This is a genomic window from Pseudarthrobacter sp. AB1 (assembly GCF_014926485.1).
Lineage (GTDB): Bacteria > Actinomycetota > Actinomycetes > Actinomycetales > Micrococcaceae > Arthrobacter.
On record NZ_PZKO01000069.1, the window covers coordinates 1 to 57,158 of the forward strand.

54 protein-coding genes and 2 pseudogenes are annotated in these 57,158 nt (G+C 64.2%); 24 read left to right on the top strand and 32 right to left on the bottom strand.

Translation table 11 applies throughout. The annotated features are described in order from the left end of the window. Both DAD99_RS19535 and pgl read left to right on the top strand, forming a co-directional pair. The coding region (locus DAD99_RS19535) for a glucose-6-phosphate dehydrogenase assembly protein OpcA (protein WP_193342868.1) at window positions 1-586 on the top strand (586 nt) is incomplete at its 5' end. A gap of 37 nt (window positions 587-623) precedes the next feature. Beyond that, window positions 624-1,394, top strand: coding sequence for a 6-phosphogluconolactonase (gene pgl / locus DAD99_RS19540; protein WP_375372279.1), 771 nt, complete (start codon window positions 624-626; stop codon window positions 1,392-1,394). Here pgl and DAD99_RS19545 read toward each other — a convergent pair. The 17 genes from DAD99_RS19545 to DAD99_RS19625 form a co-directional block, all read right to left on the bottom strand. Continuing rightward, entirely contained in the window at window positions 1,347-1,742 is a 396-nt protein-coding gene (locus tag DAD99_RS19545; RefSeq protein ID WP_193342870.1) for an RNA polymerase-binding protein RbpA, read from the bottom strand. The two genes, pgl and DAD99_RS19545, sit on opposite strands and share 48 nt — an antisense overlap. 133 nt (window positions 1,743-1,875) lie before the next feature. Beyond that, a complete protein-coding gene (gene secG, locus DAD99_RS19550) occupies window positions 1,876-2,133 on the bottom strand; it encodes a preprotein translocase subunit SecG (RefSeq protein WP_193342871.1) in 258 nt (85 codons plus the stop codon). 51 nt (window positions 2,134-2,184) lie between these two features. Next, window positions 2,185-3,000: a triose-phosphate isomerase gene (tpiA, locus tag DAD99_RS19555; RefSeq protein WP_193342872.1), complete on the bottom strand. Its 816-nt coding sequence runs from the start codon at window positions 2,998-3,000 to the stop codon at window positions 2,185-2,187. 87 nt (window positions 3,001-3,087) lie between these two features. Further along, window positions 3,088-4,314 (bottom strand): phosphoglycerate kinase, encoded by a 1,227-nt coding sequence (locus tag DAD99_RS19560; protein WP_193342873.1) that lies wholly within the window; start codon window positions 4,312-4,314, stop codon window positions 3,088-3,090. Between the two features lie 10 nt (window positions 4,315-4,324). After that, on the bottom strand, window positions 4,325-5,335 hold the full coding sequence (gene gap, locus DAD99_RS19565) for a type I glyceraldehyde-3-phosphate dehydrogenase (RefSeq protein ID WP_193342874.1): 1,011 nt from the start codon (window positions 5,333-5,335) through the stop codon (window positions 4,325-4,327). A 264-nt stretch (window positions 5,336-5,599) separates the two neighbouring features. Then, window positions 5,600-6,226 carry a superoxide dismutase gene (locus DAD99_RS19570; protein WP_185263578.1) on the bottom strand — a complete coding sequence of 209 codons (627 nt, stop codon included), beginning with the start codon at window positions 6,224-6,226 and terminating at the stop codon, window positions 5,600-5,602. Window positions 6,227-6,337: 111 nt separating this feature from the next. Beyond that, window positions 6,338-7,318 carry a DNA-binding protein WhiA gene (whiA, locus tag DAD99_RS19575; protein WP_056339766.1) on the bottom strand — a complete coding sequence of 327 codons (981 nt, stop codon included), beginning with the start codon at window positions 7,316-7,318 and terminating at the stop codon, window positions 6,338-6,340. Window positions 7,319-7,327: 9 nt separating this feature from the next. After that, complete coding sequence (gene yvcK, locus DAD99_RS19580; protein ID WP_193342875.1) at window positions 7,328-8,347, bottom strand: uridine diphosphate-N-acetylglucosamine-binding protein YvcK; 1,020 nt, start codon at window positions 8,345-8,347, stop codon at window positions 7,328-7,330. Next, window positions 8,347-9,270, bottom strand: coding sequence for an RNase adapter RapZ (rapZ, locus tag DAD99_RS19585; protein WP_185263576.1), 924 nt, complete (start codon window positions 9,268-9,270; stop codon window positions 8,347-8,349). Before rapZ ends, yvcK begins: the two co-directional genes overlap by 1 nt. Window positions 9,271-9,342: 72 nt before the next feature. Then, the gene (gene uvrC, locus DAD99_RS19590) at window positions 9,343-11,349 is read right to left on the bottom strand and encodes an excinuclease ABC subunit UvrC (protein WP_193342876.1); all 2,007 of its coding nucleotides are present in this window, start codon (window positions 11,347-11,349) and stop codon (window positions 9,343-9,345) included. A 12-nt stretch (window positions 11,350-11,361) separates the two neighbouring features. After that, window positions 11,362-12,030 (bottom strand): 1-acyl-sn-glycerol-3-phosphate acyltransferase, encoded by a 669-nt coding sequence (locus tag DAD99_RS19595; RefSeq protein WP_193342877.1) that lies wholly within the window; start codon window positions 12,028-12,030, stop codon window positions 11,362-11,364. Beyond that, window positions 12,017-12,730, bottom strand: a complete 714-nt coding sequence (locus DAD99_RS19600) for an HAD hydrolase-like protein (RefSeq protein ID WP_193342878.1) — start codon at window positions 12,728-12,730, stop codon at window positions 12,017-12,019. Before DAD99_RS19600 ends, DAD99_RS19595 begins: the two co-directional genes overlap by 14 nt. A 78-nt stretch (window positions 12,731-12,808) precedes the next feature. After that, the gene (gene uvrA / locus DAD99_RS19605) at window positions 12,809-15,736 is read right to left on the bottom strand and encodes an excinuclease ABC subunit UvrA (protein ID WP_193342879.1); all 2,928 of its coding nucleotides are present in this window, start codon (window positions 15,734-15,736) and stop codon (window positions 12,809-12,811) included. Window positions 15,737-15,783: 47 nt separating this feature from the next. Next, the gene (locus DAD99_RS19610; RefSeq protein ID WP_193342880.1) at window positions 15,784-16,164 is read right to left on the bottom strand and encodes a GntR family transcriptional regulator; all 381 of its coding nucleotides are present in this window, start codon (window positions 16,162-16,164) and stop codon (window positions 15,784-15,786) included. Then, window positions 16,161-17,975 carry an ABC transporter ATP-binding protein gene (locus DAD99_RS19615; protein ID WP_193342881.1) on the bottom strand — a complete coding sequence of 605 codons (1,815 nt, stop codon included), beginning with the start codon at window positions 17,973-17,975 and terminating at the stop codon, window positions 16,161-16,163. Before DAD99_RS19615 ends, DAD99_RS19610 begins: the two co-directional genes overlap by 4 nt. Then, entirely contained in the window at window positions 17,972-19,717 is a 1,746-nt protein-coding gene (locus tag DAD99_RS19620) for an ABC transporter ATP-binding protein (protein WP_193342882.1), read from the bottom strand. The genes DAD99_RS19615 and DAD99_RS19620 overlap by 4 nt, the downstream gene beginning before the upstream one ends. Window positions 19,718-19,867: 150 nt before the next feature. Then, on the bottom strand, window positions 19,868-20,653 hold the full coding sequence (locus DAD99_RS19625; RefSeq protein WP_193342883.1) for a trans-aconitate 2-methyltransferase: 786 nt from the start codon (window positions 20,651-20,653) through the stop codon (window positions 19,868-19,870). Window positions 20,654-20,750: 97 nt separating this feature from the next. Between DAD99_RS19625 and DAD99_RS19630 the strand changes: the two genes are divergently transcribed. The 6 genes from DAD99_RS19630 to DAD99_RS19655 all read left to right on the top strand — a co-directional run bounded on the left by DAD99_RS19630 (window position 20,751) and on the right by DAD99_RS19655 (window position 27,728). Next, complete coding sequence (locus tag DAD99_RS19630) at window positions 20,751-23,297, top strand: RNA helicase (protein ID WP_193342884.1); 2,547 nt, start codon at window positions 20,751-20,753, stop codon at window positions 23,295-23,297. Between the two features lie 11 nt (window positions 23,298-23,308). Beyond that, complete coding sequence (locus DAD99_RS19635; RefSeq protein WP_193342914.1) at window positions 23,309-23,482, top strand: hypothetical protein; 174 nt, start codon at window positions 23,309-23,311, stop codon at window positions 23,480-23,482. A 46-nt stretch (window positions 23,483-23,528) separates the two neighbouring features. Continuing rightward, a complete protein-coding gene (locus DAD99_RS19640) occupies window positions 23,529-24,611 on the top strand; it encodes an IS630 family transposase (protein WP_193342885.1) in 1,083 nt (360 codons plus the stop codon). A gap of 5 nt (window positions 24,612-24,616) precedes the next feature. Beyond that, on the top strand, window positions 24,617-25,813 hold the full coding sequence (locus DAD99_RS19645) for a CoA transferase (protein WP_193342886.1): 1,197 nt from the start codon (window positions 24,617-24,619) through the stop codon (window positions 25,811-25,813). A 30-nt stretch (window positions 25,814-25,843) separates the two neighbouring features. Then, complete coding sequence (locus tag DAD99_RS19650; protein ID WP_193342887.1) at window positions 25,844-26,344, top strand: GNAT family N-acetyltransferase; 501 nt, start codon at window positions 25,844-25,846, stop codon at window positions 26,342-26,344. Between the two features lie 79 nt (window positions 26,345-26,423). Further along, window positions 26,424-27,728 (top strand): alpha/beta fold hydrolase, encoded by a 1,305-nt coding sequence (locus DAD99_RS19655; protein WP_193342912.1) that lies wholly within the window; start codon window positions 26,424-26,426, stop codon window positions 27,726-27,728. On the opposite strand, the gene DAD99_RS19660 is transcribed toward DAD99_RS19655, so the two are convergent. From DAD99_RS19660 to coaE, 4 genes are all read right to left on the bottom strand, one after another. Further along, on the bottom strand, window positions 27,702-29,117 hold the full coding sequence (locus DAD99_RS19660; protein ID WP_193342888.1) for an MFS transporter: 1,416 nt from the start codon (window positions 29,115-29,117) through the stop codon (window positions 27,702-27,704). The two genes, DAD99_RS19655 and DAD99_RS19660, sit on opposite strands and share 27 nt — an antisense overlap. A 120-nt stretch (window positions 29,118-29,237) precedes the next feature. Next, the gene (locus tag DAD99_RS19665) at window positions 29,238-30,266 is read right to left on the bottom strand and encodes a TerC family protein (RefSeq protein ID WP_193342889.1); all 1,029 of its coding nucleotides are present in this window, start codon (window positions 30,264-30,266) and stop codon (window positions 29,238-29,240) included. 227 nt (window positions 30,267-30,493) lie between these two features. Next, complete coding sequence (gene uvrB, locus DAD99_RS19670) at window positions 30,494-32,593, bottom strand: excinuclease ABC subunit UvrB (protein ID WP_193342890.1); 2,100 nt, start codon at window positions 32,591-32,593, stop codon at window positions 30,494-30,496. An 80-nt stretch (window positions 32,594-32,673) separates the two neighbouring features. Then, window positions 32,674-33,888, bottom strand: coding sequence for a dephospho-CoA kinase (gene coaE, locus DAD99_RS19675; RefSeq protein ID WP_193342891.1), 1,215 nt, complete (start codon window positions 33,886-33,888; stop codon window positions 32,674-32,676). Between the two features lie 58 nt (window positions 33,889-33,946). Here coaE and DAD99_RS19680 point away from each other — a divergent pair, with 58 nt between their 5' ends. Further along, window positions 33,947-34,636: a YigZ family protein gene (locus DAD99_RS19680; protein ID WP_193342892.1), complete on the top strand. Its 690-nt coding sequence runs from the start codon at window positions 33,947-33,949 to the stop codon at window positions 34,634-34,636. Next, complete coding sequence (locus tag DAD99_RS19685; protein ID WP_193342893.1) at window positions 34,620-35,144, top strand: GNAT family N-acetyltransferase; 525 nt, start codon at window positions 34,620-34,622, stop codon at window positions 35,142-35,144. The genes DAD99_RS19680 and DAD99_RS19685 overlap by 17 nt, the downstream gene beginning before the upstream one ends. Window positions 35,145-35,264: 120 nt before the next feature. On the opposite strand, the gene rpsA is transcribed toward DAD99_RS19685, so the two are convergent. From rpsA to DAD99_RS19705, 4 genes are all read right to left on the bottom strand, one after another. Next, complete coding sequence (rpsA, locus tag DAD99_RS19690; RefSeq protein WP_185263559.1) at window positions 35,265-36,743, bottom strand: 30S ribosomal protein S1; 1,479 nt, start codon at window positions 36,741-36,743, stop codon at window positions 35,265-35,267. A gap of 182 nt (window positions 36,744-36,925) precedes the next feature. After that, complete coding sequence (locus tag DAD99_RS19695; RefSeq protein ID WP_193342894.1) at window positions 36,926-37,882, bottom strand: polysaccharide deacetylase family protein; 957 nt, start codon at window positions 37,880-37,882, stop codon at window positions 36,926-36,928. A gap of 30 nt (window positions 37,883-37,912) precedes the next feature. After that, window positions 37,913-39,202, bottom strand: coding sequence for a GNAT family N-acetyltransferase (locus tag DAD99_RS19700; protein WP_227008304.1), 1,290 nt, complete (start codon window positions 39,200-39,202; stop codon window positions 37,913-37,915). Next, entirely contained in the window at window positions 39,199-39,672 is a 474-nt protein-coding gene (locus tag DAD99_RS19705) for a hypothetical protein (RefSeq protein ID WP_193342896.1), read from the bottom strand. The genes DAD99_RS19700 and DAD99_RS19705 overlap by 4 nt, the downstream gene beginning before the upstream one ends. Before the next feature lie 645 nt (window positions 39,673-40,317). Here DAD99_RS19705 and DAD99_RS19710 point away from each other — a divergent pair. The 7 genes from DAD99_RS19710 to DAD99_RS19740 all read left to right on the top strand — a co-directional run bounded on the left by DAD99_RS19710 (window position 40,318) and on the right by DAD99_RS19740 (window position 43,188). Continuing rightward, on the top strand, window positions 40,318-40,776 hold the full coding sequence (locus tag DAD99_RS19710; RefSeq protein ID WP_185263748.1) for an Asp23/Gls24 family envelope stress response protein: 459 nt from the start codon (window positions 40,318-40,320) through the stop codon (window positions 40,774-40,776). Then, the gene (locus DAD99_RS19715; RefSeq protein WP_185263555.1) at window positions 40,773-40,964 is read left to right on the top strand and encodes a DUF2273 domain-containing protein; all 192 of its coding nucleotides are present in this window, start codon (window positions 40,773-40,775) and stop codon (window positions 40,962-40,964) included. The genes DAD99_RS19710 and DAD99_RS19715 overlap by 4 nt, the downstream gene beginning before the upstream one ends. Continuing rightward, window positions 40,961-41,359: a hypothetical protein gene (locus tag DAD99_RS19720; protein ID WP_193342897.1), complete on the top strand. Its 399-nt coding sequence runs from the start codon at window positions 40,961-40,963 to the stop codon at window positions 41,357-41,359. Before DAD99_RS19715 ends, DAD99_RS19720 begins: the two co-directional genes overlap by 4 nt. Continuing rightward, window positions 41,356-41,937 (top strand): hypothetical protein, encoded by a 582-nt coding sequence (locus tag DAD99_RS19725; RefSeq protein ID WP_193342898.1) that lies wholly within the window; start codon window positions 41,356-41,358, stop codon window positions 41,935-41,937. Before DAD99_RS19720 ends, DAD99_RS19725 begins: the two co-directional genes overlap by 4 nt. 16 nt (window positions 41,938-41,953) lie before the next feature. Continuing rightward, window positions 41,954-42,559: a hypothetical protein gene (locus DAD99_RS19730; RefSeq protein ID WP_193342899.1), complete on the top strand. Its 606-nt coding sequence runs from the start codon at window positions 41,954-41,956 to the stop codon at window positions 42,557-42,559. Between the two features lie 81 nt (window positions 42,560-42,640). Beyond that, window positions 42,641-42,871, top strand: a complete 231-nt coding sequence (locus DAD99_RS19735; protein WP_193342900.1) for a CsbD family protein — start codon at window positions 42,641-42,643, stop codon at window positions 42,869-42,871. 44 nt (window positions 42,872-42,915) lie between these two features. Then, window positions 42,916-43,188 (top strand): GlsB/YeaQ/YmgE family stress response membrane protein, encoded by a 273-nt coding sequence (locus tag DAD99_RS19740; RefSeq protein ID WP_193342901.1) that lies wholly within the window; start codon window positions 42,916-42,918, stop codon window positions 43,186-43,188. Window positions 43,189-43,564: 376 nt separating this feature from the next. Here the strand turns inward: DAD99_RS19740 and DAD99_RS19745 are convergent, their stop codons facing one another. Continuing rightward, entirely contained in the window at window positions 43,565-44,713 is a 1,149-nt protein-coding gene (locus DAD99_RS19745; protein WP_193342902.1) for a hypothetical protein, read from the bottom strand. Between the two features lie 66 nt (window positions 44,714-44,779). Then, on the bottom strand, window positions 44,780-45,130 hold the full coding sequence (locus DAD99_RS19750) for an HPF/RaiA family ribosome-associated protein (RefSeq protein ID WP_193342903.1): 351 nt from the start codon (window positions 45,128-45,130) through the stop codon (window positions 44,780-44,782). A 541-nt stretch (window positions 45,131-45,671) separates the two neighbouring features. Between DAD99_RS19750 and DAD99_RS19755 the strand changes: the two genes are divergently transcribed. The 5 genes from DAD99_RS19755 (at window position 45,672) to DAD99_RS22360 (ending at window position 50,365) form a co-directional block, all read left to right on the top strand. After that, window positions 45,672-46,241 carry an RNA polymerase sigma factor gene (locus tag DAD99_RS19755; protein WP_193342904.1) on the top strand — a complete coding sequence of 190 codons (570 nt, stop codon included), beginning with the start codon at window positions 45,672-45,674 and terminating at the stop codon, window positions 46,239-46,241. Then, complete coding sequence (locus tag DAD99_RS19760; protein ID WP_193342905.1) at window positions 46,238-46,831, top strand: Asp23/Gls24 family envelope stress response protein; 594 nt, start codon at window positions 46,238-46,240, stop codon at window positions 46,829-46,831. Before DAD99_RS19755 ends, DAD99_RS19760 begins: the two co-directional genes overlap by 4 nt. After that, complete coding sequence (locus DAD99_RS19765; protein ID WP_193342906.1) at window positions 46,828-47,208, top strand: hypothetical protein; 381 nt, start codon at window positions 46,828-46,830, stop codon at window positions 47,206-47,208. The genes DAD99_RS19760 and DAD99_RS19765 overlap by 4 nt, the downstream gene beginning before the upstream one ends. Before the next feature lie 740 nt (window positions 47,209-47,948). Then, window positions 47,949-48,752 (top strand): hypothetical protein, encoded by an 804-nt coding sequence (locus DAD99_RS19770; RefSeq protein ID WP_227008294.1) that lies wholly within the window; start codon window positions 47,949-47,951, stop codon window positions 48,750-48,752. A 1,286-nt stretch (window positions 48,753-50,038) separates the two neighbouring features. After that, window positions 50,039-50,365, top strand: a complete 327-nt coding sequence (locus tag DAD99_RS22360) for a DUF3040 domain-containing protein (RefSeq protein WP_193342907.1) — start codon at window positions 50,039-50,041, stop codon at window positions 50,363-50,365. A 297-nt stretch (window positions 50,366-50,662) separates the two neighbouring features. Here the strand turns inward: DAD99_RS22360 and DAD99_RS19780 are convergent, their stop codons facing one another. Both DAD99_RS19780 and DAD99_RS19785 read right to left on the bottom strand, forming a co-directional pair. Continuing rightward, entirely contained in the window at window positions 50,663-50,887 is a 225-nt protein-coding gene (locus DAD99_RS19780; RefSeq protein ID WP_185263544.1) for a hypothetical protein, read from the bottom strand. A 544-nt stretch (window positions 50,888-51,431) separates the two neighbouring features. Next, window positions 51,432-51,851: a PRC-barrel domain-containing protein gene (locus DAD99_RS19785; protein WP_309233424.1), complete on the bottom strand. Its 420-nt coding sequence runs from the start codon at window positions 51,849-51,851 to the stop codon at window positions 51,432-51,434. Window positions 51,852-52,268: 417 nt separating this feature from the next. Between DAD99_RS19785 and DAD99_RS19790 the strand changes: the two genes are divergently transcribed. Further along, window positions 52,269-53,597: a DUF2254 domain-containing protein gene (locus DAD99_RS19790; protein WP_193342909.1), complete on the top strand. Its 1,329-nt coding sequence runs from the start codon at window positions 52,269-52,271 to the stop codon at window positions 53,595-53,597. A gap of 662 nt (window positions 53,598-54,259) precedes the next feature. On the opposite strand, the gene DAD99_RS19795 is transcribed toward DAD99_RS19790, so the two are convergent. The 3 genes and pseudogenes from DAD99_RS19795 to DAD99_RS19805 all read right to left on the bottom strand — a co-directional run bounded on the left by DAD99_RS19795 (window position 54,260) and on the right by DAD99_RS19805 (window position 55,743). After that, entirely contained in the window at window positions 54,260-54,448 is a 189-nt protein-coding gene (locus DAD99_RS19795) for a hypothetical protein (protein WP_193342910.1), read from the bottom strand. Window positions 54,449-54,495: 47 nt separating this feature from the next. Next, a pseudogene (locus tag DAD99_RS19800) lies at window positions 54,496-54,897 on the bottom strand (Na+/H+ antiporter NhaA); the annotation flags it as partial. 507 nt (window positions 54,898-55,404) lie between these two features. Beyond that, window positions 55,405-55,743: a hypothetical protein gene (locus DAD99_RS19805; RefSeq protein WP_193342911.1), complete on the bottom strand. Its 339-nt coding sequence runs from the start codon at window positions 55,741-55,743 to the stop codon at window positions 55,405-55,407. 1,241 nt (window positions 55,744-56,984) lie between these two features. On the opposite strand from DAD99_RS19805, the pseudogene DAD99_RS19810 reads away from it, so the two are divergent. Beyond that, window positions 56,985-57,158: pseudogene (locus DAD99_RS19810) on the top strand (IS1380 family transposase); the annotation flags it as partial.

Below are 57,158 nucleotides of genomic sequence, written 5' to 3' on the forward strand. Positions count from 1 at the left end.
GGCCTGGTGGCCGCACGGGGCACCGGCGAACGCCTGCGAAACCTCCGTGGGCCGGATCGCGCACCGCCGGATCACCGACTCCGCGAACGAAACAGACCCTCAACTGGCGCTGGAAAACATCCGGGCCACCTATAAGGCCGGGGACACCGACCTCGCCTGGACCCGGCTGACGAACTGGCGGATCCAGCTCGCGGCGGTCCTGGACCAGGTGGACTCCTCACCCGTCACCGCCGTCGCCGTCGAAGGCGCCTCCGACTCCCCGTCCACGATCCTGCTCGCGGCCTGGCTGACCCTGGCCCTGGACGCGCCCGTGACGATCGTCGCGGACCCCGCCGGGACCGGCATCCGCCGCGTCCGCCTCACCCGCCACACCGGCGACGTGCAGCTCTTCCGCCCCGGACTCTCCGTCGCGGAACTCACCCAGCCCGGCCAGCCCGCGCAACGCATCTCCCTGCCACGCCGCAGCCTCAAAGACTGCCTCGCCGAAGAACTCCGCCGCCTCGACCCCGACGAAGTATTCGGCGAAGTGATTACTATTGGACTGCCACGTACCAATCTAAGGAGCGTCCGACCCAGTGAGCGTTGAGCCAAGAGTTAGCATCCATCCCGATTCGTCCGTCCTGATGGCCGCCATCGCGGCCCGCCTGATCACCAAGCTAGTGGATGTGCAGGACAAGCACGGTGAGGCCACGGTGGTGCTGACCGGCGGCACAGTCGGCATCGGAACGCTGAAGGCGGTTGCGGATTCTCCGGCGGCGCCCGCCGTCGACTGGTCCAGGGTGAATTTTTGGTGGGGTGACGAGCGATTTGTCGGTACCGACGATCCCGACCGGAACACCAGGCAGGCGTTTGATGCACTCCTGTCGAGCATTCCGGTTGATCCGGCAAGGATCCACCAGCCGGGCTCCTCGGATGACTTCGACACGCCCGAGGAAGCCGCCGAGGGCTATGCTCGCAGGCTCCGGGAAGCAGCCCAGGCCGAACACGCTGCGGACATGTCCGACGACCGTCCGGACCAGCCGGGAGTACTGCCGCGGCTGGATGTGGTGCTGCTGGGCGTTGGCCCCGACGCCCACGTGGCCTCTCTCTTCCCCGAGCAGGGCGGAATCCGGGAGAAGGAGCTGACAGTCGTTGGCGTCCGGAATTCGCCGAAGCCGCCACTGCAGCGCATCTCACTTACGCTTCCCGCCATCAACACTGCGGCCGAGGTCTGGATGGTGGTGGCCGGTGAGGACAAGGCCGGTGCGGTGGGCCTGGCCCTGGCCGGCGCCAACCCTGTGCAGGTTCCGGCGGCAGGCCCGCGGGGAACCGCCCGGACCCTGTGGCTTATCGATGAAAACGCGGCGTCACGTGTCCCGCAGCAACTCGTCCGGAAGGACGCCACCGGCGCGTAGTTTTTCCAGGGCTCCGGCCAGGACAGCTTCGGCGTCCTGGTCGGAGCGCCGTTCTTTAACGTATTCAAGATGGGTCTTGAAGCCTTCGTCCAGCGGGTCGGGCAGGTCGGCGTCCTTGCCGTCCCGTGATGCCTGAGCCCCGCAGCGGCGGCAGTCCCAAACGGAGGGAATTTGCTCGTCCGGCAGCCGCAGGAAGACAAGCTGGGTCTCATGCCCCTTGGCGCACCAATAAGAAACCCGGATACGGGGCACTCTTTCGCCTGAGGCAGCTTCTGACTGGTTCTTGGGACCGGCCCCTTCTGTCACACCCACCCGGGTGCCACGGAAGGCTGACGCACTATGTACCATCTGGACTCCTGGCTGCTTAAACGACGCTGTTTAAACGAGATTAAACGAAACTGTGGCTGTTGGGAGCCAACAGCCACAGTTTAGTTCGGAGATCCTCATCGCGGCAGTGCCGGGCGACAATCAGTTGCGGAGTCTATGAGTCCCCTGCGCCGCTGAAGCGCATAATCAGGCCGAGGCCGATGATCACGACGCCCCAGGTGACGCCCAGGATCACGGTGAACCTGTTCAGGTTCCGTTCGGCAACGCCGGAGGAGCTGAGGCCGGAACTCATCCCGCCGCCGAACATGTCCGACATCCCGCCGCCCCGTCCCTTGTGAAGGAGGATTAGCAGGGTCAGCAGAAGGCTGGTGATGCCCAGGAGAATCTGCAGAATGACATGAAGAACGTCCACGACGGCCTTTCAGAAGATTGGAATTGCGGGAGCCTGGAACTGCGTGACGGACTAGTCCGTCACCAGGTGACTCTCGAACCTGACAATATTAGCAAACTCCGCGGGATCGAGGCTGGCCCCGCCGACCAGGACACCGTCGACGTCGCGTTCCTTCAGGATCGCGGCGACATTGTTTGCCTTGACCGAGCCGCCGTAGAGCAGCCGGATCTTTGCTGCAACATCGTCGCCGAAGAGGTTGTCCAGTTCCGCGCGGATGGCAGCGCACATCTCCTGAGCGTCCTCCGGCCCGGCCACTTCACCGGTGCCGATGGCCCAGACGGGCTCGTAGGCCACCACAAGTTCTGCCGCCTGCTCGGCGGCCAGACCGGCGACGTTCGCCCGGAGCTGTGTCAGGGTGTGCTCGACATGGGTGCCGGCCTGGCGGATTTCCAGACCTTCGCCAACGCAAAGGACCGGGGTGACACTGTGCTTGAACGCTGCCTTGACCTTGGCGTTGAGGACGTCGTCGGATTCCTGGTGGATGGTGCGGCGTTCGCTGTGCCCCACCAGGACGTAGCGGCAGCCCAGCTTGTTCAGGAACTGGCCGGAGGTGTCGCCGGTGTAAGCGCCCGAGTCGAACTGGGAGAGGTCCTGGCCGCCGTAAGCAATGTCCAGTTCATCACCCTGGACGAGGGTCTGCACACCGCGGAGGTCGGTGAATGGCGGGAAGACAGCCACCTCAACCCGGCTGTAGTCGTGCTTGGCGTCAGACAGGGTCCAGGCCAGCTTCTGCAGGAGGGTGATGCCCTGGACATGGTCCATGTTCATCTTCCAGTTGCCCGCAATGAGAGGCGTGCGGTCAAAAGCGCCGTTCGTTGACGTAGTCACGTGTTCTCCAAAAGTTCTTGATCTGTGTGCGGCCGGCAGGGTGCCCGCGGGCATCCTGCCGGCCGGAGGACTTGGCAGTCCAGGTTCCTAACGGTCCAGGACGCTGAGTCCCGGGAGTTCCTTGCCTTCGAGATATTCCAGGCTGGCGCCGCCGCCGGTGGAAATGTGGCCGAACTGGTCGTCAGCGAAGCCGAGCGTTCGCACGGCGGCAGCGGAGTCCCCGCCGCCCACCACGGTGAACGCGTCGGCCTCAGTGAGGGCCTTGGCTACGGCGCGGGTTCCGCCGGAGAATGCTTCGAACTCGAAGACGCCCATGGGCCCGTTCCAGAACACCGTTTTGGCGTCCTTGATCCGGTCCGCAAAGGCGGCGGCAGAGTCCGGACCGATGTCAAGGCCGATGCCCTGTGAGCCGAAGCTGCTGCCTTCGATGCCGTCCGCGGGAACGGTCTCGTAATCTGCGTCGGCCGCGAACTTACTGGCCACGATGACGTCGGTGGGCACGATGAATTCAGTGCCGGCTCCGGCTGCCCGTTTCAGGTAGTCCTGGACAACAGGGATCTGGTCTTCTTCCAGGAGGCTGCCGGCCACGCTGTGGCCTTCTGCCGCCAGGAACGTGAAGAGCATGCCGCCGCCCACCAGTATGGTGTCGGCTTTGCCGATGAGGTTGTCGATGACCGCCAGCTTATCGGAGACCTTGGAGCCGCCGAGTACCACCACGTAGGGCCGCTGCGTGTCAGCTGTCAGCTTCCGCAGAACCTCCACCTCGGTGTGTACGAGATCGCCCTGGTAGGACGGGAGCCGGGTGGCGACGTCGAACACACTGGCGTGCTTACGGTGTACGGCACCAAAGGCGTCGTCAACGTAGGCACCGTTGGGCCCTGTCAGGGCCACCAGTTCGTCCGCGAAGGCGCCGCGTTCGGCGCCGTCCTTGCTGGTCTCCCGAGCGTCGAAACGCACGTTCTCCAGGACCAGGACTTCGCCGTCCTGAAGCGAGGCAGCGAGTTCCTTCGCTGAGCTGCCCACCGTATCCTGCGCGAGCGAGACCTTGAAGGCGGCGAGTTCTGCGAGCCGCGCTACGGCAGGCTGGAGGGAGTACTTTTCCTCCGGAGCGCCCTTGGGGCGTCCGAGGTGGGCTGTTACCAGCACGCGGGCACCGGCGTCCGTGAGCTTTCCCAGTACTGGCAGAGAGGCCTTAATGCGGCCGTCGTCAGTCACTGTAGAGCCGTCGAGCGGCACATTCAGGTCACTTCTGACAAGAATGTACCGCCCGCGGACACCTTCAGCGATCAGTTCGTTGAGGGTGTGGAATGTCATGTGTCTAACCCTAGCCCAGCTTGGCTGCGACGAGCTCCGTGAGGTCCACGAGGCGGTTGGAGTAGCCCCATTCGTTGTCATACCAGGAAACAACCTTGACCTGGTTACCGATGACCTTGGTCAGGCCCGAATCGAAGATCGACGACGACGGGTCCCCCACGATGTCCGAGGAAACGATCGGAGCGTCGGTGTAGGTGAGGATGCCCTGGAACTCTTCGGACTCCGAAGCCTTCTTCAGCGCTGCATTGACTTCCTCGACAGTGGTCTCGCGGGAGACGGTGACCGTGAGGTCAGTGGCCGAGCCGGTGGGGACGGGCACTCGGATGGCGTAGCCGTCCAGCTTGCCCTTGAGCTCAGGCAGGACCAGTCCGATCGCCTTGGCCGCACCCGTGGAGGTGGGGACCATGTTGATGGCGGCTGCGCGCGCACGGCGGAGGTCATTGTGCGGGCCGTCCTGCAGGTTCTGGTCAGCCGTGTAGGCGTGGATGGTGGTCATCAGGCCACGCTCGATGCCGAAGGTGTCGTTGAGGACCTTGGCCAGCGGGCCCAGGCAGTTGGTGGTGCAGGACGCGTTGGAAATGATGTTGTGCGTCGCGTTGTCGTACAGGCCGTCATTGACACCCATCACGATAGTGATGTCCTCATCGGAGGCCGGTGCGGAGATCAGGACCTTCTTGGCGCCTGCATCGATATGCTTCTGCGCGGCAGCGGCCTTGGTGAAGAAGCCGGTGGACTCGATGACGATGTCCACGCCCAGCTCGCCCCAGGGCAGGTTGGCGGGATCGCGTTCGGCGAGAACCTTGATGACGTTGCCGTCGACAACAATGTTGCCGTCCTTGACTTCAACGGTTTCCTTCAGACGGCCGCCGACGGAGTCGTACTTGAGCAGGTGGGCCAGCGCCTCAGGGCTGGTGAGATCGTTGACGGCAACGATCTCCAGGTCCGCGCCCTGAGCGAGGGCTGCGCGGAAGTAGTTGCGGCCGATGCGGCCGAAGCCGTTGATACCAATACGGGTCGTCACTTGTTCAGTCTCCTTGGTGCCTAAATAAGCACAAATTAGTTGAGCGGGCGTTGAAGCCAACTAACAGATCCCGCACGCCATTGGGCAGAGATGATTAACAGATCGGAGGGCGACCAGCCACGTTGCTGAAGGCAGACCGCCTTCCGTGATCCATCTTACGTTTAAGTTGGTCCGCCCCCGCAAGTGCGGGGGCGGACCAACCGCATTCCGGCCGAAATCACGCCGAAATGTGAAGTTTGTTACACGTACATGTACTGCAGGTCACTACGGCAGGGTAATGAGGCCCGTAGCGTTGGTGCGTGCAGCATCGAAGCGCTTGGCGACATCTGCCCAGTTGACGATGTTCCAGAATGCCTTGACGTAGTCAGCCTTGACGTTTACGTAGTCCAGGTAGAAGGCGTGCTCCCACATGTCCAGCATCAGCAGCGGCGTGGTGCCGAGTGCTACGTTGCCCTGCTGGTCGTAGAGCTGCTCGATGACCAGGTTGCCACCGATCGGCTCGTAGGCCAGGAAGCCCCAGCCCGATCCCTGCAGGCCTAGGGCCGCAGCGGAGAACTGGGCACGGAAGGCGTCAAAGGAACCGAAGGCGTCATCGATGGCGGCTGCCAGTTCACCCTCGGGCTTGTCGCCACCGTCCGGGGACAGGTTGTTCCAGAACACCGAGTGGTTGATGTGGCCGCCGGTGTGGAACGCAAGGTCCTTGGACAGGCGGTTGATGTTGGCGAAGTCGCCCTTGGCGCGTGCCTCTGCCAGTTGGGCAAGGGCATTGTTGGCGCCTGCAACGTACGCGGCGTGGTGCTTGCTGTGGTGCAGCTCCATGATGCGCGCCGAAATGTGCGGCTCAAGCGCTGCGTAGTCGTAGCTGAGTTCTGGCAGTACGTACTCGGTCACAAAATCCTCCAATGTCGTGGACGGTCTGTCCGGGTTGTAACTCTCGGATTGTGCATCCGGATGACTGGCATCCGGAAGATCAGGGTGAACGCTCTGATTCTAGGGGCGCCGCTACTCGTCCAGCATCTCAGGCGTCACATTGGCATCAGTGCCGGGGATCCCCAGATCGATGGCCCGCTTGTCCGCCATGGCCAGAAGCCGGCGGATGCGGCCGGCGATGGCGTCCTTGGTCATCACCGGATCGGCCAGGCGCCCGAGCTCGTCCAGGCTTGCCTGTTTATGGGCCACGCGGAGTTCGCCGGCGTATTTGAGGTGGTCCGGGACGTCGTCGCCCAGGATTTCGAGTGCCCGGTCAACCCGGGCACCGGCGGCTACGGCCGCTTGCGCGGAGCGCCTCAGGTTGGCGTCGTCGAAGTTGGCGAGCCGGTTGGCCGTAGCCCTGACTTCCTTGCGCATCCGGCGTTCTTCCCAGACCATCAGGGCGTCGTGGGCGCCCATCCGGATGAGCAGGGCGGCGATGGTGTCGCCGTCGCGGATCACTACCCGGTCTACTCCCCTGACCTCGCGGGCTTTCGCCTGGATGCCGAGACGGCGGGCTGCGCCAACGAGGGCAAGCGCGGACTCGGGCCCCGGGCACGTGACTTCCAGCGATGACGAACGGCCCGGCTCGGTGAGCGAACCATGGGCCAGGAAAGCACCACGCCAGACGGCCTCTGCGTCAGCGGCCGAGCCGTTGACCACAGCCGAGGGAAGCCCCCGCACCGGCCGGCCACGGCCGTCCAGGAGACCTGTCTGGCGGGCCAGGGACTCGCCGTCGCGGACTACCCGCACCACGTACCGGCTGCCGCGGCGCAGTCCCCCGCCGGAGACGACAATGATCTCGCTCTGGTGCCCGTAAACCTCCGCAATGGCTGCCCGGAGCCTGCGCGCCGTTGACGCGAGGTCAACCTCGGCTTCGATCACGATCCGGCCCGAGATGATGTGCAGGCCGCCGGCAAAGCGCAGCATGGCCGAAACCTCCGCCTTGCGGACTGAAGATTTCTTGATGTCCAGGCGGGACAGTTCTTCCTTGACCGATGATGTCAGTGCCATGGCACCTTCCTAACTGTTCCCAAAAATGTCGTGGTACGCCGCTGCCAGACGCAGGGGGTCATGGACGGGTCGGCGGCCCGACGCCCCCACTTTACCCAAGACAACCTCGGCGCCGATCATCCCGGCGGCTTTCTCGAACTCCTGCCGGTCCTGCACCGACGCGGGATCCGCCAGGACGACGTCGACGCTGAAGTCCGGCGCATACCGGTGGAGGGCGTACAGGTGGTCCGCCGCAGACATGCCCGTGGTCTCTTTGGTGTCCGTTGCCAGGTTCATGGTGAGGCAGCGTTTTGCCGCCGTGGCACTCAGTGCCGCCCGCATTTCGGGGAGCAACAGGTGCGGCAGCACGGACGTATACCAGGACCCCGGCCCGAGGATGACCCAATCGGCGAGCTCGATGGCTGTCAGGGCTTCAACGCAGGCCGGCGCCTGTTCGGGCAGGAGCCGGACCTGTTCCAGCGAACCGGCAACGGCGCAGCGCGCCTGCCCGCGGATTGTCTGGAGCGCTGACGTGCCGTCAGGTGCGGTGACGCGGATGTCGCCTTCGATGGTCAGCGGCACGGTGGACATCGGAAGCACCTGCCCCCGGGCACCGAGCAAGGCGCCGGCCCACTTCAGGCCGGCCACGGTGTCGCCCAGAAGCTCCCAGAGAGTGACGATGAGCAGGTTGCCCATTGCGTGCTCGTCCAGCGATCCGCCGCGGCCTTGGCCCGGCCGGAAACGGTGCTGCATCACGTCACGCCACGTGCGGCCCCAGTCCGTGTCATCGCACAAGGCGGCGAGTGCCATCCGCAGGTCTCCGGGCGGGAGGACGCCGTACTCGTCGCGCAGACGCCCGGAAGACCCGCCGTCGTCCGCCACAGTGACAATGGCGGTCAGCTCGGAGGTGAGCAGCCGCAGCGCCGAGAGCGAAGCGGACAGGCCATGCCCGCCGCCGAGCGCGACAACATTGGGGCCCTTGTCCTGTTGGCCGGCTGCCGTTCCGCTGGAAATCGGTACCAACGGGAGGGGCCCGGTGAACATCCCCATTATTCGCGGCCCAGATCCCGATGAGTGGTGGTCACGGTCACGCGGGGATACTGTGCCAGTTTCTTGGAAAGTTCGACGGCGACCGCCACCGACCGGTGCTTGCCGCCGGTACAGCCGACGGCAATGGTGGCGTAGTGCTTGTTTTCGCGCCGGTAGCCGTCCAGGACAGGCTCGAGGGCCAGGACATAGCGGTCTACGAAGTTTTTCACGCCTTCCGCCTCGAGGACATAATCACTGACGTCCTTGTCCAGGCCCGTATGCGGGCGCAGCTGCGGAACCCAGTGCGGATTCGGGATGAACCGGACGTCCGCGACGTAGTTGGAATCCACCGGCAGGCCGTACTTGAAGCCAAAGCTCATGACGTTGAGCCGCAGTGCCACCGGGCCGGAATCGCTGAAGAGTTCCGTGATGGCGGTAGCCAGGGCGTGGACGTTGTAGGTGGAGGTATCCAGTACGACGTCGGAGCTGTCGCGCAGTTCCTTGAGCACCTCCCGTTCGGCGGCAATGCCGTCGAGGATGCGGCCGCCTTCCTGGAGCGGATGGGGCCTGCGGCCCTGCTCGAACCGGCGGACCAGGACGTCGTCCTTGGCGTCGAGGAAAAGGACCCGGAACTTGACACCACTGGCGGCGAGGGCGCCCAGGGCCGCACGGACGTCGACAAAGAGGCCTTTGCTGCGGACATCCATCACCACGGCCAGCCGCGGAATGGACTGCGGCGCGTGGGACACAATCTCGGCCAGGGTGCCGAGCATCTGCGGCGGCAGGTTTTCCACGACATACCAGCCATGGTCCTCAAGCGCGTCCGCGGCGGTGCTGCGTCCCGCCCCTGACATACCGGTGACCACCAGCAGTTCCGCTTCGACGGGCTTGACCGGCGTCATGCCGTCCTGCCCTGTCCCGGATTCCGCTGTAGAGTCTGCCATTCGTTCCGCCCCGTTTCTGTCCAGATGAAGGCAGGCAACCGCAATGGCGGAAACCTGCGTTCCTTACCCTACCTAGGTTTCAATGATTTCGCCGGTGGCCATATTCACGGCCGGAACTGCATCGCCGGCCGCATCTTCGCCGCTGAAGTGGGCCACGATGGCGTTGGCAAGGGCCGGCCCAATGCCCTTCGCCAACGTGAGCTCGGGTGCGGTGGCGGCTTTGACACCCTTGACGGACCCGAAGTGGGTGAGCAGCGCCTTGCGTTTGGACTCACCCAGGCCTGGCACGCCGTCCAGCGCCGAGACAGTCATGGCCTTACCGCGCTTCTGCCGGTGGAAGGTGATGGCGAAGCGGTGGGCTTCGTCACGGATCCGCTGCAGCAGATAAAGTCCCTGCGATGTCCTGGGCAGGATCACAGGGAAGTCGCTGTCCGGCAGCCAGACTTCCTCAAGCCGTTTGGCCAGGCCCACCACGTACACATCCTCGATGCCAAGGTCCGCCAGCGCCCGGGCGGCTGCGTTGACCTGGGGCTGGCCGCCATCGACCACCACCAGGTTGGGCGGGTAGGCAAACTTCGCCCGCGGCGCTGCAGTAGTGGTGTCCAGGACGGCGGCATCGGCAGCCGCTTCCACGGCGGCTTGATGCCCCGGCAGGGCGGACGCCTCGACCTGCGCCGACCTATCCTGCAGGTAATACCGGAAGCGCCGCGTCAGGACATCACGCATGGCGGCGGTGTCGTCCGCAGCGGCGGCCCCGGTGACGGAGAATTTCCGGTAATCGGACTTCTTGGGCAGCCCGTCCTCGACCACCACCATAGACGCCACGACGTTGGTGCCCTGGACGTGGGAGACGTCATAGCATTCGATCCGCAGGAGCGCCACGGGCAGGTCCAGGGCTTCCTGCAGCTCCTGGAGTGCCTGGGAGCGCACGGTGAGGTCCCCGGCGCGGCGGGTCTTATGCAGTTTGAGCGCGTGTTCGGCGTTTTCACGGACGGTGGACATCAGCGCAGCCTTGTCGCCGCGCTGCGGCACCCTGATATCCACCTTGGCTCCCCGCAGGCCGCCGAGCCATTCTGTCAGTTCCGCCGCGTTGCTGGGCTCTACGGGCACCAGGACTTCGCGGGGCAGCCGCCCATGGCTGTCGCCATCGTCGCCGTAAACCTGCTGCAGCAGGTGTTCCACCAGATCCGGGGTGGTGGCATCCTCCACTTTTTCCACCACCCAGCCGCGCTGGCCACGGATCCGGCCGCCCCGGACGTGGAACACCTGGACGGCGGCTTCCAGTTCGTCCTCGTGCAGCGCGAAGACATCGGCGTCGGTATCGTCGGCGAGCACTACCGCATTACGCTCAAAGACCTTCCGCAACGCGGTGATGTCGTCACGGAGCCTCGCGGCACGCTCGTAGTCGAGAGTGCTGACAGCCTCGGCCATCTGCTTTTCAAGCTTGGTGATGAAGCGTTTGGCCTCACCGCCCATAAACGCGCAGAAGTCCTCCGCCAGGACCCGGTGTTCTTCCGGGGTGACCCGGCCAACACAGGGGGCGGAGCATTTATCGATATAGCCCAGCAGGCAGGGCCGGCCGCTCGCCTGGGCCCGTTTGAGAACGCCGGCGCTGCAGCTGCGGACGGGAAAGACCCGTAGCAAGGTGTCCATGGTTTCCCTGATGGCGCCAGCCGTGTAGGGACCGAAGTACCGGGTGCCTTTGCGGCGGTCCCCCCGCATGACCTGGACCCTGGGGAGCTTCTCGCTCATGGTAAGGGCCAGGTACGGATAGGTCTTGTCGTCGCGGAAGACCACGTTGAACCGGGGCTTGAATTCCTTGATCCAGGTGTATTCGAGCTGCAACGACTCCAGTTCGCTGCCCACCACCGTCCACTCGACGCTGCTGGCCGTGTGGACCATTGCGTGGGTTTTGGGCAGCAGGCCCGCCGGGTTCGCGAAGTAGGAGTTCAGGCGCGAGCGAAGGCTTTTAGCCTTGCCGACGTAGATGACCCGGCCGTGTGGATCGCGGAACCGGTACACCCCGGGGTTCGTGGGAATTTCACCCGTCTGGGGCCGGTACGTTGCTGGATCTGCCACTACTTCATTCTACTAATCCGTGCTCTTACTTTGGTTGTAGCTGGTGGATCGTTCCTGGCCACTGAGTTCGGCGATTGCTTCCATGATGCGGTCTGTAACCTGGCGGCGCGCAGGCAGCGAATGATCCGGGCCGGTCTTGTCGAAATACAGAGGCTCCCCCACCTTCATGGTGAAGTGATGCGGCCTGAAGCCCTTCTCACCGGCCGGCTGCAGGTTTTCCGTCCCGATCAGGCCGACCGGGATCACGGGAACTCCGGTTGCCAGTGCAAGCCAACCCACACCGGTGCGGCCGCGGTAGAGAATACCGTCCCGCGACCGTGTGCCTTCAGGGTAAATGCCGATGCCCTTGCCGGACTCCAGGATGTCCAAGAGGGTCTTGAGCGCCTGGACGCTCGCTGCCTGCTCGCCGCGCTCCACGGGGATGGAGCCCACGGACTCGAAGAAGGATTTCATGACCTTTCCCTTCACGCCACCCGTGGTGAAGTACTCGGCTTTGGCGAAGAAGGCCACCGGCCGCGGCATCAGTGCCTGGACAATGACGCTGTCAAAGAAAGAGAGATGGTTCGGCGCCACAATGAAGGGCCCCTCTTTTGGGACATTTTCAAGGCCGACGACGGTGGGCCGGCAGGTGCTCGCTACGAGCCCGCGAAATGTCCAGCGGACCGCCTCAAACAGCGCCATCGTTGCGCACCTCACTCATTGCGGCAGTGTGGATGGCTTCGAGGCGCGCGATGGCGGCGACCATGCCCGCGGCGGTGTCCACCACGGTGACGGCCCCGGCTTCCTCGAGTTCGCCGTCGGGGGCGAATCCCCAGCCCACGCCGATGCAGTCAAGCCCGTTGGCGATGGCTCCCGCCACATCCTGGGCGCGGTCACCCACCATAACGGCATGCTGGGTGGACAGGTCGGTCAGTGCCGCGGCGATGATCTCTGCCTTGCCCACAGGGCCGTCCGTTGACAATTCGTTGTCTGCCGAACCCCTGATGGACTGGAACAGCCCGGCGATACCGTGGTGGCCCAGCACGATCTGCGCCAGCCCTTCGGGCTTCTGCGTGGCGACGGCCACCGTCCTGCCTTCCGCAGCAAAAGTCTCCAGCACTTCCTTGATCCCGGGGTACAGCCGGCTCTGGGCTATCCCCGTGGCCAGGTAGTACTGCCGGTACGTCCGGATGACCTCGTCCAGCATCTCGGCCGGAACCTTGCAGACACTCTGGAGTGCGTCGCTTAGTTTCGGGCCGATCATCGAGTGCAGGACGTCCTGGCCGGGAACCGGCAGACCTGCGGCGGCCAGGGCGGCTGCGATTCCGTCGGATATACCGCCGGCCGGATCGACAAGAGTGCCGTCCAGGTCAAAGATCACGGGCACTGTTGTTTGAGTCACCGGCTTAGTTTCTCACGACACCGAGCATGCCCGAAACTCGCATGCCCGACACGGCATACGACCTTGGAAGCCAACTGCCTAGCTCAGTATTTCCGCGAGGAAGGATGCCGTGTGGCTCTTGGTGGATTTCGCCACCTGCTCGGGAGTGCCGGTGGCCACGATCTGCCCGCCGCCCGAACCGCCGTCCGGTCCGAGATCCACGATCCAGTCGGCGCTCTTGATGACATCCAGGTTGTGTTCGATGGTGATCACGGTGTTGCCCTTGTCCACCAGTCCCTGAAGGACCATCAGGAGCTTGCGGATGTCCTCGAAGTGCAGGCCCGTGGTGGGCTCGTCGAGGACATATACGCTGCGTCCGTTGGAGCGCTTCTGCAGTTCCGCGGCAAGCTTGACGCGCTGGGCTTCGCCGCCGGAGAGGGTGGTTGCCGGCTGTCCCAGCCGGACGTAGCCGAGGCCCACGTCCACGAGCGTGTTCAGGTGCCGGGCGATTGGCGAGAAGGCTGCGAAGAACTCCGCACCTTCTTCGATGGGCATGTTGAGCACATCCGCGATGGTTTTGCCTTTGTAGTGCACTTCAAGGGTCTCGCGGTTGTACCGTGCGCCGTGGCACACCTCGCAGGGAACGTAGACGTCCGGCAGGAAGTTCATTTCGATCTTCAGTGTGCCGTCACCGGCGCAAGCTTCGCAGCGCCCGCCCTTGACGTTGAACGAGAACCGGCCTGGCAGGTAGCCGCGGACCTTGGCCTCGGTGGTTTCGGCGAAGAGCTTTCGGATGTTGTCAAAGACGCCGGTGTACGTGGCGGGGTTGGACCGGGGGGTACGCCCGATGGGGCTCTGGTCCACGTGCACCACCTTGTCCAGGTGCTCCAGGCCCATGATGCTCTTGTGGCGTCCGGCTACCTGCTTGGCGCCGTTGAGCTTGTTGGCCAGCACTTTGTAGAGGATCTCGTTGACCAGCGTTGACTTGCCGGAGCCGCTGACGCCGGTCACGGCGGTGAACAGGCCTAGGGGGAAGGCCGCATCAACGTTGACCAGGTTGTTTTCACGGGCCCCGACGACCTTCAGCTCACGCTTTTTGTCATATTTGCGCCGCTTCTTGGGGATGTCGATCTGCTTGCGGCCGGACAGGTAGTCGCCGGTCAGTGAGTTGGTGTTGACCAGGAGGTCCTGGTACGAACCGGAGTGGACGACCTGACCGCCGTGCTCGCCTGCGCCCGGGCCGATGTCAACGATCCAGTCCGCCACCTGGATGGTGTCCTCGTCGTGTTCCACAACGATGAGGGTGTTTCCCATGTCCCGGAGCCGCGTCAGGGTGTCGATGAGCCGGCGGTTGTCGCGCTGGTGGAGGCCGATGGAGGGCTCGTCCAGGACGTAAAGGACGCCCACCAGGCCGGAACCGATCTGGGTGGCGAGGCGGATCCGCTGCGCTTCGCCGCCGGACAAGGTGGCGGAGGGGCGCTCAAGGTTCAGGTATTCCAGCCCGACGTCGAGCAGGAAGGTCAGCCGGGCCTGGATTTCCTTGAGCACCTGGTGGGCGATCTGGGCCTCGCGGCCGGTCAAAACCAGGTTGTTCAGGAAGTCCGCGCACACCCGCATGGGCATGGCCGCTACATCTGCGATGGACTTGCCGTTGATCAGGACGGACAACGAGGCGGGGTTGAGCCGGGCGCCATTGCACGCGGGGCACGCGATCTGCCGCATGTATTCTTCATAGCGGTCGCGGGCCCACTCGGAGTCCGTCTCACCGTGCTTGCGGTGGACGTACTGGATGGCACCCTCGAAGCCGGTGCTGTATTTGCGTTCCCGTCCGAAGCGGTTCTTGTACTGGACAACCACCTTGTGGTCCTTGCCGTGCAGGACAGTCTGGCGGACGTCGTTGCCCAGCTTCTCCCAGGGTGTGTCCATGGAGAACCCGAGCTCATTGGCCAGCCCTTCGAGCAGGCGGTTCCAATACTCAGTGGTTGCGGTGCCCAGTGACCACGGCGCGATGGCGCCCTCGGACAACGACAGCTCCGGATTCGGAATAATCAGTTCTTCGTCAACCTCGAGCCGTGTACCGATGCCGCTGCACGCGGAACAGGCGCCGAAGGGATTGTTGAACGAGAAGGAGCGCGGCTCGATTTCATCGATGGCCAGTGGGTGTTCGTTGGGGCAGGCGAGGTTCTCGGAAAATGCCCGCAGCCGTCCCGGCGCGTCTGCGTCCAGATCGACGAACTCGGCCAGTACCCGGCCTTCGGCCAGGCCAAGCGCCGTTTCAACGGAATCCGTAAGGCGCTGGCTGATGCCTTCCTTGACCACCAGGCGATCCACCACCACTTCAATGGTGTGCTTGAACTGCTTGCCGAGTTTGGGGGGCTCGCTCAGCTGGATCAGCTCGCCGTCCACCCGGGCACGCGAATAGCCCTTGGCTGTCAGCTCCTTGAAGAGGTCCACGAACTCACCCTTGCGCCCACGTACCACCGGCGCCAGGACCTGGAAGCGTGTGCCTTCCTCAAGCTCAAGCAGCTGGTCCACGATCTGCTGCGGCGTCTGCCGGGCCACAACCTCGCCACAAACGGGGCAATGCGGCCGACCCACGCGTGCCCACAGCAAACGCATGTAGTCATAAATTTCGGTTATGGTGCCAACCGTGGAGCGGGGGTTCTTACTGGTGGACTTCTGGTCAATCGATACCGCAGGCGAGAGGCCTTCGATGAAATCGACATCCGGCTTGTCCACCTGGCCGAGGAACTGACGGGCATAGGCCGACAGGGATTCAACGTAGCGCCGCTGGCCCTCGGCGAAGATAGTGTCGAACGCCAGCGATGACTTCCCAGAGCCGGATAGCCCGGTGAAAACGATCATCGCATCACGGGGCAAATCCAGGTCCACATTGCGCAGGTTATGCTCCCGCGCGCCCTTGACCACAAGGCGGGAGAGGTCTGGCCGGGCAGGGGTGGCTGGGGCCTGGGTAACGGCGACGGGGACGGATTCGACTGCTGTTTCTTCAGCTACGGCTTTAGGCACCCACTAATGCTAATCGAAAACTTCTTCGAATATCCATGCGGGTCCGGCTAGTCGGCGTCGTAGGCTGCTGCCAGTAGCTTGACTGCTTCGGCAAAGGTGGCACCTTGGGCCTTTGCCACCGATGCATAGGAGTTGGCGGCAAGGGACAGCGCATTCTCCCGCTCATCACGCGCGCACACCAGGGTGCCGTTCCTGCCCTTCGTGGCCACCACACCTGCTGCCTCCAGCTCCTTGTACGCCCGTGCAACGGTGTGCGGCGCGACGTCGAGCAGCCCCGCCAGCGTACGCACTGCCGGCAGCTTGGTTCCCGGCGGAAGGGCGCCACTGTCCGCCAGGCGGATTACGTGCAGGCGCAGCTGTTCAAACAGTGGCACCGTGCTCGACTGATTGGGCTTCCAGGTGCCGGGGAACGGACCGCCTGAGGTCATCGTCCGGCCTCCAACGTGCCGGCGCGGCCCGCACGTCCGGCGAACTGCGCGTTGTAGAGCCGCGCATAGCGGCCGTTGGCTGCCAGGAGGCTTCGATGGGTTCCCTGCTCTGCAATGCGTCCGTGTTCCATGACCAGAATTAGATCAGCGTCCCGGACAGTGGACAAACGGTGGGCAATGACAAAGCTTGTTCTTCCCCGGCGCAGCCTCTGAGTTGCCTGGCGGATCAGGGCCTCCGTCCGGGAATCCACCGAACTGGTTGCCTCGTCCAGGACCAGGACAGCGCGGTCCGCCAACTGCGCCCGTGCGATGGAGATCAGCTGGCGCTGCCCCTGGCTGAGCGGCTCTCCACCGTTGCCCAGCACCGTATCGTATCCGGCGGGCAGCGACCTGATGAGGTGGTCCACATGGCTCGCCTCTGCTGCCGCGGTGACCTCCGCATCTGTGGCCCCAGGCCGGCCGTATTCGATGTTCTCCCTGATGGTGCCGGAAAACAGCCACGCATCCTGGAGCACCACCCCAAAACCTTCACGCAGGACGTCCCTCGGAATATCAGCGATGTTGGTACCGCCGATGGTGATCCTGCCGGCGTCGACCTCATAGAACCGCGTGAGGAGATTAACAATGGTGGTCTTACCGGCGCCCGTATGGCCGACGATTGCCACAGTCCGGCCCGGTTCCACCGTGAACGAGAGTCCACGGACCGCCGGGTCAGTCCGGACATAGCCGAAGGTGACATCGCTGAACACAATCCGACCGCCCGGACCGGCTTTGCGGCCATCGCCGTCACGCTCGGCAGGTATCTCCTCAGCATCGAGCAGGTCGAACACGCGGCGCGCCGATGCCACACAGGACTGGATGACGTTGAGCATGCCGCCGATCTGGCCCACAGGTTGGGTAAAAAGCCGACTGAACTGGATGAACGCCTGGATCCCGCCGATGGTCATTGCCCCCATGGTGACCTGGAGCGCCCCCACCACCGCCACGGCGATGTAATTCACATTCGCGATAAGGACCATCAACGGCTGTACCATGCCCGATGAATATTGGGCACGTGCCGATACCCGGGCAAGGCGGTCGTTGCTTGCCTTAAACGCTGCAGCCGCCTGGTCCTGGTACCCGAAGGCCTTGATGACCTCGTGCCCGGTGACAAACTCCTCCACATGGGCGTTCAATTCACCCGTTTCGGTCCACTGGCGGGCAAAATGTGCTTGGGATTTCCGGGCCACCACAACGGTGATAAGGGTGGACAGCGGCACTGATACAAGAGCGATCAGTGCCAGGAGCGGAGAGATCCACAGCATCATGGCCAGGGCACCGCACAGCATCAGGAAGGACATAATCAGCTGCGTGAGGACCTGGCTGAGCGCTTGTGAAATATTGTCGATGTCGTTGGTGACGCGGCTCAGGACGTCTCCCCTGGACTGCGTCTGAAAGTAGGTGGAAGGAAGCCGGTGCAGTTTGGCCTGGGCGGATGCCCGGAGGCCATACATCAGGCCGTGTACCGCGCTGGCTGTCAACGCTCCCTGGATCCAGTTGAACAGGGAAGCGCCGACGTACATCGCGGCAACGGCGGCCAGCAGGATTCCCAGCCGCTGCCCGTCGAGCACTCCACTGTAGACCCCATCCACCACCACATCGGTGGCATCACCGAGGTAGTTCGGCGCCGCGACGTTGAGGACAACAAAAGCGCAGGTGGCCGCAACTGCGCCCAGCATCCGGCCCCGCGACGGGCGCAGCAAGGCAAGGACACGTCGTGCTGTGGGCCAGAAGCCGTCGGGCGCCGCCCCGGAGCCGGGCAAAGCCGTCATGGCGCGTCGTCCAGTGCCAGTTGGGACTCGGCGATTTCCCTGTAGGTGGCAGATGTCTCCAGCAACTGCAGGTGTGTCCCCTCTGCGACCAACCGGCCGTCGTCGAGTACCAGGATCTGGCCGGCGCCGGCAATGGTGGAGATCCGCTCCGCCACGACAATGACCACTGCGCCGTCAAGTGCCAACTCCAGGGCATCCCGCACCCGGGCCTCGGTGGCAAAGTCCAGCGCGGAAAAGCTGTCGTCAAACAGATAAACGGGAACTCTCCGCAGGAGGGCTCGCGCAATGCAGAGGCGCTGCCGCTGGCCGCCGGAGAGGGTAGTTCCCCCCTGCCCGACCTCTGTGCCCATACCCCGCGGCAGCGCACGGACGAAGCCGGCCGCCTGGGCTGTCTCCATGGCTTCCCATAGCTGGCCGTCGGATGCCTTCGGAGCTGCGACGCGGAGGTTGTCGGCGATGGTTCCGGAGAAAAGATGCGACCTTTGCGGCACAACTGCCATGGTCCGGCGGAGGACGTCCAAGGGCATGGAACAGATGTTCCGGCCGCCGATGCTGATGGTTCCGGCCGTGGAGTCCAGGAAGCGGGGCACCAGGCTCAGGAGCGTGGATTTTCCGCTGCCCGTGGAGCCCACGATGGCAACGGTGGTTCCTGGCCGGGCTGTGAAGCTGATGTCTTCAAGTACTGGATTTTCGGCGCCGGGGTAGGAGAAACTCACGTTCCTGAAGGTGACGTTGCCGCCATCCAAGGGGCTCCCATGGCCGGTCCCACGGGACGTCTGCTGGTCCTGGACTGACGGTTTTGTATTGAGCACGGCACCCAACCGTTCTGCGCAGGCGGCGGCCCGCGGTGCCGTCATAAACACGTACATGGCCATCATGATTGCCAGCAGGATCTGCAGGATGTAGGCGATGAAAGCCGTGAGGGCGCCGATGTTCATCCCGCCGTCATAAACCCGATGGCCACCGAACCACACCACGGCCACCGATGACAGGTTGACCACAATCATGATCAGCGGCAGCATGCCGGCCACGAGCAGCGACGACTGAAGGTTATTGCCGGTGAGGCTGGCGTTGGTCTTCGCAAACCGGCGTGTTTCGTGTCCCTGCCGGACGAAGGAACGGATCACATTTGCGCCGATGATCTGCTCACGAAGGAGTTCCCCCGTCCGGTCCAGGAGCTCCTGGCCCTGCCGGTAAAGGGGCACCAGGCGCCGGACGATGAGATACATGATCAGCAGCAGGATGGGCATGATGACGATTACGACGCTTGAAAGCACTATGTCCTGCTGCCATGCCAGCAGGACGCCCCCGGCCGCCATGACCGGCGCCGCCACCAGCATGGTGAAAACCAGGACGGCGAACGACTGGATCTGCTGGGTGTCGTTAGTGGCCCTGGTGACGAGGCTTTGTGTGCCGAAGGCTGCAACTTCCTGGGAAGAAAGCGACTGGATCCTGGTGAAGACCTCGCTGCGCAACTGGTGCCCGACCTTCATGGCCACCACTGCCCCGAAGTAGCCCGCGGCGATGGCCGCCGCCGCCTGCACCGCAGCGATCAGAGCCATAACAGTTCCCAGCCGGAAGATTTCCGGAGTATTCCCGGCCACGATGCCGTCGTCGATGATGGCAGCGTTAACGGTGGGCAGGAGCAGGTTGCCTGCGGTCTGGACGAGCTGGAGAGCAACGATTGCGGCCACGACACCCTTATGGCCAGCCAGAAGCCGGGCCATTAAGCCGAAAAGCATCGCACCTCCAGGACGGGATTTGGGAGGCTGATGAGGGTCCGGCCGTTTTGCCATCCCCAGGAGCCGCTGTGGTCATTGTAACCAGCATCACATTCTCTTCTTAGTCATGGGGCAATACCGACCATGTCGAGAACATCAAACGAATGGAGTTTATGTGCTGGGCTGCTTTTGCGCTACGGCAAAGATCCTCCGGAAGGGAAACACCGTGCCATGGACCGTTCCCGGGGACGCATCCCGCAGGGCTGCCGCATACTCGGCTTCAAAGACGAGGCCGTCCTCGGCTGAAAGGACCGCCACGACCGGGCGCAACGCCGTGCCTCGTACCCAGTTCAGCACCGGGTCCGTCCCCGTGAGGACCTGCTGGTACGTGGTTTCCCAGGCATCAGCCGTGCAGCCCGCGTCCAGCATGATGCGCAGGTAGTCTGTGGGCTCCCCCACGGATTCCCCACCGCGAAGTACCCCATCGAGCCGGGAAGACCAGAGGGCGGAACCCGCGAGGTCCCGCATCAGGGCATGGGACGGGGCGTTGAAATTTCCCGGCACCTGCATGGCGAACCAGGCACCGGGCTTGAGCGCCGCCAGCCAGCCCGCCAACATTTCCTGATGGCCCGGCACCCACTGAAGGGCGGCGTTGGTGACCACCACGTCGGTGTCAGCCGGGGGCGTCCAGGCCGCGATATCCGCCAGCCTGAAGCTGAGGCCCGCATGGCGGGCTGCCTGCGCGGCCGCCTTGTCCAACATCTCCCCGGACGAATCGAGCCCCACCACTTTCGCTTCCGGCCATCTTCGGGCGAGGGTGGCCGTGAGGTTCCCTGGACCACAGCCCAGATCCACAACGTGCCGTGGACGGTCCGTCTGGATCCGCCCCGTCAGGTCGAAAAAGGGCCGGTCGCGGTAGTCGCCGAACTGGACGTACTTTACGGGGTCCCACTTCACAGTTACCTCCATCGCCTGGTGCTGTCTGGCAGTACCGCGAGCCTAACCCGGGCCCGCCCGGATATCAGGCACCGGCTGGGCACTAAGCTGGAAATCAATGAAACTCGTTGACCAGCTGCCTGTCCTGCCCGCCCCAAACCCCTCCGGTGCAGGCATCGACCCGGACGCCCTGTACACCCAATTCCTGGAGTGGACCGAAAGCCGGGGCCTGGAGCTGTACACTGCCCAGGACGAGGCCATCATGGAGCTGGCCACCGGTGCCAACGTCATCCTCGCCACGCCCACCGGTTCCGGCAAATCGCTGGTGGCCATCGCGGCGCACTTCCAGGCCATGGCAAGAGGCCAGCGCAGTTACTACACCGCTCCCATCAAGGCGCTGGTCTCCGAGAAGTTCTTTGCCCTGTGCGACATCTTCGGCGCCGAAAACGTTGGCATGATCACCGGTGACTCAGGCGTGAACCAAAACGCGCCGATCATCTGCTGCACGGCAGAAATCCTTGCGAACATCGCCCTCCGCGAAGGAACCTCCGCCGAACTCGGCGCGGTCATCATGGACGAATTCCATTTCTACTCCGACCCCCAGCGTGGTTGGGCATGGCAGGTCCCGCTGATGGAGCTGCCCCAGGCCCAGTTCCTCCTGATGTCCGCCACCCTGGGTGACGTCAGCCGGTTCGAGGCCGGCATCACCGAGCTCACGGGACGGCCCACCACCACCGTGAGTTCAGCCGAGCGTCCCATTCCGCTGCACTACTACTATCACCAGACGCCGGTCCACGAAACGCTCGAGGAACTCCTCTCCACGCGCCAGGTCCCCGTCTATGTGGTGCACTTCAGCCAGATCGAGGCCATTGACCGGGCCCAGACGCTGATGAGCATCAACGTCTGCACCCGCGAAGAGAAGGACAAGATCGCCGATCTGATCGCGAATTTCCGTTTCGCCGCAGGCTTCGGTAAGACGCTCAACCGGCTGGTCCGGCACGGTATCGGCGTCCATCACGCCGGCATGCTGCCGAAGTACAGGCGGCTCGTGGAACAGCTTGCCCAGGCGGGCCTGCTTAAGGTGATCTGCGGTACGGACACGCTGGGCGTGGGCATCAATGTGCCCATCCGCACCGTTTTGCTCACCGCACTGAGCAAGTACGACGGCGTACGCACCCGTCCGCTTAACTCCCGGGAGTTCCACCAGATTGCCGGGCGGGCCGGCCGCGCGGGGTATGACACCGCAGGGACAGTGGTGGTCCAGGCTCCGGAACACGTGATCGAAAACGTGAAGGCCATGGCCAAGGCCACCGCCAAATTTGGTGATGACCAAAAGAAGCTCCGCCAGGTTGTCAAGAAGAAGCCGCCGGAGGGCTTCGTTTCCTGGGGCGAGCCCACGTTCAAGCGCCTTGTGGAATCCGTGCCCGATCCTCTGACCTCAAGTTTCAGCGTGACGCATTCGATGCTGATGAACCTGATGGAACGGCCCGGCGATCCGTTCACGGCGGCTCGCCGGCTGCTGACCGAAAACCACGAGTCCCGGTCCTCGCAGCTGCGGCTGATGAAAAAAGCCTTGGGAATCTACCGGGAGCTGCTTGCCGCCGAGGTGGTGGAACGCATCCCGGCAGAAGAGCAGGGCCACGACGGCAGGACCGTCCGGCTCACCGTCCATCTGCAGGCCAATTTTGCCCTGAACCAGCCGCTCTCGCCGTTTGCACTGGCGGCGCTGGAGCTCCTTGACCCGGATTCGCCGTCGTACGCCCTGGACGTGGTGTCGGTGATCGAGGCGACTCTCGAAAAACCCCGCCAGATCCTCTCCGCGCAGCAGAAAAAGGCCCGCGGGGAAGCGATTGCCGCGATGAAGGCTGATGGTATCGAGTATGACCAGCGCATGGCCATGCTGGAGGAAGTCACCTATCCGCAGCCACTCGCGGAACTTCTGGGCGAAGCCTTCGAGGTCTACCGCAAGGCCGCGCCGTGGGTGGGCGACTTTGAACTGGCGCCCAAGTCCGTGGTCCGCGACATGTACGAGCGCGCCATGAACTTCGGCGAGTTCGTCCAGTTCTACGGGCTGGCCCGCTCCGAGGGCATTGTGCTGCGCTACCTCGCCGACTGCTTCAAGGCGCTGCGCCAGACCGTGCCGCAGGACATGCTCCGGGAAGACCTTGAGGACCTCATCGCCTGGCTTGGCGAACTGGTGCGGCAGGTGGACTCCAGCCTCCTGGACGAATGGGAGGAGCTGACGTCCGGCGCGATGCCCACCCCGCACGACGCTCCCCCTCCCCCGCCGCCGTCGCTTACGTCCAACGTCCGCGCCTTCCGTGTGATGGTCCGCAACGAGATGTTCCGCCGTGTGGAACTGTTCGCGGACGAGAACGCAGCAGCCCTGGGCGAGCTCGACGGCGGCGCAGGCTGGGGTGCCGACCGCTGGGAAGACGTCCTGGACGACTACTTCGATGAACACAACGACATCGGCACCGGCCCGGATGCCCGCGGCCCCGGGCTGCTCATGATCACCGAAGAGCCCGGGCTGTGGAAGGTCCGGCAGATTTTCGACGATCCGGCCCGCAACCACGACTGGGGCATCTCCGCAGAAGTGGACCTGGCAGCTTCCGACGAATCCGGGACGGCAGTGGTCCGGGTCACCAACGTCAACCGGCTCTAGGCTGTGACCCAGTGGACTCGGTCCCCGACCTGACGGGCAGCCTTCGGGTTTTGGACGCCCTCGAGGCCCAGCCAGTCGCGCCAGCCAACGGTCCACGGCAGTGGTGGAACGGCCCGCTGGACGTCGAGGGGCTGGCCTTGGGGGCGGTCCAGGCAGCAGCGACGTCGCTGAACGCACTAGTGTAGCGTGTCGTTGATTCCTTTGGGTCTGATTCTTTGTCAGACTTGATCCATGGTTTATCTGGCAAGGGCATTGGAATTGCGTGACGGGGACCGGGGAGCTCTGGAGGCGCTGACTCGTGGGAAAGCATCCACCGCGACAGTGGCCCTGCGGGCGCGCACTGTTTTGTTGGCTGCCCACGGGATGCCGAATGTCGAGATTGAGAAGATCACCGGGTTTTCGGCACCCACGGTTTTGAAGTGGCGCAACCGCTATGCCGAGGGCGGGATCGAGGCCCTGTCCGATGTCCAGCGCCCGGGCCGGGAGCGGGAGATCGACGAACTTGCCCTGATTGCCGACACTCTGACCAATGACGGGAACCCGCCGGCCGAGCTGGGGATCTCGCATTGGTCCGCCCGGATCATGGCCGAGCGCCACGGAATCTCTTTTTCGTCCGTGGCCCGAATCTGGCGCCGTTGGAAGATCCAGCCGCACCGGATCGAGACATTCAAGTTCTCCACCGATCCCGCCCTGGAATCCAAGCTCCGGGACGTGGTGGGCCTGTACATGTCCCCGCCGGAAAACGCGGTGGTGGTGAGTATCGATGAGAAAACCCAAATCCAGGCCCTGTCCCGCACCGGCCCGGCCCAGCCGCTGTCCCCGACGCACCCGCTGCAGCAGACCCACGACTACAAGCGCAACGGCACCACCACCTTGTTCGCCGCCCTCGAGGTCCTTACCGGCAAACTCAGCGCGAACGCCTTCTACCCAAAGCACACCAACATCGAGTTCGTCGATTTTTTGGGCCGGGTCGCCCACGCCCACCCCGGGGTCGAGCTGCATGTCATCTGCGACAACTATGCGACCCATAAGCATCAGAACGTGAAGGACTGGCTGGCCGAGAACCCGCGGGTTACCCTGCATTTCACCCCGACCAGCTGTTCCTGGCTGAACATGGTGGAGATCTTCTTCGGGATCATCACCCGCCAGTGCCTCAAACGCGGGGCCTTCAGCTCCGTGAAAGAGCTGGAAGAAACCATGGAACGCTACATCGAGAACTACAACCAGGACGCCAAACCATTCACCTGGACCAAATCAGCGGACTATCTCCTGGGCAAGATGAAACGCAAACAAACCATTAACACGGAACACTAGTTGGCGTGCGGGACAGGTACTCGCTGGCATCCGGAGCCACGGCAGCGTCCTTCGATTCGCTCGGACACCTACGGATCGCAGGCGCGAAACCCGAAGGATTCGCTCCGACGTCCGGCTTCCGGCGCACGTCGGACGGCTGGATCCGTCTGCACGCCAACTATCCCCACCACGCAGCCCGGCTGATGGCGGCACTCTCCGTCAGCACGGCACAGGATGTGGAACACGCCCTGCTAAGCATGACGTCCCTGGCAGCCGAAGACGCCATCACGGCCAACAAGGGCGTCGCTGCTGCCGTGCGCACGCGGGACGAGTGGGCCGCGACCCCAATGTATGAGACGCCTGGCGCCGGGCCGTGGATCCGCATCTCCCGTCCACCGACGGACGCCAATGAAAGTCGGCAGCTCCCCCGGTGGGTTCCAGGAGCAGTTCCGCGCCACCCCCTGACCGGGCTCAAGGTGCTGGACCTGACGCGCGTCATTGCCGGTCCCACGGCCACGCGCCTCCTGGGCGCCCTTGGTGCGGAAGTACTGCGCATCGACCCGCCCCAGCTTCCGGAGTTGAGCGACGTATTCGTTGACTCCGGCTTTGACAAGCGCAGTGCGGAGGCGGACTTCCGGGAGCCGGACGTGATGGAAGCAGTCCGGGGCCTCATTGAGTCTGCCGACGTGGTGGTCACGGGTTACCGCGACGGCGGGCTGGAGCGCTTCGGGCTGGCGCCCGAAGCGCTGCTGCAGGCACGGCCCGACCTGGTGCTAGTCACCCTCAGTGCGTGGGGAAGCGGCGGGCCCTGGAAGGGACGGCGCGGTTTCGACAGCCTCGTACAGGCCGCCTGCGGCATAGCCGAACGGTATGGCCGAACGACTGAAGACGGGTGGCAGCCTGGGGCGCTGCCTGTGCAGGCGCTGGACCATGCCACCGGATATGGCCTGGCGGCGGCAGCACTTGCCTTGCTGGCCGAACGGCTCCGAACCGGACGCGGCGGCGCGGCCCGGCTTTCCCTGGGCCGAACCGCTGAAGAATTGTTCCGGCTCCCCGCATTGGCCGGCCACAGTGGTTCCCTGCCTGAACCGGACTTCCGCGTGATGGACAGCCCCTACGGCCGCCTGCGGTATGTTGGGCCGCCCATCATGGCGGACGGTGTGCCCCTTGAGTACAGCAAGTGTCCCGTCCGCTACGGGACATCACAGCTTCGCTGGCAGTAGCGGTCACGGCCCCGCTACTAAACTCGGACCATGAGTGTAATCCGCCCCGCCACCCGCCACGACGTCCCCGCCATCCTGCAGATGATCCACGAACTGGCCATCTACGAAAAGGAGCCGGACGCGGTCCGCAACACCCCGGAAATGCTGGCCGAGGTCCTGTTCGGCGGGAACCCGCGCGTGTTTGCCACGATGGCTGAGAACAGCGCTGGCGAGGTCCAGGGGTTTGCCCTCTGGTTCCTGAACTACTCCACGTGGGAAGGCGTCCATGGCATTTACCTGGAAGACCTCTACGTCAGCCCGGACGCCCGCGGCGAGGGCCACGGCAAGGCGCTGCTGAAGCACCTGGCCGCCACCGCCGTCGAGAACGGTTACGCCCGGGTGGACTGGAGCGTCCTGGACTGGAACGAGCCGTCGATCAACTTTTACCGCAGCCTCGGCGCCCGTCCCCTGGATGGCTGGTTCACGTTCCGGCTGACGGGCGACGCTCTGGAGAGCTTTGGCACCAGGACGGCAGCGTCCGTCCGTGGCTGAGCGCGACGCTTCCGTCCGAACCCCTCAGACGCGGACCCCCGTCCCGCATTTTGTTAAGGCCCGGCACGAATTCCGGGGCATGCGCACTGCCGAGCACTACTTCACCGTTCCCCTGGACCACTTCAAGCCGGAGAGCGGCGACGGAGCCGCCGAGACAATCACCGTTTTCGCCCGTGAGTACGTCTCGTCGGCCCACACCCAGGCTGAAGCCGAAGCGCTTCCCTGGCTGCTGTTCCTCCAAGGCGGCCCGGGCGGCCGCGGCAACCGGCTGGCTTCGCTGAGCGGCTGGAGCAAGGCGGCAGCCCGGGACTTCCGAATCCTGATGCTGGACCAGCGCGGCACCGGGCTTTCGACTCCTCTTGACCGGAACACGCTGCCTGCGCGTGGAACGGCCGAGGCACAGGCTGCGTACCTTGAGCATTTCCGCGCGGATTCCATCGTGGCCGACGCGGAGCTCATCCGTACGGCGCTGGGCTCCGGCCCCTGGAGCATCTACGGCCAAAGCTACGGCGGATTCTGCGCGCTGACGTACCTGTCCTTTGCGCCGGACGGGCTGAAGGAAGCCCTCATCACTGGCGGGTTGGCGCCGCTCACCGGGCACGCCGACAACGTCTATCGCGCCACGTTCGCGCGGGTAGCGGCACGCAACACTGAATACTTCAGCTGGTATCCGGAGGACCGCCGGACAGTGAGTGCAATCGCATCGCATCTTTGGCAGACCGAGGAATTCCTTCCCGACGGCCACCGGCTCACGCCGGAACGGTTCCAGATGGTGGGCTCCTTCCTGGGTGGAAACACGCGGGTAGACGGGCTGCACTACCTGCTGGAGGACGCCTTCACCGGGACGCCGCACGGGAACAGACTCTCCGATGCCTTCCTCGAGCAGGTCCAGGGCATCGTGTCCCGCCTGGCCAACCCGCTCTATGCCCTGCTGCATGAGTCCATTTACGGTCAGGGGCAGGCGACCGACTGGGCTGCCTGGCGGGTGCTGCAGGAAAATCCGGCATTCCGCCCGGATACGGAGCCGTTGCTGCTGACCGGTGAGATGGTGTACCCGTGGTATTTCGAGCAGGATGCCGCCTTGGTGCCGCTGCGGCAGGTGGCCCAGCTGCTGGCTGCCAAGACGGACTGGAAGCCGCTGTATGACCACACACAGCTGGTCGCGAACCGCGTGCCGGCAGCCGCCGCGGTTTACCGGGACGACATCTACGTGGACCGCGATCTGTCTCTGGAAACGGCGGCTGCCGTGCGCGGACTCCAGGTATGGGAGACAGCCGAGTTCCATCATGACGGCATAGCCGACGACGGCGAGGCCATTTTCGGTCGCCTGCTGGGTATGGTGCGCTCTGCTGCCGGCTCAGCGGGCAGCAGAGCCGCCAACTGAACCAGTGGTAGTGCCGGCGGTGGGGCTGCGGCGACGCGCCGCAAGGACAATGACGGCGGCGGTCAGCACGGCAGCCCCCACCAGGCCGCCCGCCATGTTCAGTCCCAGGTAGCCGGCCCAACTGAGGATCAGGCCGGAAGTCGCCCCGCCCACGGCGCCGGCGGCGCCCATCAGCATGTCCGACACACCTTGGACCACCACACGGGACTCCTGGGGGACGCTCTCGGCCAGCAGCGTGGAGCCGGATATGGTGGCTGCAGACCAGCCCATGCCCAGCAGCACAAGTCCCACGGCCACCGCCACGGTGGATGTCTGGCCGAATCCGGCGACAGCGACGGCGGCGATGAGCGTGGCGAAGCCGATCATGATGGTCTCTGTCCTGCCCGCCTTGTCGGTGAGCCATCCCATGACCGGCGACAACGCGAACATGCCGGCGATATGCAGCGAGATGGTGAAGCCGATGATTACCAGGACATCGCCGGACGAGGCGTGGCCGGCATGGGTGGAACCCGTCCCGGCCACAAGTTCCTGCAAATGAAGCGGGGTCATGGACATTACGCCCACCATCACGGCGTGGGCTCCGACGACGGCGGCAAGGGCCAGCCAGGAAGCCCTGTTCTGCCGGATTGCCCGTAGCCCGCGGACGAGCGATCCCCCGCCTGCGGTGCGCGCGGTGGCGCCTCGCTGGTTGGCCGGCGTTGGAGGCTTGCCCGGGGTCTGCCCGCCAGCTGTGTGGACGGCTGACTCCTGGGCAGCGATTTCGCGGGCGAGCAGGAGCGGGTCGGGCCTAAGCCCGGCGAAGAGCAGCACGATCGCCAGCAGGAGTCCGGCTGCGGAAATGACGAACGGTCCGGCGACGGGCGGCAGGCCGAGGGCCAGACCCACAACGGTGCCAGGCTGGATCAGGTTGGGGCCGGCAACGGCGCCCACCGTCACAGCCCACACAACAGCTGACAGCGCCCTGCCGCGGTGTTCAGCATCCGCAAGGTCGACGGCGGCGAAGCGTGCCTGCAGGCTGGCCGCGGTGCCCACCCCGATGCCCACGGCCCCCAGCACCAGCAGGACGAACAGTCCGGACACGATGGACAGCACTATCAGAACTGTGCCGGCCAGGGCGGCGGAAAGCCCCGTGACCTGCCCGGCCCGACGGCCCCGCCGGTCCGCCAGCGAAGCCAGGGGCAGGGCAGTCAGCGCGGCCCCCAATGTCATAACCGTGGCCACGGCACCCGCCCACACGCTGGAACCGGAAAGTTCCACGGCCAGGATGGAACCAATCGAAACCGTGGCTCCGGTGCCGATGCCACCGAAAACCTGGGCCGCGCCCAGCAGCACCACGGTGCGCCGTTGCACCTGGCGCACTCCTCTTTCCGTGATCAGTGTGCGGGCCATGGTCCGAGCATAGTCCTGGGCGGCCAGGTCCTACAGGGGCAGATTAAGCCACTGATCCCGGCCGCAATGCGGCCGGGATCAGTGGAAATGCAGTGTGCGTCAACGAAACCCGGGGACAGCCTACTCGGCTTCGCTGAGGCTCTTCTTGGCGTCTTCCTCGAGGCGGGGGTCCAGGTGGGCCGTCTTTGCCTTGGAGCTCAGGAGGCTGGCAATCACGGCAACGATGATGGTGCCCACGATGACGGCCAGGGAGACGAATGTCGGAATCTCCGGGGCCCACTCGATGTGGTTGCCGCCGTTGATGAACGGCAGTTCGTTCACGTGCATGGCGTGGAGCACCAGCTTCACACCGATGAACGCCAGGATGAAGGACAGCGCGTGCTTCAGGTAGATCAGGCGGTTCATCAGGCCACCCAGCAGGAAGTAGAGCTGGCGCAGGCCCATCAGGGCGAACAGGTTGGCGGTGAAGACGATGAACGGGCTCTGGGTCAGGCCGAAGATCGCGGGAATCGAGTCGACGGCGAACAGGAGGTCGGTCAGGCCGATGGTGATGAACACGATCAGCATGGGTGTGAAGACCTTCTTGCCGTCCACCGTGGTGCGCAGCTTGCCGCCGTCGAACTTCTCCGACATGGGGATGACCTTGCGGATCCGGGCGATGAGCGGGTTTTCCTTGTCCTCTTCGTCCTCGCCTTCGTCCTGGGCCTGCTTCCAGGCGGTCCAGAGCAGGAACGCGCCAAAGATGTAGAACACCCAACTGAACTGCTCGATCACGATGGCGCCGAGGAGGATGAAGACGCCGCGCAGGATCAGGGCGATGATGATGCCCACCATCAGGACTTCCTGCTGGTACTTACGGGGCACGGAGAAGCGGGCCATGATGATGATGAAGACAAACAGGTTGTCGATGCTGAGGCTGTATTCGGTGACCCAGCCGGCCACGAACTGGCCGCCGAATTCGGCGCCGGTAAAGAAGAACATGGCCCCGGCGAACAGCAGGGCCAGGGAGACGTAGAACGCAACCCACAGGCCGGCTTCCTTCATGGAAGGTTCATGGGGACGCCGGACGACCAGCAGAAGGTCAATGAGGAGGATCAAGCCGAGGACGACAAGTGAGCCGACCTCAAACCATACGGGTAGTTCGGGCACGGGTAGCCTTTCGCAGGGTACAGAGAATTGGAGTAAGTCTCTCCGGCCAGCTTGTGCACTTGGTGCTGAAATGGCGGCCCGCTACGCCCGGCCAGGCAACTGTGCCTAACGTGTTGACGATCGTAGCGCTCGGGATACTCCCCTACGTGACGTTAACTCTACAGCAGGCGTTCCCGCCTGCTGGACCATGCCCCGAACGCTGTGTGCCGCCGTCGCCCGGGTGTGTCCTAGGCGTGGCCAGCCGCCTGCATCTGGCGGAGCTCTTTCTTGAGGTCACTGACCTCGTCCCGGATCCGCGCGGCCAGCTCGAACTGGAGCTCGGCGGCAGCGCCGTGCATCTGTTCGGTCAGCTGTTCGATGAGGCCCACAAGGTCTTCGGCCGGTGCCGCGGCGAGGCCGTCTTTGCGGACCTGTGCCGCGCCCTTTGCCGCGGATTTGCCACGTTTGGCGCCCTTGGCCAGCCGGTTGTTGTTGAGCAGTTCCTGGGTGTCGGCGTCTTCCTTGGCCAGCTGGTCGGTGATGTCGGCAATCTTCTTCCGCAGCGGCTGCGGATCGATGCCCCGTTCCGTATTGTAGGCCACCTGGATGGCGCGGCGCCGGTTGGTTTCATCGATAGCCTTGGCCATGGAGTCGGTGATGCGGTCCGCGTACATGTGGACCTCGCCGGAGACGTTGCGGGCGGCGCGGCCGATGGTCTGGATCAGCGAAGTTGCCGAGCGCAGGAAGCCTTCCTTGTCCGCGTCCAGGATGCTCACAAGGGACACCTCGGGCAGGTCCAAGCCTTCCCGGAGCAGGTTAATTCCCACCAGGACGTCGAAGACACCCATCCGTAGTTCCCGGAGCAGTTCAACCCGTCGCAGGGTGTCTACGTCCGAGTGGAGGTATTCGACCTTGATGCCGTGGCCCAGCAGGTAGTCGGTGAGGTCCTCCGCCATCCGTTTGGTGAGGGTGGTGACCAGGACGCGTTCGTTCCGTGCTGTGCGGGTCTTGATCTCGTCGAGGAGGTCATCGATCTGGCCCTTGGTGGGCTTAACCACCACCTCAGGGTCGATCAGTCCGGTGGGCCGGATAATCTGCTGCACAAAGCCGTCGGCCTTGCCCAGTTCGTACTTGCCGGGGGTGGCCGACAGATAGACGGTCTGGCCCACGCGCTGCAGGAATTCGTCCCACTTGAGCGGTCGGTTATCCATGGCCGACGGCAAGCGGAAACCGAAGTCCACGAGGTTCCGCTTGCGGGACATATCGCCCTCGTACATGGCGCCGATCTGCGGCACGGTGACGTGGGATTCGTCGATCACCAGCAGGAAGTCGTCCGGGAAGTAGTCGATGAGGCAGTGCGGAGCGGTCCCGCGGGCGCGTCCGTCAATGTGTGATGAGTAGTTTTCGATGCCGTTGCAGAAGCCCATCTGCTGCATCATTTCGAGGTCGTAGGTGGTGCGCATGCGGAGCCGTTGGGCTTCCACCAGCTTGTTCTGGCCTTCCAGGACGGCAAGGCGTTCGGCGAGCTCGTCCTCGATCCGCTTGATGGCCCGGCCCATCCGCTCGGGCCCGGCCACGTAGTGCGAGGCCGGGAAGACGTACATTTCCTCTTCGTCCCGGATCAGTTCGCCGGTCAGCGGATGGAGGGTATGGATGTTCTCAATCTCATCCCCGAAGAATTCGATCCGGATGGCCAGTTCCTCGTACATCGGGATGATTTCCACGGTGTCGCCCCGGACCCGGAAGGTGCCGCGGTGGAAGTCCATGTCATTGCGCGCGTATTGCATGGAGACGAATTTCCGGAGAAGGTCGTCGCGGTTCATCTGCGCACCCTTGCGGAGGGTGACCATGCCGGCGATGTACTCTTCCGGCGTGCCCAGGCCGTAGATGCAGGACACCGTGGCGACCACAATGACGTCGCGGCGGGTCAGCAGGGCGTTGGTCGCGGAGTGGCGGAGCCGTTCCACTTCTTCGTTGACCGAGGAGTCCTTCTCAATGAAGGTGTCCGTCTGTGCTACGTACGCCTCGGGCTGGTAGTAGTCGTAGTAGGAAACGAAGTATTCCACCGCGTTGTTGGGCAGCAGTTCCCGGAATTCGTTGGCGAGCTGGGCGGCCAGGGTCTTGTTCTGCACCATGACCAAGGTGGGCCGCTGGACCTGTTCGATCAGCCAGGCCGTGGTGGCGCTCTTGCCGGTACCGGTGGCACCCAGCAGGACAACGTCCTTTTCGCCGTTCCTGATCCGCTCCGTCAGTTCGGTGATCGCAGCAGGCTGATCACCTGCCGGCTTGAACTCGCTGATGACTTCAAACGGAGCGACAACGCGGTTGATCTCCTGGGCAAGGCTCATGCATCTAATCTACAACCGGGGACCGACAGTGAAAGCCCGGATCAGTTACCGGCGAACGACCCGCCTCAGGGGCAAGGAGTTCAGGGGATGTACGACGGCGGCGCCCAGCCTGTGCGTGCAGCCCAGCCCGCCATGCGCGGCCACGCTTCGTCCGTGAACCACGGTTCCTTCGCCTCCGCGTAAGCCCGAGTCCCGTTGGTACCCGCAAACAGTTCGGCCAAGGCGCGCTTGTGGTCCCCGTAAAGGCTGACGGCCTCCGGATCGCTCCTGAGCCAGTCGCGGAAGAGCAGCGCGTACCGCCACCCGGGCGAGCCGGCTGCCCGGACGTGCAGGTTCACGGCCCGGCCGGGGTCCGCGTTCGCATGAAAACGTTTCTGCCAGCGCTCCGGCTCCGGCTCGGCCGGTTTTGGTGTGTCGAATCCGGTCCCCGGCACGGCTGGGAACCCCGCGGCGGCCAGCAGCGGCGCGATCCGGTCCGCGGCGTTGAGATCCGGCACCGTGACCTGGAGGTCGATCACGTCCTTGGCTGCCAGGCCCGGCACGGCCGTGGAGCCAATATGGTCCACCGCCAGAATGTTATCCGGTGCCGCGGCTGTGACCCGGGATCCCAGCCGTGCAGCCTGGGCCGGCCAATCCTCCTGCGGAGCAGACAATACTGCGGTTCCGGTCCTGGCCGCCCTTGCCCCGCGGTGGATATTATCCGCAAACGGGACCAGCCGCTCTGTCCACAGCCGGTCCACCTGTGCGGTCACGTCAGCCAGCGATCCGGAGTTGTGAAGGACCACGTCAGCAACAGCAAGCCGCGCCTCACGCGAGGCCTGGGCCGCCATCCGCGACCGTGCGTCCTCTGCCGTCATACCTCGGTGTTCGATCATCCGTCCGATCCTGACATCATCGGGTGCGTCCACCACAAGGACCAGATGGAAGCCGCTGCCCTGGCCCGTCTCCACCAGCAGTGGAATGTCCTGGACCACAATAGCGCCGGCCCGGGCTGTGGCGATGATCCCCCCCGCGGCGTCCCGGACCAGGGGGTGCACGATGCCGTTGAGGACGGCCAGCTGCGAGGGATTGCCGAACACCACAGAACCGAGCCTGGCCCGATCCAGCCGGCCCCCGGCGTCGAGCATTTCCGGTCCAAAGGCTTCCACCACACGGGCCAGCCCCGGCATTCCCGGCTCAACCACGTGCCGGGCCAGCGCATCCGCGTCCACCAGCACGGCACCGAGCCCGGCGAGGCGTGAGGCGACCACTGACTTCCCTGAGGCGATGCCGCCCGTCAAACCAATCTTGAGCATCCCACCACCCTAATCCCCACCGCCTCCCTGAATTCGCTGCCCGCACTAGACTTGGGCGGTGCAAGAGCAAGACAGCCGGACCACGGCCTACACCACGCTCGCCTTGGGTCGCGGCTTCCGGCACGAGATCGAGATCAAACGCTCCAGGTTCATTACCGTGCTGGGCCGCGCCGACAATGAGGACACTGCGCGGGACCTGGTGGCCGGCCTGCGCCGTGAGTTCCACGACGCCCGCCACCACTGCTCCGCGTTCGTCCTGGGACCGGACCGGGACATCCAGCGTTCCAGTGACGACGGCGAGCCCTCCGGCACCGCAGGCATCCCGATGCTGGAGGCCATCGTCAAAAGAGAAACAACACCGGGGGTGACGGACCTCAGCGACGTGAGTGCCGTCGTCGTACGCTATTTCGGCGGCATCCTGCTGGGCGCCGGCGGACTGGTGCGCGCCTATTCGGAATCGGTGTCCGCCGCCCTGGAACGCGCACCCCTGGTCCGGCGGAGCCGGCTGAGGATCTGCTCGGCGTCAGTGCCGCATGCCGCTGCTGGACGGCTGGAGAACGATCTTCGGGCGGCCGGGTTTGTGATGGCGGAAACCAGCTACGGAGCGCAGGAGACGATCCTGCGTCTGGCGGTGCCCGACGAAGCTGACCAAATCACTGCAGCCACCGAACGCGTGCTGTCGCTTACCGCCGGGAGAACCGGGCTCACACCGGCCGGAACGGAGTGGATCGATGTCCCGCTCCCCTGAGGTCCGGCTGGCACACGTCGACGAACCCATGCAGGAGCGGCTGCTGGAACTGGCGCAGCGGGACGCGTCCGCGGATGACGTCACGCCGCCACTTGGCAGCGGGACGGGCTGGAACGCGGAACGCATCGACTGGTTCGGCGCCTATCACCGGTCTGCGGCCGCGGGCCTCGACGGACCGGTCTCGGAAAAGAGCTGGGCGGTGCTCTGCGACGGCAACCCGGCCGGTTCAGTCAGGCTCAAAAGGATTAACGACGGAACGGCCCAACCCGGAACTGCTGAGACAGGCATCTGGCTGGGCCGCGGTTACCGTGGCCGCGGTATCGGTGGAGCCGCGTTGAGGCTGGTATTGGCGGAAGCCCGACGCACCGGACTGCACCAGGTGGTGGCCCATACCGCGGCAGGCAACATAAGCGCCCAGCGGCTCCTCACCGCCGCCGGCGCGGCCCTGACGCACGACGACGATGGCACGGTGAGTGCCGTCGTCGTACTTTCTACCCACTGGCAGTAGGCGCACCAAAAGGCTCGTTGGGGAAGATCAGGCGCCGGCCGTTGGCCGGTTAAGCACAACGGGCCCCTGCGAATGCAGGGGCCCGTTGTGCTGGCCCGGGAAGCCCCGGGCCGGTGGCAATTAGTTGCCGGTCAGCTTCTCGCGCAGAGCTGCAAGAGCCTCGTCCGAAGCCAGGGTACCGGCCCCGGTGTTGGACTCCGCAGCAGGCTCGGAGGAGTAGCTGGTGGTGCCTGAATCGCTGTCACCGGACGTTGCAGCTGCAGCGTCGTCGGCAGCGTGCTGGGCAACCTGCTTCTTGTGTGCTTCCCAGCGGGTCTGGGCATCAGCGTACTGCTGCTCCCAGACGGCGCGCTGGTTCTCGTAGCCTTCAAGCCACTCGTTGGACTCCGGGTCGAAGCCCTCCGGGTACTTGTAGTTGCCTTCTTCGTCGTACTCAGCGGACATGCCGTAGAGAGCCGGATCGAATTCGGTGGACTCGGCGTCAACGCCCTCGTTGGCCTGCTTGAGGGAGAGGGAGATACGGCGGCGCTCGAGGTCGATGTCGATGACCTTGACGAACAGCTCGTCACCAACGGAGACAACCTGCTCAGCCAGCTCCACGTGGCGGACTGCCAGTTCGGAGATGTGCACGAGGCCTTCGATGCCGTCTTCGACGCGAACGAACGCACCGAACGGAACGAGTTTGGTGACCTTACCCGGTACAACCTGCCCGAGGGCGTGGGTGCGGGCGAAGGTCTGCCACGGATCTTCCTGCGTAGCCTTGAGCGACAGTGAAACGCGCTCACGGTCCAGGTCGACTTCGAGAACCTCGACGGTGACTTCCTGGCCAACTTCGACAACCTCGGACGGGTGGTCGATGTGCTTCCAGGACAGCTCGGAAACGTGGACGAGGCCGTCTACGCCGCCCAGGTCCACGAAGGCACCGAAGTTGACGATGGAGGAAACAACACCGGGACGGACCTGGCCCTTTTCCAGCTTGTTGAGGAACGTGGAGCGAACCTCGGACTGGGTCTGCTCGAGCCATGCACGGCGGGACAGCACAACGTTGTTGCGGTTCTTGTCCAGCTCGATGATTTTGGCTTCGATCTTCTGACCGATGTACGGAGCGAGGTCGCGCACACGGCGCATCTCGACGAGGGATGCGGGCAGGAAGCCGCGCAGACCGATGTCGAGGATAAGACCACCCTTGACAACCTCGATGACGGTACCGGTGACGACGCCGTCTTCTTCCTTGACCTTCTCGATGTCGCCCCAGGCGCGCTCGTACTGAGCACGCTTCTTGGAGAGGATCAGGCGGCCTTCTTTGTCTTCCTTGGTGAGCACCAGGGCTTCGACGAGATCGCCAACGGAGACAACGTCTCCGGGATCAACGTCGTGCTTGATGGACAGCTCGCGGGAGGGGATGACACCTTCGGTCTTGTAACCGATGTCGAGCAGAACTTCATCGCGGTCGACCTTTACGACGGTACCTTCGACGAGGTCTCCGTCGTTGAAGTACTTGATGGTGGCGTCGACTGCTGCGAGGAAGTCCTCAGCGGTACCGATGTCGTTAATGGCGACTACGGGGGTACCGGGCTTCTCGGTGGAGGTGATGGTCATGTAGTAGGGGCTCCGTTGTGGATAGTTAGTCGGTCAGGCAAACCGCCGCGCCCGCGTTTATGGAACGCAGGCGCAGGTCTTCGGGCGATCACAGGGATTTTCCGGGTCTTCCTGATTTTTGGATTTTAGAAACTTGCACGTAGCACGCGCCCACTTATTCTAGTCGCTGCGGCCAACAGGGGTCAAAGCGCAGGCAGCACATCTGCCAGCCGGGCAAACGTGGTGCCGCCGCCCTGCAGCCGCGGCAGCGCCTGCCGGAACCCGGCCGCTGTGCCGCTGCCTGGCTTGTTGAAGTGCGCAATGACAATGTCTCCCGGTCCTGCGGCAGACAACGCGACCGCTGCCGGCGCGAGCGTGGCACCGGCGTCGGCGTTGATGCTGAAGTTCACTGGCAGCATGCCCAGGCGACGGGTCATCGCGGCCGCCACGTCGTCGTAGTAGGCCGTGCCTGCCCGGAAAAAGCGTGACGGCCGCCCTGCCGCTTCCAGGAGCACATCCTGGCACCTCGTGAGCTCGTCATAAGCGTCGGCGACGCCCGCGGTGCCGGCGATGCCGTAGGCGGATTTGCCGGAGACCGACAGCGGCCGGTGAAGCCAGCCATGATTGGCCAGTGCAAAGAGCGGATCTTGCCCCAGCTCGGCGGCGAGGGTGCGGTTCGCCTGGATCCAGCGCGCGTTCACAAAAAGGGTGGCCGGAGTACCCAGCCGCCGCAACACGGCTAGTAAAGCTTGGTCAACGCCGGATCCGCCGGGGCCGCCGCAGGCATCCAGGGTGATGACGGCCTGGCGGGCCGGCGACCTGGTGACCACTCCCGTCACCGCCAGGCCCCACTCGGTGGGCCGCCTGCCGGCAAATTCTGCCACGAGCTGGGCTTTCGACGGCGGCTGCACTACTGCCGGCGTCGCCGGGAGGGGCTGGGCTGGGCCCGGCTCATCCCCTGCTGGCATATCCTCTGCCGGCGCAGCCTGCCCCGGGGACACTGCCCCGGCCAGGTCCTGTTGTTCAACCGGTACGGCCGGCCATCCGGTCCCGGGTGCGGTCTGTGCAGCACACGCCGACACCGCGGCGAGCACGCCCGATGCCAGGCCAAAGACCATTGCCCGGCGGCTGGTCAGCCCCGGCACGCCAGTATCCCCCATGGATGTGTCCTTCGGATGAGGCAGGAGCCCCTAGAAGTGGGTCAGGCAGTGCGTGGCACGCTCAACCGCAAACATGCCACGAGCCTGGAGCGCCGCGCCCTGCTTGTGTTCGCGGATCCGCCCAGCTGCCGCCAGCGTAACCGGGCAGACCGCACCGAGATAAATTGATGACAGGGCTGAGACGTCCAGGGTCAGGTCAGCCGGTTCCTCCGCGTCGAGGCGTACGACCGCGGCCTCGCCGGCTCTGACCTCCAGGGCGTAAGTCCCAGTCGTCAGGCCAAGCGGATCATGCACGGCCAGGACCAGCCGCCCGTCCACCGGATAGCGCCGGGCTTCCAGTGCCTTTTGGATGTCCAGGATGCGGAGCCAGAGCATGTCCCTGCCGTCCGCGGATTCGATGCACCGCGGATCGGCCAGCGCCCAGGCCAGCGGATCGTCGACCGGCGCCTCGGCCCACGTCACGCGTTCCACGAGGTCGATGGCGGCCAGGAACTGCCAGAGCTCCAGGTACGCGTGGTTGGTGGCGGCCACGAGGTCCACCACTTCGACGGTGTAGGGCTCGGTGTCCCAGCCCAGGAATTTGTAGGAGACGTAGCCGTCCACGGTGTTGCCGGGTCCGTAGTGCAGCGCCACCTTGACGGCGGGATCCTCCTTGCCGTCCCGGCCCAGGGTTCCCGAGGCGAGCTGGCGGTACCACTCCTGGCGGCCGATCGATCCCGGAGTCAGGCGGTGCACGCGCTCGAAGACTTCCGGGGCCAGGTCGAGCAGCACACGCGGGTCCGCGATGTCCACGGCGCCGACGGCCTGGTGGTTGAGGCGAAACCGGGCAGTGGTATCCACTTTGACGGTCCGTTCGAAACTGGCCACCCCATAGCCGAAGCGTCCGTAGATGGATCCCTCTGACGCAGTCAGGGCTGCCATCGCCACGCCATCGTCCTTGGCCATGGCCAGGTCCTCGGACATCATCCGGCGCAGCAGGCCGCGCCGCCGATGCGAGGTCCGGACCGTCACCGCGGTGACAAGCTGGGTTTTCAGCAGCCGGCCGAAACCGATGTTAAGCGTTTTGCGCAGGGTGCCGAAGGTTGCCACCGGCACCTCCGCGGGGAGCGACCCCGGCGCGACTTGCCTCGTCTGGTAGGCGCCAGTGAAGATCCGTTGGTCAACTGAGTAAGTCTCCAAGGACTTCGCAACATGTTCCAGCGTCCGTGTGGGGTCGTGGAAGCCAAAGGCCACCGCCTTCACCCATGATTCGGCGTCGGGATACCCCGCCTCGCCCTTGGCTACCGCCATGAAGCGCCGGATTTCATAGTCATCACTCAGTTCAGCCACACCGCCGAGCCTAGCCAATGAATCCCGCGCCTGGCCAGCAGCAACTCGCGGGTGCCGGCACGAAATGGCTCAGAGCCGTCGCACGGGTTGGCGCAGGATGGTTTTGAGCTTTTCCGGTGCCACCCTACGGACGTCGAGAGGCCATCGTCGAGGGTCTCAAGGCGGAGCAGGTCCAGCCCCGGAACGTGCCTCGCCGCCGCCTTCGCGATACCGTCCTGCACCTCGCCGGCGCTGATCCAGCCCGGCTGCGGGATCATCATGGTCCACTTCCAGTCTTCCTTTTCGCCACGGGTGAAGGCGTCAGGATCATCCGCAGTCCAGAGACCCTCCAACGGCCCGACGACGTAGTCCCGGCCTGAGTGCCTGCTGGCAAACTTCACGGCGTAGGACACCGAGTACAGCGCTTCCAGGGCGGCGGCGTAGGCGGGAGCCGTCCCCGGATTTCCCTGCCCGTCCAGCATCAGGTAGGGGTGGCTTGTGAAAAAGTGAAATATCCGACGCTAAGGTTTGGCCGGGTGGCGTAGTGGCCTGTGTTGGCCGGGTTTGATCTCCGCCCGCTGGTTTGGCCGGGTGGCGTAGTGGCCTGTGTTGGCCGGGCTTGGTCTCCGCCCGCTGGTTCAGCCGCTGGGTGATGGGCGGCGCCATCTCCGGCCGTCCCGGGAAGTGCGCGACTCACTCACCCACACCACCGAAGAGGGAGGGTATGAACTTCTGGGACACGGCGATCGGGAGGATTTCACGGATATCGGGGCAGATGGAATTCATTCAGACCTCCCTGGACCGGCGGGGTTCTGATCTGCCGTAGTTAAAACCGTTTTCCCGAACCGACCGGAGCTGCATCTGGTGTACAGAACGATCTAACAGGGGCCTTATATCCAAGGTTCCAGTCAGTCAGCGAACCGCACTGCCAACGGCAGTTCGCGGCATCATCGCCAGCGACGTCAGTGTGATCCACATCACTCCAAATGTGCCGTGAGGTTTGCGGAGGCGGGAGCGTCTTAAGGGTATGGGCATCATTACCGATGGCCGGCGGATCTTAGGAGTGATTTGTTGTGACAACTCAACCGCAGGGAACCTCGTCCCCGACCCCTTCTCCGGAGCCAGAACTGGGCCCTGATGCCTCACGGCGTGGCGACGCGGGCGCGACCCCGACGGGGCCGGACCGCGGGCGTGGCACCACCACCATTGTTGACAGTGTGATCGCCAAATTGGCGGGCCTCGCGATCGCCGATATCCCCGGCGTCTATGCCTTGGGCGGCGGCGCCGCCCGGGCGCTGGGGTCCATCCGGGAAGCGGTCGGCATGGCCGACGTGACCCAGGGCGTGTCCGTGGAGGTGGGCCAGACGCAGGTGGCGGTCGACCTGGTCCTCGTCGCGGAGTACCCGCATCCGCTCCAGGACGTCGCGGAGGCTGCCCGTGATGCGGTGTACCAGGCTGTCGAGGATCTTGCGGGCATGGAAGTCACCGAAGTCAACGTCACCATCACCGACATCCACATCCACAGTGAGCAGAACGACAGTGATGAGAGCACCACAGAGACGCCGAAGGAGGTCCGGGTCTCATGACCGCAACGGTCAGCGGCATGGCCCTCGGAGCGACGTTGGCGATTTCCGGGCTGGCCTTCGGGTTCTGGGGTTTCCTCTTCGTTGCCCTCCTCATGGCCATTGGCGCCGTGCTGGGCCGGGCTGCTGAGGGCCGGCTGGATCTGGGCGGCGTGATGAACGCCCTGCTTGGCAAGAGTTCCTCCTCATGAGCGCGGACCCGGCATCGGCCCGGGCACCGCGGCATGTCTTTAATGTTGTGGGTTCCCGGGCAGGGCACACCAAGGTCACTGCCCGTGCCCTGACAAAGGTGATCGAGGTGATCGCCGCCGACGCCTTCGACATCCCGCCGGACAGGGTCACGGTGGACATCCAGGATGCGAAGGGCCGCCTGGGCATCAGCGCCGCAGTAGCCGTTGTTGTCCCCTCCCTGTTGCAGGCAGCACACCGGGGTCCGTACCCTACAGACGAGACTGTCTATGCGCGCGCCGCGCGGGCCCGGTCGGTGATCATCGACCGCATCGGCCAGGTGGCCGGCGCTGACGTGGACCGCGTGGATATCACCGTCCATGGCATCCACCGGCCACCGAAGGCCAGGGTCCAGTGAGTACAGGGCGGCAAGTCCGGCGGATCGGGCGCCGGGAACTGCATTCAGCCCGGGCCGTGGCATCCGTGATCGTTGCCGTCACCCTGATCATCGTGCTGGTCTGGGTCGGCACGGAGACCGTGCTGTCCGCGTTTGGGCAACGCCCGCTGCTGGCCGCGCCGTGGCAGATGGCCGAGTGGGCCGCGGGACTGGCCGCCACCACCGCGCCCGCGGTACTCGTCGCCTCCGGCCTGCTGATGGCCCTGGTGGGTCTGGTGTTGATCCTGGCAGGGGTCCTTCCGGGGCGCAGGGCACGCCATCAGCTGGCCCGCGACCGGGCCACTGTCATCGTCGATGACGCGGTGATCGCCGCGGCACTGTCGAAGGTCGCACGTCAGCGCGGACGCCTCGTTCCCGAACAGGTCACCACCACGATCAGTGCCCGAACGATCACCATCCTGATCCGCCCCACCTCCGGGATAGCTCTGGACAGGGATGGTATCGAAAAATTCGTGCAGGCCGAAGCAGCCCGCTACGGCCTGCACCCCGGTCCCCGGCTCGCCGTGCGGGTCAGCGAACAAGGAGCGGTGGGAGTATGAAAGAGGCGCTGGAATTATGAACAGCACCAACCGCGGGCTGAACCGGTTCCTGCTCGCCATCCTCGGGATCGTCGTGCTCGCGGCTGGCGTCCTCACCAGCTGGGCCGGGGCCGCGCCGGTGCTGGCACGGCAATGGACCCGTATCGGGCAGGACGCTTTGGCCTGGACCCGGCAGCAGCTGCGCGCGGCACCAATCCCCGGCACGGACACCAGCTGGTGGACCGCGGCATCCCTGCTGGCCGTGGTGCTCGCCCTTGTGCTGCTCGTGTTCTGGATCCGCTCCCAGGGCGGAGGTCACACCCGCAGGATCGGAACCCACGAGGACGCCGGCCGCGGCGCCACGACCGTGGACGTCTCCTACGCGGCTGAGGCCATCACCGATGCCACCGCAGGCAACGACCAGATTCTCTCCACCACAGTCACGGCCTGGAGACTCAAAGACTCTGATGCGCTGAAAATCAACGTGCAGGCCAGGCGCGGCGCCTCGCCCGCCGACATCGCAAGCGCCATGGAGGTGGTCATCGCAGGACTCGATACCATCCTGGGCGAGCAGGTCCCGGTCCTGGTCCACATCGGGTCCGGCCCGCGGTCCCGCTTCGCCGGCCCCGAGCTGGTCCACTGACCGGCGGCAGGACCCCCGCACCCGCGCACAGACACGGGACAGCACAACAAAAGGCACCAAATAGGAAAAGGACACACGGCCATGGGCATGAACGACAAGGCACCGAACGAATTCGAAGATAAGGACGGGCCCGCCAGGGACGCGGCAGGGAAACTGACCGGGGACCAGGACCTGGGGAAGGAGGGCCAGAAAGACCAAGCGAAAACATCCCTGAAAGACGCCGCCGAGAAGGCCAAGGACGTGGCCGGTGACATCGGGGAGAACATCAAGCACGCCGCACAGAAACTCAAGGAAGGCTTCAGCAAGAAATAGCCGGCCCGCACGCCGGTCACTGTATCGCTGGAAGGAGACGCGCCATGGGCATCCTCGCGTTCATCATCCTCGGGCTGGTCAGCGGAGCCCTTATCAAGGTCCTGATGCCCGGGCTGGTCAGCGGAGGCTGGCCAACCAGCCTCGCCCTGGGCGTCCTCGGGGCGCTCCTGGGCGGCTGGCTGGGCTCGGCCTTGCTCGGAGCCGGATTGGGCACATTCTTCGAACCGCAGACCTGGTTGCTGGCCGTGATCGGTGCAGGCGTCCTGGTCCTGGCCTACGGTGCCGTGAAGGGCCACCCTCCCACCACACGCCGCTGAGCTGAAGGAGAACACCCAAGAGCCCCGTGTCAGTGGCGGTTGGTGTGTAAACGGCAACTTTAAAATGACCGGAGACGGAGAAGCCGACTGACCGTACCCTTGAATTCCAGCGGTCAAACCAACATGCCGCACCCAGTCAATCCTAAGTTCAAGAGACAGAAGCATCTGGGGGCGGTTCCGGTGAGATGTTCCTGAACCAGGAGCACCGCCCGGCCGCGTCCCAATGGACCCTGCACGGGAAGAGCCACTAATCTTCGGGACCGCTGTCTGCTGTCAGCGCAAGTGAAGACAGCGAAAAGCCCCGCAGTACGCGCGTCAGTGATGCGGGGCCTCCCTGACAACCGCTCCGCCGGATGGTGGAGATGCGCTTTGTGGTTCAGTAACGCAGGAGAGCTACTGCCTCGGTTTCGGTGGGGAGTTCCTCCGATGACATTACGTGGACGTCCCCTCCGTGTTGCAGTGTCTCGATTGCAGCGACGCCTAAAAGATCTTCTCCCGAGGATTCGAAGTCGGGTCCTGCCTCAAGTTTGTCAGCCTCGCGGTCGTAATGTCCCCAGATCGGCTCGCCGTCGTGAAGGAGTAAAGTGCTGATCCGTCCCTGGTGTGACGCCCGCACGATGTCCGCGATGTCGTTTGTCGCTGTGGGCTCGCCCCGGCCCAGAAGTTCAGCTGCGTTGTTTAGAGCCTCCACCCGCCCGCTATCCAACCGCCCTTGCACCTTTGGGTAAGCGAGACTGTGAAGCTCTGAAGTAGCGAGGGCGTTCGCGTTGACCTCCACGACTCCTGCCAGGAACTGGCCAAGGTCACTCGATTGCTGGAAATGCCCACCAATTTCAGCGTCCGCGACGAGTACCAGGGGTTGGGGGCTCGCGGAAAGAATATTTTCAGTAGCCTTGGCCACCTCCGCTACGAATTCCTGGAGGCGCGTTTTCCTGAAATCAGGTGGGCTGTCCCCGTATACCTGTGCGTTCGGGATATTGGCTGTCCCTACATTGGGACGCGCAGGAGGGCTGGCCTGCACCGGGTTTTCATAATCGTTTTCCACCGACGTTCTCTCCGGAAGGGCGACGGTTCTGTCCTCAACGAGTTGGTAGCGGGACGCGCTGAAGAGGGTGGCTTTATCACCCGTCACGGTCAGGACGGAGAAATGGCCGTCAGCCGCCAGTATGGGCAGCAGAGGCCTTATGTGGAATTTTCTGCCTACAACTACGAGTTCCTCGAAATTAAGCGGAACCCTGTATTCACGCGTTTGATTTTCGTCGATGAATAGAGCCAGCCCAGTGCTCTGGTGCTGCCAAAAATCGCGGTCTTCCGAGAGGGCTGTGGCGGGCTCCAGGATGGTAACGGCGTCTGCTTCGGACAGGCCGGCCATAGTGAGTCTTGACTGGGCGTCGGCGAGCAGGTTCTTCAGGCGGATGGGATCCTGCCGGACCTCTTTTCCGGTGGGATGGGTCGGCATGAAAATCGAGACCGCAGTAGATGATTTGCTGGCTATCAGTCGAGTCAGATCGGTTTGGGCGAACAATTTAGGTCCTTTCACAGAGCGTGCTTGGTACCACTTCATTGGTGAGCAGATTCGAGGACTTGAGTGTTAGGAGGCTCCAGGCCCTCCCATCGGCTGGTTTCCTTTGCGCCTATCGAGTTTGCCCATCTTGCTGTCGAGCAGACTGGAGAGTTTGTTTGCTGCTCCCGCGAAGGCTTCCGCCAATGAGCCTGCGTTGTGTGAGACAGCCACCGGTTGCTGTCCGGCTACCCGCGCCTCGATAGTGCAGCGTTTGTCCCCACCACCGGATTTGTCCGCGTTTTCATCGACCAGATGTACCTCAACCCGGGTGAGCTGATCGGCGAATCGCGACAGCCTGCTACTGACAGTGGATTCGATCTCGCTGGTTAATTGTTCGCTGCCTTCGACGCTACTGTTTGTGCTGACCTGAATTTGCACGGGCGTTCACCTTCTCTCGCTTTCGATAACAGGAAGGACCAGTGGCGAATACTGGGTGAGGCGATCCGCCCGGTACCTGTTTGCGGGCCCTCGCTGATGATTGGTGATCATTCGATCCTAGGGCGGAGGGAGGGGGGTGGCCAGCGGTAGAGCACCCTTCCTCACGAGCACAGCAATGAAGCCGCCCCTGGCAGCACGCCCTCGATCCATCCCGTGCATCCGGACAGGGATGCCGGTTGGCAAGGCGCTGGAGGTCAGTCCGCGCGGCATATCGGGAGGCCGTTCGCATTCAGGCATGGTTGGGTTTTGGTTGGTTCGATAGGGGCAGTGGGTCCGTGAAGGCTGCGAGGTAGCGGAGACAGTAAAGGCTAGGTGAGCCCGGAAGGCGGCCCGGGTTTAGCCAGGAAGGATCATAATCCACGCCGCTGGGCACCGGAACATGCGGTGAGCACTTGTGGACCCGTCCCGCCAAGACCAGGAGGGCCCACGAAAGGACCTGGCATGTCTGGTCCCGCGGTTTCGGTGACGGTAGCGTGTTCCCATGAGTGATCCTGTTGGTGGAAAGAGCCGGCTGTGCCACGTCCCGGATGAATTGCTGGCTGAACGTGCCGGCGACGGGGACGTGGTGGCCTTTGAAGTGCTGGCAGCCCGGCATGCCCCGGCGATGCGTGCCTACGCCCGCAGGCTCACCGGCTCCCTGGCCGACGCCGACGACGTCGTCCAGGAAGCCTTACTCCAGGCATGGAAACACCTCGACACCCTCCACGACAAAGCCGCCGTGCGGGCCTGGCTCCTGCGCATCACCGGAACCCGCGGCATCGATACTCTCCGGCGCCGCAAATACCACCCACCCGGCACGGCCCTGATCGACGCCCCCGATCCGGCACCGGGTCCGGAAGGGGCAGCCGAGCTGAACTCCGAAGTCGCCGCGATCTCCCTGGCCCTGGCTGTTTTGCCCGAAGAGCAGCGCCGGTGCTGGGCCATGAAAGAGATCGGCGGAATGTCCTATGAGGAGATAGCCCACGCATTGAACATCACCCCCACCAGCGTCCGGGGCAGACTTGCCCGGGCCAGAGCCGCGTTGCTAAAGACCATGGAGGACTGGAAATGAGTGCCCCCACCGGCGGTACCGGCTGCGGACGCAGCATCGAAACGCTCGCCAGCTACCTCGACACCGGTACCTCCCCCGACGCAGCGCACATCTCCTCCTGCCCCCAATGCCAGGCCGGACTGGCCGCCCTGCGTCAGCTCAACAGGCTCACCGGCGAACTCCTGGCCCACGACCTAAGCATGGCTGTGGCGCCGGAACAGACCTGGCTGCGGGAGATCCTGGCCAATCTGCGCCTTGAGACCCGGGCCGGGCGGGCCATACCGATCAGGGCGGAAGACCACAGCGACGAACTCTCCCAGACCGAAGGATCGGTCATAGCCCTCATCCGCAACGTCGGAGACACCATCCGCGGGGCAACCATCGGTAGTTGCCGCCTACGCGGGGACATCACCGTAGCCGGCGCGCCCGTGGACCTGGACGTCCGGGTCTCCGCCTTCTACGGCTACCGGCTGCCCGCCATGGCAGAGCGGCTCCGCAATGAAATCGGCACCGCCCTTGCCACCCACACCGAACTGAACCTGCACACCATCAACATCACCATCACGGACCTGCGCACGCTTCCAGGCCACCCGGAAGAAGCAAACCCATGAACACCCCCGAACATCTGAAGCGCCTGATCCTGGACGTCCCCGGCGTCACTACCCTCTTCACACCGGACCCGCAATGGCCCCGCAACCCCGGCATACTGGCTGGCACGGATGGCCTGACGGACCCAACCACTCCGCTCAGCACCCGGAGCGGCGCCACCAGAGTGCAGGTCCGCGTCGGCGTTGACGATTCCCGCCCAGCACCGGAGCTGGCCCGCAGCGTCGCCGGATTCATCCGCCACCATCTCACCACGGGCCCCTCCGGTACCCCTGGGCCCATCACCATCAACGTCCAAATAGGCCTCATCACCAGCACCAGCACCATCGCCGCCGCTTCCGCCGATCTGGCCACGACGTCCGGGGACCAGATTCCCGACTGAATGAGCCCGGGCCTGAGCCGATGGCACATCAGCCAGGATTCCCGGACTGATCATTGGACGACGGAACAGGGATCAGGGGCGGCTTTGGCCGGCTTCGCGCAGGGACTGGGCCGCGTCCAGAATCCGGCGGGGCAGATACGCAGCACTGCTCGTCGCTGAGCAACACCGCACGGGCTGCTGGCGAACCACGCCCCAAATCGTGGATCGTCGTCATCGCGCACCGAAGATCCTCCCACAGGCATGGATCTCCGGGAAGACCTCCGGGTGCATGTTCACACCGTCCGGGGCGGTACGCCTTGCGCGGAGGTGTGCTTCACGAAACATCGGGAAAGGGACGGCATCAGGCTGGTCCCTCCCCCGAGGTGTTGGGATCGTCCCCGGCATAACATGATCCCACGGGCGTGGAGGCCGAGGTGGCAAGGGTTTTGCGAGGGCTCTTGGGGCAGGCGGTTGAAGTCCTCGCCACCGGGCCGCGACCATTCACCCCCACGGCCGCCGTGGTGTCTATGAGCTGCGGAGGCCGCAGTTCTCAAGTAAGGCCGTTCTCGATATCCTTCGTTTTCGGGAACGAAAGCTACGGGGCGGCAGGAAGATGTCGCGGCAGGGGACCCCGCCGTGCCCAAATGAGTCAGGGCGCGGTATTCCCGCCCCCTATTAAAACTTCTACGCTAGGAACACTGGGTATGGTTCCTATTCCGAAGGGGTTGTAAGTGATGCGAAAAGTTCCTGCGCTTGGATTGATGACGGCAGCGATGATTGCCTTGGCCGGATGTACCGGCGGCGGGGGGACCTCCGACCCATCCGCCACGACGGCAACAGCTACGGCCACCGAATCGGCACAAGCCAAGGTCTACAGCGAGGACGAACTCCGGACCCTGATCTCCGGCATGACCGATGCCGACGGCAACGAACTGAAGCTTTACTCCAAAGAACAGGTGAACCAGGGCGGGAACATCGCCAACCTGCTCATGAGCACCGCCACTGTGGACCCCAAGGACTGCAAGGACATTGCCGCGGCGGGGCTGCTGGACACCGTGGAGAACGGTACGGTGGCCGTCGCAATTTCCGGGGGTGACCAGCCGCGTACGCTGTCCGCCCAGTCAGGCAGCCAGGACCCGGATGCCGTGAACGTACTGCAACAGATCAGCGGCAAGATGGACCAATGCGCCCAGTTCTCCGTGGCGGCCCTCGGCCAGTCCTACCAGGTCTCGTCCAAGGAACTGCAGGCCAACACGGATGCCCAGATGACCTTCGCGACGGTCAGCACCCGCAGCGGGGGAAACCAGGGGAAGCTGATGCAGGTCTCGGCTGCCCAGGGAAGGTTGCTGGTCGTCGCCACCAAGGGTGGGACCAACCTGGGGGACCAGGACCAAAAGGAACTCGAAGACCTGATCAATAAGGTGCTCCAAAAGGCCCACACCGGAAGCGGAACCTCCAGGCCGACGTCAACCAGCAGCGCCTCACCGGAGGATTCAGCATCACCCACGGCCACCGAGTCGGAAAACAACGAGACGTCCTCGCCGTCACCCACGGCCACGCGCTGAGGACAACGCGCGAAGGGCGGGCATAATCAGCGCCTCGTCAACCTTTCGGCCTGCCGCTTAACCGGATCGTCCCGGAGCTGAGGGAACGGCTGAAAGCGCGGCAGTACGGTCCCCGTCCTCTCGGTGCCAGCACCGCTGCGGCGGGGCGGCCCTCGTATGGTCGTGGACGAAGCAGGGTTCGGCCTTCGCTTCCATGCGGCACGTCCTCCGGCCCTACATCATCAATCTGGCACCCTCATCGCAGGGATCAACGAGGACCGGGGTCAACGCCAACAACTGCGGGATGGAATGAACTTCAGGGAGACTGAACCCAGGGACGTGTGTGCCTAACTCATCGACGGTGCAGCCTCGAGTGGCCGGCCAGATATCTTGCGTTTGACTACACGGGGTTTGGTGCGTTGTCAGCGCGGCGGCAGAAGGTTATGGAGGATCTCACCGCTGAAGTTGGCGAAGGCTGCGCTGAGGCGTTCCGGGGTGCCGGGCGGTCAGCGAGGGTTCGCCCCGGGCGGCCCGGAAAATGCGAATGAAGGAAAACCGTTAGGGATCTTCCTCGAAAAGCAGTGCGACTTCGCCGATGTGGGACCGCAGGGCGTTGTGCACGCCGAGGTAGCCGCAAATTTCCTGGAGGACTCCGTCGGCGTTTTGGAGCGCAGAACGATTCCGGGGCCGTTCGGGTGGGTTTTGAGTTCGTCGAAACAGGACTCGATTTCCCAGCGCCGCCGTAGAGACCCTGCCGGGTCCTGTACCGGTGCTGCGTCCGGGGCCACGAGGGTGGTGATAACGCGGAAATCACCGGTGTTTTACCCGCTGGTGACGGCATGAGCGCCTCGATCAATTCCTCCAGACGGGACGCTATAAAGGACCGGGGCGGAGCATGGGGCACCGTATGCGGGCGTGCTCGGGAATGCACGGTCTCCCGTAGGCCCGTCCGCAAGCTCCCAGCTCGACCTTTCGCTTTTTGACGTGATCGTGAGTTTCATGGATTTCTGCAGCTTCACCCCCTGCTGGCAGTCGAGCCGCATCCCAACCGGACTGAGCATCTTGGGCCGCAAAATCCGGCTCCCTCCGGTGGGCATGTCAAGGCGCCATGGCCTGGTCCCGCCCAGGCCTTGGCCGGGTGCGTTGGTCTCTGCGGGGATCCAGGCCAGGCGCCGTGAAACTCAGGAATCGGGATCCTGACCATATGGCTGGGGTCGGTGAACGGGCCGATAATGAAAGGAACGGGCCTGCCGGCCGCCAGGCTATCCAGCTGTACGCGCCGACCACGGCGGGCAGGAGGAACGGCAATGGCACTATCGGATTTTGAGCGCAGACGCCTTGAGGAACTCGAACAAGGACTGCTCCACGACGCCCCGGATCTGGCCCACGTTCTGGAATCGAGGTGGTCATCCCACCGGCGCTCAGCACGCAGGGTCTTGGGCGTTCTAGCTCTGATCGGCGGCTTCGCACTGGTAGTAGTTGGAATCGCCGCGCAGCTTGTAATCGTTGGGATCAGCGGTTTTCTCCTGATGATTGCTGGCACTACAAGTTACTTCGCCACCCATCAGGGGCCCCGGGGCCATCCTCAACGCCCGGGCAAACCACCGAATGACAAGCGCTGGCCGACTCAGTAGCCGATGTGCTGCACCTCGCATTTGTTCGGTGCCCGGCTCTACCTGGGAACGTCCCGGGTGGGCCGCGATGGTGGCCAGGGGGCGGGGCCGGGGCCGGGTTGGCCCAGGTGAACAGTCCTGAACAGCCGATGCGAGTCCCTTGGTGTCGCATGTGATTACGGTACCAAGGACTTGACCACCGACAGATACGCGACTGCCGCACCCCTGGCAGGAAACCTGGAACAACACCCAACCGGCTCACACGATGACCACCGCACTTCCCAACGTTCATCCGCTCCGGATCAACTTTCAGGAGTTTTACCCTCCGTCGCTCCAACCGGCGGTTTGTGAATACCGGGCGAGCACGCTGCCGCTGCCGAACTCAGAGCTGGCCACTGCGCTGAAGCGGATCACCGCCGATCTGGCCCCTGCCTCGGCCAGCGCAGCGCCGGCACTAACCAAGGCTTCCCCCAGTGAGGCTCCATCCACCGCGGAGCGGATGCCGGCAGTCTGCTTGATGGTGTACTCAACGTAGTAAGGCATGACGGAAGCATCGCATACTCACGCGGCCGAGGTCATTCATTGTTCCCTGGACGTGGCACCTATCGCGGCGGCAGCCACACTCCCCGCCGAGGGCCATCCGACCTGGGCACCACCCCCCGCAAACAGTTCCCCGGCCCGGCGCTGGAGGTCCACCCAGCAAAACACCAAGCCTTCCTGCAGATCTGCCTCGAGAGGCGGGGCCGGACTGATCATAACGAGTCCTGGACCCGGTCAGAGCCAGGAGAGTCAGACTGACAGCCATCCATCTACCGCCCACCCACCCACCACCCACCACCCATGAGAAAGTCAAAGCCCATGCCCTGTTGCCTCATGGTCAATGGTTCGGGAAGGGCGGTTGGGTGCCTCAATATGACATGGTCCGGTTCGAGGCCTCATTGGAACCAGGTGACGTTTAGGTCTTTCAGGAGCCGGCGCGGACCGGGGCCGGGTCGGCCGCCAGGTCCATGCCTGGGGCTTCGTGCTGCACGTGGGGAGGAGTCATGTGCGGCGCGGGCTCGTCCGGGATTGCTGGACCCGGCTGGTGCTAGCGGGGAAATGGATATCCGGTCAGGACGTACCCTGAAGTCCAATAGGGCATGTAGTTGTAGTGGCCGTAGACCGCTTCCTGGTAGGCCTGGGTGCTGCTGAGTTCGGGGTCGTACTGGGGTGCTCCGGCGATGTGCTCGCGGGTCTGGTCTATGTTGACTTGGTCTTCGTTGATTCCGGTGACGGCGTCCACCGGAATGAAGGATTGTTCCTTTCCGATCCCGAGGAACCCTCCGGAGGCGACAATCAGGAACCGGACCCTGTTATCCACCGGGTCGATGAGAAGGTCCTGGATCTTGCCGATATCTTCGCCGTCACGTGATTTGACCTGATAGCCGCGGATATCCACCTCACCCAGTGCCACGGTCTGCTCAGTAGCACTGAGCTTTAGCAATTCTCGGGCTTCATCTGCACTCACCGGTGTACTCCAATGCTCGATTTGGTTTACTGACCCAGGATGGGCCCGATCCGCGCTCGACGGCGTTCGGCTGGCAGGGGTCTTCATCTTTTATTAACGGCGTGGGAACCGCGCGCAGGAACCAAAGGCCCACCACTGCCAGCCTAGGCAGGAAGTGTGACGGGCACAACAGGCTGTTGGGCCTTTCCCGGCTGACCGGCGCCCGGCCGGCGGGGTACCCGGTCATCGAAACTCGGCCGGGCCGCTGGCGGACCTATGCCGAGTCCGAACCGGCCGGTCCTGGCGGCTGCGGCGGAGGAACTCTCCTCGCATGTATGGCCAGCAGGCTGAGGAATGTGTTAGAAAGAAGGCCGCGACCGGCGTTCCCGGCAGAAGCACCAGGCGTGCCGCCAAACGCTAGGAGGGGAACTGGTGGTTATGACTAACGGCAGAATGGCTCGGGTATGGGACATGCTGCGGACGCAGTTGTGGCCCTTGCCTGCTGCGGCTGTGGTCGTGGCTGTGATTCTGGGCGGAGCCCTTCCTGCACTGGACGCCGCCGTGGACGACCAGCTGCCTGAAGGGGTGGCTGTCCTGCTTTTTAGCGGTGGTCCGGAGGCAGCCAGGGCGGTGCTGCAGACTATCGCGGGGTCCTTGATCACAGTGACGTCGCTGACCTTCTCCCTCACCGTTGTGACACTTCAGCTGGCCAGCGGCCAGTTCTCTCCGCGCCTGTTGCGGACCTTCACCAGTGACGGGTTCGTCCACGCGACGTTGGCGTTGTTCCTGGCGACCTTCGCGTTCGCTCTGGCGGTCCTGAGAAGTGTCCGGACTGAATCCAGCCAGGGCCCGTCCTTCGTACCTGAACTCTCCGTCACCGTCGCCTACGCCCTCGCTATCGCCAGCATCATGTCACTGGTGCTGTTCCTGGCCCATCTGACGCGCGAGATCCGCGTCGAAACCATGATGCGACGCGTCACCGGCGAAACCCGGGACAGCATGGACCGTGTCTTTCCCGCCGGCCGGCCGGCACCTCCCCCTGAACCAACGGCAGAAAGCGGGGGTGTCCGCATCCTTTGCTCTCACTCCGGCTTCCTCACCGCCGCAAACAAAAAAGCCCTGCTACAGGCCGCGGTCGAGGCGGACGCCGTGATCCGGGTCGACCGCGAGCCTGGCAGCTCCCTGATCGAGGGAACCCCGTTTGCCACTGCCTGGCCGTTGGCACCCAAACCGGCCTTGCCTCCCGAGGCCTCGGATCAGCTCCGGGAGAAGATCAACGCCGCAGTTGAGACGAACTCTGAACGCACCAATGTCCAGGACGTCGGCTACGGCTTCCGCCAGCTCGCCGACGTCGCAGCCCGCGCCCTCTCGCCTGGCATCAACGATCCGACGACGGCGATGCACGTGCTCGGCCATCTCTCCGGGCTGCTGTGCCGGCTGGCCGACCGTAACCCGGGCCCTGACCTGCTCGCCGATGACGACGGAACCGTCAGGGTCATCCTCGCCCAGCCGGGGTTCGGGGATCTGCTGGAGCTCGCGGTGGGACAGGTGAGGCTTTACGGAATCCGTGACCCTGCCGTCGTCGGAAGGCTCCTGTTTCTTCTACAGGAGGTGTCATGGTGCGACAAAAACGGCCTGTACAGGCACCAGATCCGTGAACAGCTGGAACGGCTGCGCGGAGCCATCGACGCCGGCACATACCTCCCCGCCGAGCGAAGCCGGCTCACGGACCTCGCAGACGCTGTCGAAAACAGCCCAAACCTCTGATACCCGCAGGCAAATACCGCCCATGGTCCGGCCCATAGCCTGCGAAGCCTGAAGGCGGCGGAAGGGCAAGCGGAAGCGCCGGCGGAGCGAAGATGAGCGCCGGAAAGGCCGGAGCGTGTCCATCAAGCAGGCCGATGACAACCTCGCCATGACAGCGACATCTTCGGGGGCAATACCTTCCTCCCGGGGCTCTTCCTGATCGCCGCCCGTCATATCCGGCAAAGCCGTCCTGCCCTCCGCGAATACCACCGACATCTACCTGACCGAGAACCACCATCGCGCCCTGGCCGCGCGCCAGCCCTGCCCGGTGAGAACCGTCGTGCACGCGATGGAAGCTCCGGACTCCGCCATCCACATCTATGAGGCGCCGGTGAAGGGGACCGCGAGAGTGGTGTCTACCTACGTTGGCCGGCACGCACGAGAATGCGCACCCGATCGTCATGGGGGCAGCTTGTGAATTCGTCGTAATATCCGGCTGTGAGTCTTGGTGTGCCTGGTCTTGGACTGGTTGGCAGGGTTGGTGTTGCCTGGTCACCGTCACCGAGAAAGTCGCCGGACTTCGCCGCCATGTTCAACGGCAGCCCCTACCCGCACGTCCAGAGCCGTACACGGCGTGCCTTGCCGGCGTCCCCGCCGTCGAGGGAGTGCAACCATGACGCTGCTTACTGCAGGACGGTGCCGGTGGAGCGGACCACGGTCCCGGTGCTTTGGGATCGTCCGGTGACATCGATCTGCGCCCGGCTCCGTGTCAAGGGCGCTTCGAGGGCGGTGGCCAGGTCCGGCAGCGTGGAGGTCTCCAGTTGGCGCAGCAGCTCCCGGACGTCGGCCCGATCGTTGACCGTGACCTTCATCGTCAGGTCAGGTTCGTTGGCGGTTCCCCGCAGCAGGGCCGAGGAGCCCGCAAAGTCTCGGGGCTGGCGAAGTTGACCGCAGCGTAGATGAGTGCCGGAATGGCCACGCCGCCTGCGGCGGCGGTGAAGGGAACGATTGACTTGTTCAGCTGCCGAAGGTCCCCGGCCACACACTCCCTCTTGAGCTCAAGACCTACCGGGAAGAAAAGACCGCCAACAGTCCGTCCGCAGCCCAGGCACCAAGGCTGAGTTCAAGGTGCCAGGGCGCATAACCGCACCTAAAATCCGTCCCGCAAAGTAGCTCTCGGACGCCGGGGAGTTGGCCCAGATGAGTGCGATGAGAGCAGTGTTTCCTTGCGGAGAATCGCACCGATCCGCAGCGCTTCGGTGTAACTGCCGCGACCAAAGACTGTGAACCGTGACGGAGCGGTAGAAGAATTCTCGTCCATGGTGGTGAGTCCCCAACGTAGATCGGACTAACGCTGCCGTGGCGGACATCCTTCTTCGGGAGATCGGCGGGACCGATGCGTTCCGTCACCCGCCGCCATGTCCTGGCCGGACCGGGCAACGGCGTTGGACTGCTGGCCGAAGAAGCCGATGTTCAAGAAGTGCTGCGTAGCCATCGAGCGGCCCGGCAGTACCCGGTTTATCAGACGCCTTTCTGCGTGGCAGACTGCGCCATGATCGACCGGATCATGATCAACCTGAACTTCTCCCGGCGCCCGAAGCCGGATCTCCACCTTCCTCGCCGGTGCTTTTCTGCTGATCCTTTGTCTCCGGTGTGGTCAGGGATCCGCCCTCGTTCTCCCACCGTCCGATCCGTTTCCGCTCCTGCGCGCCGCGGTCCTGCGTCACTCGGGCCAGCCTGGATATCCATCTTTGGATTCGCCGCTGATTGCGTCCAGGTTGGTGCAAAGGCGCGTCGTCGTGATTACTGGTGCCCATGGTTCGCCGGCTTAGCCGGGTTCTTCCCCGCCCATCGGAGTGCCGCCTTTGCGGTGGTCACGCCGCCCAAAGGTGGTGTCGAGCACGCTCACCATCTTTCGGAGCGCCCCGTTCAACGCATCGTCCACCGAGGACGCATTGTTGGTCACGACTTCCGGATTCAGGCCCTCCGGCCGGGCCTCGAGCAGACAGCGGATGTCATCGCCGGTGCTCTCATCGCTCAAGTGAACTTCCACCCGCGTCAAGTACGAATCGAATCGTCCGAGCGAGGCTTCCACCGTCGAGGACATCTCGCTACTGGATGTCTCGGAAAGAGAAACGTTGTGGTCTGAGTTGATAATGACGTGCATGGGCGCCTCCAAGGCCTTACCGGGCCACTGTTCCGGTCAACGACCCAGCGGCGGTTCACCGCTGAACAGTTCGCGGCCCCACGGCTCATGCTACGCCGGCAACCTACCCGCGAGAAGTGATCCCGGGCTAACCCTTCCACGGTCAGCTGCGGCGTCCGCCGGGCCTTCAGGGTTCGGGGCTGTTTCGTGAAGACTTTCCTTACTCCGTGCCTCCAGCTGGTGGCGTCCGAGTTTTTGTTCGGCGTCCGTCCGCCGTTGCCCGAGCGCCTGCAGTTGCTCTCTGGTCAGGACTTCGTGATGGTGACTATGTCCGGTGCTGTCGGCGTAACCCCGGACCGGGTGGCGCCCTGTCTTACCGGAGCTGTTCTGGTTCATTCGGGAATCGTCTCATACCGGACCGCCGCCGCACAGCGTCAATCCCGGACACCGGAATGTGCCCTGACTGCTCAGGCGGTCTACGGCTGACCTGCTGCCACCGACGGCACCGTTGATTAATGGGCGGCACCTTCCATCGGTGGTTGCTGTGTGGACGGGAGTGGAGGTTCAGTCCGGTATTTCCATCTGGAATTTACACGCACATTTCAGAACCCGGGTGCGGAGGTAGACGTCCAGGACGGGCTCGCCGGACTGTTCCGTGGTCACCGGGCATAGACGCTGCGTGTTTCGGAGCCAGCCGTGTGCATGGGTTGACCACAGACCTGGGCATCCGTGGCGGGGTGGGCGTAGAAGAACTCGCAGTCCAGGCAGGTGTAGGCAACCTAAACGAGTCCTTCATCAAGAGCGGGACCCGGCTCGATGGAATCGATGACCAGGCGCAGGTCGGTTCGGCACCCGCTGCACCAAAGCTGTCGTCCGGAGGGCCGTGGGGAGTTACCGGGCCGATGGGCATGGGAGATGGTCGACACTGACGGGCTCCTTGTCTAGGAGAGCTTCGACCCGGCTGATGAGCTGTTCCCCAGATCCAGGCAAGAACCGTGTTCCAGACCTCAGGCTACAGCCGGGCGCAGGACACCCGGTCGACGTGCCCGTTTCCGGAATCGCAGCGGACTCCCTGGGTGCCAGACGGGTAGGCCAGATCGCATTTGATATGGCGTCCCGCGTTCCGCCGGTCTCGGTACTAGCCCGGGGTTTTCATGAGGCTGTCGCCCGCGGGGTGTGTTAAAGCGACGAAAGGTGCTTCTGAGCTGGGAAAATAGTGTTGTCGACGCACTGATCCACCGGCTGAAAGAAGCACCTTTCTGATGTCCAAGATTACCGGAGTTTTCCCGTCCCTTCCTGTTGCCACGACGGAGCAGTCGCTGGTCTCCCATGCCGGGCTGAACGTGGTGACGTCTTTTGTTGACGCGCTCGGATTCAGGGACCTATGCGAAGACCGTTTGGGCCAGTTCGTCCCCTCCGGCGCCTGGCACCGGCCC

Coding starts and splice junctions, on each gene's coding strand:
- pgl (WP_375372279.1), top strand. CDS start 624: ATGGCCGCCATCGCGGCCCGCCTGATCACCAAGCTAGTGGATGTGCAG.
- DAD99_RS19545 (WP_193342870.1), bottom strand. CDS start 1,742: ATGGTACATAGTGCGTCAGCCTTCCGTGGCACCCGGGTGGGTGTGACA.
- DAD99_RS19560 (WP_193342873.1), bottom strand. CDS start 4,314: ATGACATTCCACACCCTCAACGAACTGATCGCTGAAGGTGTCCGCGGG.
- whiA (WP_056339766.1), bottom strand. CDS start 7,318: ATGGCACTGACATCATCGGTCAAGGAAGAACTGTCCCGCCTGGACATC.
- yvcK (WP_193342875.1), bottom strand. CDS start 8,347: ATGGGGATGTTCACCGGGCCCCTCCCGTTGGTACCGATTTCCAGCGGA.
- rapZ (WP_185263576.1), bottom strand. CDS start 9,270: ATGGCAGACTCTACAGCGGAATCCGGGACAGGGCAGGACGGCATGACG.
- DAD99_RS19595 (WP_193342877.1), bottom strand. CDS start 12,030: ATGGCGCTGTTTGAGGCGGTCCGCTGGACATTTCGCGGGCTCGTAGCG.
- DAD99_RS19610 (WP_193342880.1), bottom strand. CDS start 16,164: ATGACCTCAGGCGGTCCGTTCCCCGGCACCTGGAAGCCCAATCAGTCG.
- DAD99_RS19615 (WP_193342881.1), bottom strand. CDS start 17,975: ATGACGGCTTTGCCCGGCTCCGGGGCGGCGCCCGACGGCTTCTGGCCC.
- DAD99_RS19620 (WP_193342882.1), bottom strand. CDS start 19,717: ATGCTTTTCGGCTTAATGGCCCGGCTTCTGGCTGGCCATAAGGGTGTC.
- DAD99_RS19630 (WP_193342884.1), top strand. CDS start 20,751: ATGAAACTCGTTGACCAGCTGCCTGTCCTGCCCGCCCCAAACCCCTCC.
- DAD99_RS19640 (WP_193342885.1), top strand. CDS start 23,529: ATGGTTTATCTGGCAAGGGCATTGGAATTGCGTGACGGGGACCGGGGA.
- DAD99_RS19650 (WP_193342887.1), top strand. CDS start 25,844: ATGAGTGTAATCCGCCCCGCCACCCGCCACGACGTCCCCGCCATCCTG.
- DAD99_RS19655 (WP_193342912.1), top strand. CDS start 26,424: ATGCGCACTGCCGAGCACTACTTCACCGTTCCCCTGGACCACTTCAAG.
- DAD99_RS19660 (WP_193342888.1), bottom strand. CDS start 29,117: ATGGCCCGCACACTGATCACGGAAAGAGGAGTGCGCCAGGTGCAACGG.
- uvrB (WP_193342890.1), bottom strand. CDS start 32,593: ATGAGCCTTGCCCAGGAGATCAACCGCGTTGTCGCTCCGTTTGAAGTC.
- coaE (WP_193342891.1), bottom strand. CDS start 33,888: ATGCTCAAGATTGGTTTGACGGGCGGCATCGCCTCAGGGAAGTCAGTG.
- DAD99_RS19685 (WP_193342893.1), top strand. CDS start 34,620: ATGTCCCGCTCCCCTGAGGTCCGGCTGGCACACGTCGACGAACCCATG.
- rpsA (WP_185263559.1), bottom strand. CDS start 36,743: ATGACCATCACCTCCACCGAGAAGCCCGGTACCCCCGTAGTCGCCATT.
- DAD99_RS19695 (WP_193342894.1), bottom strand. CDS start 37,882: ATGGGGGATACTGGCGTGCCGGGGCTGACCAGCCGCCGGGCAATGGTC.
- DAD99_RS19705 (WP_193342896.1), bottom strand. CDS start 39,672: ATGCTGGACGGGCAGGGAAATCCGGGGACGGCTCCCGCCTACGCCGCC.
- DAD99_RS19715 (WP_185263555.1), top strand. CDS start 40,773: ATGACCGCAACGGTCAGCGGCATGGCCCTCGGAGCGACGTTGGCGATT.
- DAD99_RS19720 (WP_193342897.1), top strand. CDS start 40,961: ATGAGCGCGGACCCGGCATCGGCCCGGGCACCGCGGCATGTCTTTAAT.
- DAD99_RS19730 (WP_193342899.1), top strand. CDS start 41,954: ATGAACAGCACCAACCGCGGGCTGAACCGGTTCCTGCTCGCCATCCTC.
- DAD99_RS19735 (WP_193342900.1), top strand. CDS start 42,641: ATGGGCATGAACGACAAGGCACCGAACGAATTCGAAGATAAGGACGGG.
- DAD99_RS19740 (WP_193342901.1), top strand. CDS start 42,916: ATGGGCATCCTCGCGTTCATCATCCTCGGGCTGGTCAGCGGAGCCCTT.
- DAD99_RS19755 (WP_193342904.1), top strand. CDS start 45,672: ATGAGTGATCCTGTTGGTGGAAAGAGCCGGCTGTGCCACGTCCCGGAT.
- DAD99_RS19760 (WP_193342905.1), top strand. CDS start 46,238: ATGAGTGCCCCCACCGGCGGTACCGGCTGCGGACGCAGCATCGAAACG.
- DAD99_RS19765 (WP_193342906.1), top strand. CDS start 46,828: ATGAACACCCCCGAACATCTGAAGCGCCTGATCCTGGACGTCCCCGGC.
- DAD99_RS19770 (WP_227008294.1), top strand. CDS start 47,949: ATGACGGCAGCGATGATTGCCTTGGCCGGATGTACCGGCGGCGGGGGG.
- DAD99_RS22360 (WP_193342907.1), top strand. CDS start 50,039: ATGGCACTATCGGATTTTGAGCGCAGACGCCTTGAGGAACTCGAACAA.
- DAD99_RS19780 (WP_185263544.1), bottom strand. CDS start 50,887: ATGCCTTACTACGTTGAGTACACCATCAAGCAGACTGCCGGCATCCGC.
- DAD99_RS19790 (WP_193342909.1), top strand. CDS start 52,269: ATGACTAACGGCAGAATGGCTCGGGTATGGGACATGCTGCGGACGCAG.
- DAD99_RS19795 (WP_193342910.1), bottom strand. CDS start 54,448: ATGAAGGTCACGGTCAACGATCGGGCCGACGTCCGGGAGCTGCTGCGC.
- DAD99_RS19805 (WP_193342911.1), bottom strand. CDS start 55,743: ATGCACGTCATTATCAACTCAGACCACAACGTTTCTCTTTCCGAGACA.